The following is a 55,647-nucleotide window of genomic DNA, read 5'->3' as shown; positions in this document are numbered from 1 at the left end:
ACCTTCATCAGGAAGGAAACGGTCCAGGGCATGGGGCGGCGGTTGAAGGCGATCTTGCGCACATAGACCGGCACATGCCAGACCGCGCGTGTACCTGCGGGGAACAGCATGCTGACGCCGGGGCGGCCTTCATAGGTGTTGCCGGCCTCGTCGGTGATATGCACCTCGCCTTCAAGGAAGAGCACCGTTTCGTCCCAGAAGAAGTGCCAGTGGAACGTGCCGGCGGTGCACTCCCAATGGTCGGTCGAAGACCAGCCGTTGGTGCCGGTGGACAGGCTGGCGAGCCGGGCCTGCGGCGTGCCCTCGATGATCCACTCCGGGCGGATCGGCGCGCTGCGCATGGCGGCGGTGTTGAGGGTCGCATAACGGAAGGCCGGGGTTGCGCTGCCGGACCGGTTTTCCTGCGTTGCAGAGCCCCCGTCCTGCGGTTTGCCGATGCTGCCATTCTCGATCAGTGCCATGATGCCCAGCCTTCTCCTGTCCGGCGGCGCCTCTTTGTCTGCGGGCGCCTGCGGTTGTTGAGCTTATGCCATAGCGCCCGTTGCCGCGTGGTTTAACCGCAGCGCTGCAAGATCCCGAAGTTGCAAATGCAGTTAACCGCCGGTCACCGGATTGATTAGGTTTCGCGCGAATAGCGTGCCGCTTCGGCGGGCCAGCTCTCGATGTCATGCGGGCGGCCTTCCTGATCGGCAAAGGCCACCATGTCACGGGCGAGGATCGCGTCAAACAGAAGCACTGACGTTACGGCCATCCGCCGGCCCCGGTCAAGGATCAGCAGCTCGAAGCCTTCCTGCAGGCGGTCGCGCAGATAGGGCACGAGATCGCTTGTCTTCCAGGCGAGCGGGCGGGCCGGATCAACGAACATCACATAGATGCGCTCGATCGGATCGCGGTGGAAATAGGCGCCGGCATCCAGCGGATGGGGGATGCGGTTGCGGTCCGGGCTGTTCGTCAGCCGGGCGGAGAGATAGGCGCATTGATAGGCAAGGCAGGCAGAGGGGCGCTCCGGCTGGCCGAAGATGGCACAGCCATGGTCCTTGATGCTGGCGCAGGGCCGGTACATCGGCTTGTCCAGCGGGCCGATTTCGGGGAGCTCGCAGCAATAGGTGCAGGTGCGGCACCAGGATATGCGGGCGCCAGCGTCCTTCTTGCGTTTTGCCTGCCCCACGCGGCGTCTCCCTCTCGCTTCAGACTGTAAATCGAGCGGCAGATTAAAGACTTATCCCTGAAGCTCAAGACCGGCGATGCAAATGAAGGGGAGGGGCGCAGGGCAACGCGCTGAAGGGGGGCGCTGAAGCGGGGGCGCTGAACTGATGCAGCGTGCCTGGAAATGGCGCTGGAAAGTATGGTGCCCCTGGCCCGAATCGAACGGGCACTCCCTCACGGGAAACGGATTTTGAATCCGTCGCGTCTACCAGTTCCGCCACAGGGGCAGCGTCCTTGGAGCCGCGACTATAGCCAGACTGGCTTTGCCGTCAATCCACTGCCCGGGGCTTTCCCCGCTCCAATTGGCAATTGTCTGCTGCACTGCGAAAATATCCGGCTGCTGCCACCGTTCTCCCGATGACAAAAGCTCCGGCGGCGGCTATGCAGAATGCCATTATGCTGAGAAAACTTTACGACTGGACCTTGTCCCTCGCCTCTGGCCCGCGCGCACCGCACGCGCTGGGGGCGGTTTCATTCATTGAAAGCTCGTTCTTTCCGATTCCACCGGATCTGCTGTTGATCCCAATGGTGGTCGCGAACCGGCGCAAGGCCTGGTTCTACGCGGCCATCGCCACGGTCATGTCGGTGCTGGGCGGCATTTTCGGCTATCTGATCGGCGCTTTCCTGTTCCATCAGATCGCAGAGCCGATCCTGACCTTCTATGGCTACATGGACAAGTTCGACCGCTTCAGCGAGATCTTCAATGCCTGGGGCTGGTGGTTTGTGTTCATCGCCGGGCTGACGCCGTTTCCCTACAAGGTGATCACCATCGCCGCGGGCGTCACGGGCCTTTCCATGCCGGTCTTTGTCATCGCCAGCATCGTGTCACGCGGGCTGCGCTTCTTTGCGGTCGCCGGGCTGCTGTATCTGTTCGGTGAGCCGATCCGCAACTTCATCGAAAAGCGCCTTGGCCTCGTCTTCACGGTATTTGTGATTCTGCTTGTTGGCGGCTTCGCTGCTATCAAGCTGCTGTGATATCGCGTGAGGATCTGAAATGACGTCGCTTCAGCGGGCCAGAGCGGCCAATCTGCTTCTGCTTCTGGGGGGCACGGCTTCCATTGCGGCGGCCTGGGGCTTCCAGCTCATTGGCGGGTATCTGCCCTGCAAGCTGTGTCTTGAGCAGCGCGTCCCCTATTATGTGGGGCTGCCGCTGGGTGTGCTGGCGCTGCTTGCTCTCCTGACCCGCCGCACCGGCATTGCCACGGTGCTGCTGCTTCTCGTGGCGGCGGTCTTTGCCTATGGGGCCGGACTTGGCGCCTATCAGGCCGGGGCTGAGTGGGGTTTCTGGATGGGGCCATCCGACTGCGGCGGCGGCGGTGCCACGCCCAGGTCTGCGGCCAACATGCTGCAGGCGCTGCAGAACACCCGTGTCGTCTCCTGCACGGAAGCCAGCTGGCGCATGTTCGGCCTGTCCTTTGCGGGCTGGAACATGGTGGCTTCCGCCGCAGTGGCCGTTCTGGCGCTGTTTGCAGGCTATCAGGCCCGCAAGGGCTGAGAGGGGACACGGCCATGGGTGAGCGGGAACGGCGGGCTAAAGCCAAGGAAGACGAAGCCAGACGGGCCCTGTCGCGGGTCCAGGCCGAGAGCGAAACCATCCTGGGCTCCGCCACCAGCCGCATGGCCAGCCATGCCCAGCGTCATTTCGGTGCCGCCGACAAGAACCAGAACGACCGGATCGAGGTCTGGGGCACGCGCATCGGCCGCATGGCGGGGCTGCTGTTCGCGGTCGGGCTGGTCATCTATCTGGTCAGCGCCTATCTGATGTGAACCGCAGGTTCACAAGGGGCGATTTGATGAGTGACCGGACAGAGGCGCCAGACCCGCAGATTGCAGCCACCGCGGCCATGGTGGCCCCGGGGCTGGATGCTTTCGAGATCATTGCCCGTCAGGCCTATGCGCAGCTTCCCGAAGAGTTTCAGGCGCTTTGCGAAGGCGTGGTGATCACGGTCGCCGATTTCGCCGATGAGGAGATGCTGGAAAGCGTCGGCCTTGAGGACCCGTTTGAACTGTTGGGCCTGTTTCAGGGCATTGGCCTCGCCCAGGGCGGCGACTTCTTTCACACCGGGCAGCATCCGAACCGGGTCTGGCTGTTCCGCCGTCCCATTCTCGACTACTGGGCCGAGCATGAGGAACAGCTGGGTGATGTGGTGACCCATGTTCTGGTGCATGAGATCGGCCATCACTTCGGCCTGTCGGATGAGGACATGGAAGCAATCGAGGCCGCAGCGGGCTGACCCGCGCGGCCTCGTTGTTGACTGTCTGCGCGGGGCGTTGCTCCCGGCAGCAGTGTCTTACTTCTCTTCGGCCTTGGCGCGCTCGATCGACTCGATGATCAGCTGACGCGCCCTTTCCGGGCCTTCGATGCCGGTGATCTTCACCCACTTGCCGGGCTCCAGATCCTTGTAGTGCTCGAAGAAGTGCTTCACCTGCTCCATGGTGATCGCCGGCAGATCGTCGACCGACTTCACGTTCTCGTAGCGGCGGGTCAGCTTGGTGCTGGGAACGGCGATGATCTTCTCATCCTGGCCGCTCTCGTCTTCCATCAGCAGCACGCCGATGGGACGGCAGCTCATGATGGCGCCGGGCACGATCGGGCGCTGGTTGATCACCATCACGTCGATGGGGTCGCCATCGCCGCACAGGGTGTGGGGCACGAAGCCATAGTTCCCCGGATAGCGCATCGGGGTGTAGAGGAAGCGGTCCACGTACATGGCACCTGCTGCCTTGTCCATCTCGTACTTGATCGGCTCGCCGCCGACCGGAACTTCGATGATGACGTTGATGTCTTCCGGCGGGTTCTTGCCGATCGGCACCGCATCAATACGCATGAGCTTGCTCCTTGAGTTGCTGCGCAGGTCTATTGCAGGGACCGCGCCGCGAAGCAAGGGGCAAGTGTGGTAAAGCGTTGAAATCCGGGCTTTCCGGTGCCGCTGGGTGACAGATCCGGCAGGCGCGGTTCAGCGCTCCGCCTCGTGCCAGCAATAGATGGACAGCTCCAGCCGCTTGCCGCCCGTCTGGTGCCAGGAGCGGCCGGTCAGTACGCCGCCAAGGGCGGCATAGAAGCCGCAGGCCGGTTCATTGTCCGTCAGCACGCGCACCGCAAGGCCCTTGAGGCCGCGCCGCTCAAGGCAGGTTCTGACGCTGGCAAACAATCTGCGGCCAAAGCCGAGGCCCTGATATTCCGGCTTGAGATAAAGCTCGTACAGCTCCCCGGCGCAGCCGGTGCCCCGCATGCGGCAGGGCCCATAGCTGGCATAGCCTGCCACCTCGCCTGCCACTTCCAGCACTTCGATCTCGACACCCTTGTCGATGGCATCATGCCACCAGCCGCCGCTGCGGCGGGCGACAAAGCGCTCCAGGTCCAGCCCGTCGAGCATGCCCCGGTAGGCAAGGCGCCACGCCTGCGCATGCACGGCCGCAAGGCTGGCCGCGTCATCATGTCGTGCGGGGCGCAGTTCCACGAGGCTCGTCGTCATGGGCAGATGATAGCCGGGCGGGAGGCAAACAGGAAGCAGGCAATGAAGAGGGAAGTGCGCCGTCTTCCGCAACGGCAAATGAAAAGGGCCAGCACGAGTGCTGGCCCTTCAGGTGCCCGTTCGAATGTACTTCAGCACTCAACCTGATCAGCTCCGTTCCGGGGGGCTGGGGGGCTAATGCGTACCGGAACCAGAACCGTTCAGGCCGAACGGGTATGATCATAAGATGGTGGGCCAACGTGGCGTGTGAAGGGCTCAATTGAGGCAAAAGCAAGGTATCTTTTCAGCATTCCTGCGGCCTAAAAACCCTGCCACACGCAGGCTTGCCAGTGAGGTCCGCAAGGGGCATCATGACAAGTCAATGACATATCCTCGCCGGCAGGCATCAGCAGGTCTGATTCCGCAGCAAGGTTGACGGGAGGTGGCATGAGCGAGAGCGAAGGAGATGCAGCCGGACAGCCGCAAGGCTTTCCCTCTGAGATGCCCGTCCGGCCGGACAGTCCGCCCGGTTCCAGTTCCCAGATCAATGCTCCCCAGCACGGTGCTGCCCAGCCCACCGTCCCGCAGATCCCGGCGAAACCCGTCGTTGCCTTTGACCGGCGTGAGCTGGACCAGATCCTGCGCATCTATGGCCGCATGGTCGCGGATGGAGAGTGGCGGGACTATGCCATCGATCTGATGAAGGACCGGGCCGTGTTCTCCGTTTTCCGCCGCAGCAGCGAAATGCCGCTTTACCGGATCGAGAAGGATCCGAAGCTTGCCCGCCGACAGGGCGCCTACAGCGTGGTGGCCACGGGCGGCATGGTGCTCAAGCGCGGGCACGAGCTGGCATCTGTTCTCAAGGTCTTCGAAAAGAAACGCCATCTGCGGCTGGTGGATGCCTGAGCGCAGGCAGATTGCCCGTGACGGATACGAAGCCCCCGGACCGTCTGATCCGGGGGCTTTTCTTCCAGCTTTTTCTTTAAGTCTCAGAAGCGCAGGCTCAACTCGGCATTGACCGAATGGGACTGGGCGTTGCGGCGCAGTTCGCCGCCGTAGGAGAGCTTGCCGGTCAGCTTCTGGCTGGCATTGGTGGCGGCAACGCCAAGGTTGAGCCGTCCGATATCGCGGCCAAGATCCGGGCCTGCGCTGTTGACGGAACTGCCGAGCAGCTGAACCTTGCGGCCCGCGGCAACCGGACCCAGGGCGCGGGCATAGGCGAGATCCATCATCGGCGTCACGCTGTAGCTGCCGAAGGCGATCGGCATGGCCGACAGGCGCAGGCCAACACCGGTTTCCGAACCGGTGGAGGTGGAGCTGCGCAGGCTGACGTTGAACACGTCGGCGCCCGTTTCGCTGCCGGACCCGAGCCACTGGTGGCGCACACGGCCATGGACATAGGGCCGGGCCAGCAGGCCTTCGGTCTCGAAGGTCATGCCGATACGGGCGGAGGCGGAGAGGCCGAGGTCCGTGGTCTTGGTCTGGCCGTTGACGGTCACGCTGGTGCCCGAGCCGGTGATGTTCTTGCGGTCGAGGGTGTTCTCGAAGCGCGAGAAGCTGGAAGCGGCTTCCAGGAAATACCGGTCGTAGGTGTAGCCGCCATAGATCAGAGCATGCAGGCCGTTGATCCGGGCGCGGTCACCGGCGCTGCGCATCGAGGAGGTGCTGAAGCCGCCGGCGGCGCCAAGGCGCAGATTCTCTGTTGCGATGAATTCACCGCCCACCAGCAGGCCTGCGCTGCGGCTGGTGGAGGAGGCGGAGGTGGAGGTACCGTCCATCAGGCTGATGCCGGCCAGCGACTGGGCCCAGAAGCGGCGGTTCGCCTCACTGGGTGCTGCGCCATTGGTGGAGACGGCGACGGCCGGACCGGCGGGATCCAGCAGCGAGCTGGCGCGCTGTTCGGTGATGCCCATCACCGTGTTGACCGCCTGCGTCTGCACCTGTGCGGTCTGGGAGAAGGCGGCAACCTTTTTCACGTCATTGGTGCTGGTCAGCCTGTCGAGGCTCAGCAGGCCCCAGCCATACTGGCTGTCGATGCCGGCTGCACCAATGTCCGTGGCAGTCATCAGGACGAGGCGTGCCAATTCCTGCGGCGTGGCGTTGGGATACATCTGCTGGGCGATCGCCAGCGCACCCGTGACATGCGGCGTGGCCATCGAGGTGCCCGACATGCGCACGTAACCACCGGTGTTGGCGGTGGAGTAGATGCCGCCCGTTGTCTCGTCGTCATCGCCGCCCGGTGCGGCCATGCACCACATCATGGTCACGCCACAGTGGTTGGAATAGGCGGGGGTGATGCCGTTCTGGCCGACGGCGGTTACCGAGATCCAGCTGGCCTTCAGTTCCGGATAGAGATAGGGCAGGGCAGATTCAATGCCTGCATCCGTCGCGCCGTCGTTGCCTGTCGCCCAGACCATCACCGCGCCGCGGCTGGCTGCATCCCGCACAGCGGCCAGCAGCACCGCGTTGTCGGCTTCGAAGGTTGTCCGGTCCATCGCCAGATCGCCGGTCGGGGTGTAGACATAGCTGCCCCAGGAATTGTTGAAAATGCGGATGCCATTGTCCAGAGCATAGTCAAGCACACGGGCGACATATTCGTTTTCGATGTCACCGGCGCTGTCCATGATGGCAAGATTGGCGAGCCTCACACCCGGCGCAACGCCCATCATGCCGGTGCCATTGGCCGATGCGCCGATGATGCCGGCCACATGGGTGCCGTGGCCATTGGCGTCGGTGAAGGTCGCCATCTCCTCGGCGCCGTTATAGTTCAGGGCGCTGAGGTTGGCGATGAGATCCGGATGGCTGGCCAGGATGCCGCTGTCGAGGACGCCGATTGTGACACCGGCTCCGGTGTAGCCACGGGAATGGGCAATCGGGGCGCCGGTCATCAGCAGACCCCACTGGGCATCATATTCGTTGACAGGCAGCAGCGGGGCTGCATGCGATGCCGCGATGGACAGCGAGAAAGTGGTAACCGCCGTGGCGCCGAGAAGCGCGGAGCGCAGAAAATGGGTGTGTTTACGCATGTCAGCCCTGGAAAAAAACAGAAACAGACTTTCCGTATCGTCCAAAACTGATTTGTGTTCAATCAATGGCCGGTGATGGCGATTTCCGGGTGCTTTAGAAAATGGAAAGGGCGCGGAGGTAATCCGCGCCCTTGAATTTTTCTGCTGTGTGCCGCGGTTATTCGCGGTTGCCGAAGAGCTGCAGCAGCATGAGGAAGAGGTTGATGAAGTCGAGGTAGAGGCGCAGGGCACCCATGATCGACTTCTTCGTGGCCACTTCGCCGGTGTCACCCTCGTAGTACATTTCCTTGATCTGCTGGGTGTCATAGGCGGTGAGGCCTGCGAACACCAGCACGCCGATCACCGAGACAGCGAACTGCAGGGCGGAAGACGCCAGGAAGATGTTGACCACCGAGGCGATGATGATGCCGATCAGGCCCATCAGCAGGAACGAGCCCCAGCCCGACAGGTCCTTCTTGGTGGTGTAGCCATAGAGGCTCAGCGCACCGAAGGAAGCTGCGGTGATGAAGAACACGCGTGCGATCGATCCGCCCGTATAGACGAGGAAGATCGAGGACAGGGACGCACCCATGAGGGCGGCATAGACCCAGAAGCTGACCTGCGCGGTCGAGGCACTCATGGACTGGATGCGCATGGAGAGGAAGAACACCATCCCCAGCGGAGCCAGCATGATCAGCCACTTCAGCGGTGAGGCATAGAGCGCATAGCCAAGCTGCGAGAGCATCGTGCCATTGCCGAGAACGGCAGCGGCGGCTGCCGGATCAGTGGTCGTCGCAAACTGGGCAAGGCCCAGGGCAATGAAACCCGTGATGGCAAGACCGATGGTCATGTAGTTGTAGACGCCCAGCATGTAAGAGCGCAGGCCCTGGTCAATGCCGGCATCGGCGTAGCGGCCGGCGACCGCGTACGGTGCTTCATTTTTCCGGTCGAACGTCGACATATAGTGTTTCCCCTTCATTAGGTTACGCGGGAGGGACACTCCCAAACCGCCTCGACGGAGCAAGTCCGTTTGCAGAAGAATATGGGCGGGGTTCTGCCATCGCACAAGGGCAAATGGCCAAAAAACGCTTCCGGGAAGATTACAAAATCTCCATCTGAGGCGCCCGGCGCCGGTGAAAAGGCGCCGGAAGACCGTCTGTTATGGTCACAGATTGCGCAGCACCGGCGCAGGTTTCTTGCCCAGCACGCGCCATGTGCCGATGAGACCGAAGCCGACGGTCAGCACCAGAGCGGCAAGGGCCGCCGTGACTGCGGTGCCCGGGAGCAGCGTGAAGGACCCGTTCATCACCTGCGTGATCACGAACCACGCGGCAATGGACCCGGCCAGCACTGCAAAAACCGCCGTGCCGAGGCCGAGCATCGCATATTCCATCGCATAGGCGCCGGTCAGCCGGGCGCGGGTGGCACCCAGCGTCTTCAGGATCACCGCGTCATAGATGCGGCTGCGGTTTCCGGCCGCCAGCGCTCCGGCCAGCACCAGAATGCTGGAGATGAGCGTGATGGCGGAGGCCGCCCGGATGGCGACGGCAAGCTGGGCGACAAGATCATTCACCTGCGCCAGCGCATCCTTGACGCGGATGGCCGTCACGGTGGGGAAGGCGGAGGAGACGGTCTTCAAAAGGCCCAGCTCACGCTCGGCCGGCGCATCCGGGTCCCAGGTCACGGTCATCAGGAAGGCGTGCGGGGCACCGGCGAAGGTGTTGGAGGAGAAGACCATCACGAAATTGATGGCGAGCGATTCCCATTCCACCTTGCGGGTGTTGGCGATCTTCGCGGTGATTTCCCGGCCCAGCACGTTGACGGTGATCCGGTCGCCGACCGCAAGGCCAAGTTCGGTGGCCAGTTCATCATCGAAGGAGACCAGCGGCTCGCCGCTGTAGCCCTCCGGCCACCATTCGCCCTTCATCAGGGTGGAATTGGCCGGCAGGCTGTCCTGATAGGTGATGCCCCTGTCGCCGCGCAGCACCCAGGCGGCACTGGCCGGCGGGGTGATCTGGTTGACCGGCACATCCTTGAGGCTGACGAGGCGGCCGCGCAGCATGGGCACGCTCTGGATCTTCGCGTCCCCGGCGTCCTGCTGCAGCAAGGTGGCGAAGGCATCGCGCTCGGTGCTCTGGATGTCGATGAAGAAGAAGCTCGGGGCTTTTTCGGCAATCGTCGCCGTCAGCTCCCGGCGCAGGTTGCCGTCGATGAGGGCCAGCGACACCAGCAGGGTGAGGCCAAGGCCGAGCGACAGCACCACGGAAGAGGTGAGCGCGCCCGGCCGGTGGATGTTGGCGATGGCGAGCCTGAGGCCGGTGGAGCGCACCTGCGGCGCCTTGCGCGCGGCAAGCATCATCAGCCGTGCCACCCCGCCCAGCAGCAGGAAGGAGGCGGTGGAGGCCACCACATAGATCGAGGCAATGCGCCGGTCTTCGGCGAGGAAGATGGCGATGCCTGCCAGCGACACGGCGGCAATCAGCGTTGCGGCCAGATAGCGCTTGCGCGGCCAGACCTTGGCGCCCGTCACCTGATCGCGGAAGAGGGCTGTCGGCGGCACGTCATGGGCGCGGCCCAGCGGCCAGATGGCGAAGGCAAGCGCCGTCAGCAGGCCGTAGAGAAGCCCGAGGCCAAGTTCCGAGGGATAGATGGACACCGCCAGCTTGACCGGCAGCAGGCCGGAGATGGCGCCCGCCGCGGCGAAGGGTATGGCCGCTCCGGCGACAAGACCGATGGCGATGCCGATGGCTGCGATGATCATCATCTGGATCAGATAGATGCGGAAGACGAGATCATTGCTGGCGCCGAGGCACTTGAAGCTGGCGATCACCTCGCGCTTGCTTTCAAGGAATGCCCGCACCGCATTGGCAACACCGACGCCGCCGACGACCAGTGCGGTAAGGCCCACCAGCGTCAGGAACTGGGTGAAGCGCTGGATGTTGTTCTCCAGCCCCGGCGAGGCGCTGGCGCGGGACTGGATGCGCCAGCCGGCTTGAGGAAACTGTTCACGTGATTGCTCGATGAGGCGGATGATGCTTTCGTCCGTGGTGCCGGGGGGCAGCGTCACCATGTAGGACCAGGTGACGAGGCTGCCGGGCTGGACGAGCGCCGTTTCCGGCAGTGCCGCTTCGCTCAGCATCAGGCGCGGGCCGAATTCCAGCCCGCCGGAGAGCTTGTCCGGTTCGGTGGCGATCACGCCGGTGAGGGTGACGGTGGCGCGGCCGATGGAGAGCTTGTCTCCGGGTTCAAGCCCGAGGCGGGCGAGCAGCGAAGCATCGGCGACGGCACCAAAATTGCCATCCGGCTGGCGGCCCATGGCCTCGGCAGGATTGGTGCCGCCTGCAAGTGAAAGAGTACCGTAGAGCGGATAGGCGCCATCAACGGACTTCAGCTCGACAAGCGCCTGATCGCTGCCGTCGGTCTTGCGGGCCATGGCGCGCAGGGTCGCGGTGCGGGTGATTTCGCCAAGGCTCTGCACATAGGCATATTCGGCGGCATCGGCCTCGCGGTGGACGAGGCGGAAGGACATGTCGCCGCCGAGGATCGCCTGTCCCTCGTTGGAAATGCCTTCCGTCAGCGCCCGCGATACGGAGGCAACGCCCGCGATGGCGGCAACGCCAAGGGCAATGCAGGCGATGAAGATGTAAAAGCCCTTCAAGCCGCCGCGCAGCTCGCGCAGGGCAAAGCGGAAGGCGAGGGCGAGCGAACTGTTGCCGCCTGACGGGGCCGGGGCAAAGGCCGTCATGCGCGGGCCTCCGCCGGGGAGGCGTGATGCTCCTCCTCCACCTGGCCGGAGCGCATGCGCACCACCCGGTCGCAGCGTTCGGCCAGCGCCGGGTCATGGGTCACCAGCACCAGCGTGGTGCGGCGGCGGGCAATGGCCGAGAACATCAGCTCGACGATCTGCTCGCCGGTTGCAGCGTCGAGGTTGCCGGTCGGCTCGTCGGCGATGAGGATTTCCGGCTCCACCACCAGCGCCCGTGCAACGGCCACGCGCTGCTGCTCGCCGCCGGACATCTGCGCCGGATAGTGGGAGAGGCGGTGGCCGAGGCCCACGGCTTCAAGCTCCGCGCGGGCCTTGTCGAAGGCCTTGGGGTCGCCGGCAAGCTCCAGCGGCACGGCGACATTTTCGAGCGCCGTCATGTTGGGCACCAGATGGAAGGACTGGAAGATGATGCCGACATTGCGGCCGCGGAAGCGGGCCAGCTGATCTTCGTTCAGCGGCGTCAGCTCGGAGCCTGCAACGATGACCGAGCCCTTGTCGGCCCGCTCCAGCCCGGCCATCACCATCAGCAGGGTGGACTTGCCGGAACCCGATGGGCCAACCAGACCGGTCGAGCTGCCGGCCTCGATTTCCAGATCGACACCTTTGAGAATGTGAACCCGGCCTGCGCCGTCTCCGAGGCTGAGGTGAACTCCCTTGAGCGCAATGGCTGGTCCAGTCGTCATGTGTGACCCTATATAGGTTGGGTGCCTGGATGGGATCTGAGCGGTGCCGCTGCCGTTTCACTGCGGTGCCAGCCCATCGGGCAACAAAAAGTATGGTCCCGCAGCCTGCGGGTTTCGGGTGCATATGGGGCCCTGTCACGGAGTGATCCAGACCGCCATGTTCAAGTTTGTGTATCTGTTTGTCGCAATTGCGGTGTCTGCAAGCCTTTCTTCCGGCCATGCGCTTGCCAATGACGCAGCTGTGAAGATTGTTGTCCTCGGGGACAGCCTGTCGGCCGGCTATCAGCTCGCCCCCGATGAGGCCTTTCCGGTGCAGCTGGAAAAGGCGCTGAAGGAGAAGGGTGAGAACGTCACCGTGATCAACGCGGGTGTCTCCGGTGATACTTCTTCCGGTGGCCTGTCGCGGCTTGACTGGTCGGTGCCGCCGGATGCGGATGCGGTGATCGTGGAACTGGGCGCCAACGACGCCCTGCGCGGCATTGATCCGGCCGCCACCCGCAAGAACATCGAGGCCATCGTCTCCCGCCTGCGGGAGCGGGGTGTCGAGGTGCTGGTGGCCGGCATGATGGCGCCGCGCAATCTGGGTGAGGACTATGCCGCCGCCTTCGACCCGATCTTCGCGGATGTGGCCGGGGCGCATGATGCGCTGCTCTATCCGTTTTTCCTCGAAGGTGTGGCGATGAGGCCGGAACTCAATCTGGCTGACGGCATGCACCCCACGGGGGAAGGGGTTTCGGTCATCGTTGCCAATGTGCTACCTCTCGTGCAGGATCTCGTTGCCCGCGCCCGGCAGAAATAATCTTCTGCCCCGCCGGGTCCTGCCTTTCGCGGCTTGCCGCGCCTGCCACATTGTCTTGAACAACGTCTTGAACAAAGACCTTTCGAAACACGAGGGATGTTCCGATGGATCAACGCCGTCTTGGCCGCACGGATATCATGGTCAGCTCGATCTGCCTTGGCACCATGACCTTTGGCGAGCAGAACACGGAAGCTGAAGGTCATGCCCAGCTCAACTATGCGCTGGACCATGGCGTCAACTTCTTCGACACCGCCGAGATGTATCCGATCCCGCCCAGCGGCGAGACGCAGGGGCGGACCGAGCGCATCATCGGCACCTGGCTGAAGGCGCGCGGCAACCGGGACAAGATTGTTCTGGCCACCAAGGTGGCGGGCCGTTCGGACAGCACCTATTACCGCAAGTCCGGTGAAGAGGTGCGCCTCACCCGCCCGCAGATCCGTGAGGCGATCGAGCGCAGCCTGAACAACCTGCAGACCGATTACGTCGATCTCTATCAGGTGCACTGGCCGGACCGCACGGTCCCCGGCTTCGGCTCCAACCCCACCCGCTGGAACGATCCGGCGCCCGCTGCGGACGAGACGCCGATTGCCGAAACGCTGGCGGCCCTGAGTGAACTCGTCAAGGAAGGCAAGGTGCGCCACATCGGCCTGTCGAACGAAAGCGCCTGGGGCACGATGACCTATCTGAAGCTGGCCGAGACCGAAGGTCTTGCCCGGCCGGTGTCGATCCAGAACGCCTATAACATGCTGAACCGCACCTTCGAGACGGGGCTGGCGGAAGTCTCCTTGCGCGAGGACGTCGGCCTGCTCGGCTATTCGCCGCTGGCGCAAGGCGCGCTGACGGGCAAGTATCTGGATGGCGCGCTGCCGGCCGGATCGCGCAAGCAGCTCTACAACCGCCTGCAGCGCTATGAGAAGCCGGGCGCCGAAGAAGCCATCCGCGCCTATGTGGAACTGGCCCGGTCGGCCGACATGGATCCGGCGCAGCTGGCCATCGCCTTCCCGCTGACCCGCAGCTTCATGACCTCGGTGATCATCGGTGCCACCTCCATGGCGCAGTTGCAGGTGGCCATCGGCGCGGCGGATGTGAAGCTTTCGCCGGAGCTGATCGACAAGATTGACCTGCTGCACCAGATGCATGGCAACACGTCGCCCTGATCGGTGCGGTGGGTGCCGTTAGGGCAGGATAGCCTGCGAATCAACAATTTGTGCGGCGCGTTTTGCGCCGCGCTTCATTTCGGGGGCGCAAAGCCACGTCTTTTCAAGGCCTTTGCGAATTTCCTTGCGCAGTGCGGCAAGATGCCCCCTGATGGAGAGACCAGCGACAGCGGAGGGTTGCCCGATGCCGCGATTGTTTACAGGTCTCGAAATTCCGGCCCAAACCGGCCTGCACCTGTCCATGCTCCGCGGAGGCCTCCGGGGCGCCCGCTGGATTGATCCCGAAAACTACCACATCACCCTGCGCTTCATCGGTGACATCGATGACCGCACGGCCGACGAGGTGACTGATGCCCTGTCGCGCATCCGGCGGGACCCGATCGAAATCCGGCTCAACGGCCTTGGCTCCTTCGGCAATGGCAAGCCGCATTCCATCTGGGCGCGGGTGGAGCCATCCGCCCAGCTGGCCGAACTTCAGGCCGAGCAGGAGCGCATCCTGCAGCGGCTGGGGCTGCCGCCGGAGCGGCGCAAATACATGCCGCATGTCACGATCGCCCGCTGCAAGACGGCCAGCAACGCCGACGTTGCCCGCTGGCTGACGGAGCGCGGCAGTTTTCAGGCGCCAACTTTCCTTGCCGGGCGCTTTGTCCTGTTCTCCTCACGTGCCAGCATCGGCGGCGGACCCTATCTGGTGGAAGAAGCTTTTCCGCTGGCCGCGTAAGGGGCATGGACTGCCAGCACCTTGAAACAGGCAAGCCGCCGCGACAGGTTACATCTGTCTCAGGCAAGGAAAATGAGCATGATAGACGGTGGTTTGCTGGTTCTGCAGCTGGTCCGGGCGGCCATAGGTTTCATGCTTGGACTGCTGGGGGCCGCGGGCTTTCTGGCCTTCGGCTTTTTCCGGGACGTGTTTGCGCAACAGGACCCTGTGATGGCTGGTGCGGTTACCGGCACGGCGCTCGTTTCGGCAGCTTTTCTGGGGGCCCTTGCCTTTGCGCCCTCCTTCATCGCCATCGCTCTTGCCGAAGTGCTGCGGCTGCGCAGCATCGTCTATCACGTCGGGCTGGCGGGGCTGATTGCGGCAGGAATCTGGATCATGGGAGACGGTGCCGCCGCCGCCAATGGCAGCGGCGGATGGCTGCCGGGCACCACGGTGGCACTGGCCTCCGGCTTTACCGGCGGGATCATCTACTGGGTGATTGCCGGGCGTACATCCGGCTGCTGGAGACTTTCGGCAAACAGGCCGGACTGAGGCTTTCTTCCCCTCGGGATCTTTCTACACGCACATATCGTGCCTGAAGCCGAAGGCAGCTTGGGTGGAGCCTGAAGTCTCGTTATTTTGGCGTGGTCTTTCAGCCCCCCTCCCCACGAGGGGGAGGGGAGCGGAGAGCCCCTGCCACAGATCAGATGCATCACTGCGGGCGGAGCCCGAACCTGTTGTGTAAATCCGGTAGCTCCGGATCAGAGCGGCCTGTTGCCGGCGAGAACGTCTTTCGCAGCCTCGGTATGTTCCGGCCGCATATGGGCACGCACCATGGCGATGGCGCCCATCAGCACGGTGGCATCATCGCCAAAGCCGATGCCGAGAATGAAATCCGGCACCACGTCCAGCGGCAGCACGAAATAGGCCAGCGCCGCCAGCAGCGTGGCGCGTACCTTGCGCGGGGTTGCCGGATCAAGCGCACAGAAATAGGCGGCCACCACATCTTCCATGAAGGGCACCTGCCGTGCCGCCTTGCGCAGCGTTTCCAGCAGCTTCTCCCGGATACGGCGGGACTTCTGCTCGTCCGTGCCCAGCTCAGGCCCAAGGATTTCCGGATCAAAGCCGGGTGCTTCGGTGTGATGCGTCATGGCCATCCTCTCCGCAACCGGTGCTTCTTGTGCTTGCCGGCTACGGACAGAATATGGTGGCGCCGCGCTGCAGCCTCAAGGGATGGCGGCCGGACGCCCGTCAGAGCGCCCGGGTTTCCAGCACGCGCCGGGCGATGACCTGAGCCTGAATTTCCGCCGCACCTTCGAAGATGTTGAGAATACGGGCGTCGCAGAGCACGCGGGAAATCTGATACTCCAGCGCAAAGCCATTGCCGCCGTGGATCTGCAGGGCATTGTCCGCCGCGGACCAGGCAACACGCGCGCCGAGCAGCTTGGCCATGCCCGCCTCCAGATCGCAGCGGCGGCCGGAGTCCTTCTCGGCGGCGGAGAAATAGGTCAACTGGCGGGCCAGCATCAGCTCGGCCGCCATCAGCGCCAGCTTGTCGGAAACGCGCGGGAAGCTGATCAGCGGCTTGCCGAACTGGATGCGCTCCTGCGCATAGCGAAGTCCGAGGTCGAGTGCGGCTTGCGCAACGCCAAGGGCGCGGGCGGCGGTCTGGATGCGGGCGCCCTCGAAGGTCTGCATCAGCTGCTTGAAGCCCTGACCGGTCTCGCCGCCAAGCAGATTTTCCGCCTTCACCTCGAAGCCGTCAAAGGCGATCTCGTATTCCTTCATGCCCCGGTAGCCGAGCACCTCGATTTCGCCGCCGGACATGCCGGGCGCAGGGAAGGGCTCCTCATCCGTGCCGCGCGGCTTTTCGGCGATGAACATGGACAGGCCCTTGTAGCCCGGCTCGTCCGGGTTGGTGCGGGCCAGCAGCGTCATGATGTCGGCACGCACCGGATGGGTGATCCAGGTCTTGTTGCCGGAAACCTTCCACACGTCCCCCTCTTTCACGGCGCGGGTGCGCAGCGAGGCAAGGTCGGAGCCGGTGTTGGGTTCGGTGAAGACGGCGGTGGGCAGGATCTCGCCCGAGGCGATCTTCGGCAGCCAGTGCGCCTTCTGCTCTTCGGTGCCGCCGCACAGGATCAGCTCTGCCGCAATTTCCGAGCGGGTGCCGAGCGAGCCGACGCCGATATAGGCGCGGGAGAGCTCCTCCGAGACGACAACCATGCTCTGCTTGCCAAGGCCCATCCCGCCGTATTCCTCCGGAATGGTCAGGCCGAAGACGCCGAGTTCCGCCATCTGGGTGATGACGCCGAGCGGGATATAGTCGTTGTCGAGGTGCCACTGATGCGCATGGGGGCTCACCTTGTCATCGGCAAAGCGGCGCATTTCGGTGCGGATCTGCTCCAGCGTTTCATCAAGTCCGCTGTCGCCGAAGATCGAATGACCTTCCTGATGACGGATGAGCTCTGCAAGTTCTGCCCGCAGCTCCGGACTGGAGCCCTGTGCAATCAGGTCAGCAGAACAGGACCGCAGGGCGGCGGTGTCCGCCTCTCCGAGGCCGAGGCTGGCAAGGCGGATGAACTCGCCCTGGTTCATCGGAATGCCGCCCAGAATCTGTGCCAGATATTCGCTGAAGCCGAGGCGGAGGGTCAGTTCCTCAAGGCGTCCGAGGCGCCCTTCCGTCCGCAGGCGCTGGCCATAGGCATCCATCTGCCGCAGGGCTTCCACATAGGTCGCAAGCCAGGCGAGCCCGTGGGTGGCGTGCTGGTGCCGGTCCATGGCCTCGGCAGACAGGCCCTTGCCGTCCGTCACCTTCGCCCACACGGCACGGGTGGCGGCATCCAGCAAGGTGTCCAGCGCGGCTACGGCCTCTCCCGTTTGCGCAAACAGATGTTCCACTGCACTGTCCTCACCGGCTGCCCCACTGGCTGTCTTTTGTCCCAGAGCCATGCCCATCCGTCCGTCCCTTTGCATTTGTTGTTTGTTGCGCCGCATTCTGGAAAGCATGTTGCGCTGCACCTGCGGCTTTGTCGAGGCCACAGCTCTACGCCTTTCGGCCAAGCAGACAGTGCCGCAAAGGCAACATGGGCTTGACGCCTGCACGCCAAACGGGCCACATCGGGGATATGAAACTGATAAAGTCTCTGCCCGCCAGCTTCCGCGTCCTGTGGGATGCGGTCAGCCACTTCAATACGGATGATGGCTGGGCCATGGCCAGCCATGTGGCGCTGTCGACGCTGCTGGCGCTGTTCCCGTTCCTGATCTTCATCGCCGCCCTCACGGGTTTTCTGGGGCTCTCGGGCGTGGCCGATCAGGTCTCGGCGCTGATTTTCGATGCCTGGCCTCCGGTGGTTGCTGCCCCTGTCGCCGATGAGATCAACAAGGTGCTGACGGTCCGCCGTGGTGACCTGTTGACCTTTGGCGCCGTGGCGGCCCTGTGGTTTGCCTCCAACGGCGTCAGTGCAGTGCGGCTGGCGCTCAACCGGGCCTACCGGGTGCGGGAGACGCGGTCCTTCATCTGGCTGCGGCTGCAGGCGATCCTGATCGTGATCCTTGGTTCGGTGGCGCTGATTGCCTTCACCTTTCTCGTGGTGCTGGCGCCGCTGGTCCTGTCGGCGGCCCTCAAGTGGTTTCCGGGGCTGGCGGAAGTCTTCCAGGAACTGCACCTGACCCGCTATGTCATCGCAGGTTTCCTCGGCTTTGCCGGCCTTTATGCCATTCACTGGCTGCTTCCGGCCGGGCACCGCAGCATGATGGATGCGCTGCCGGGGGTGGTGCTGACGCTGGTGCTCTGGGTGGCGTCCGGCACGGTCTTCGGCTGGTATCTGGCGGGCTACGCGGATTACGTCTCCACCTATGCCGGTCTGGCCGGCGTCATGTCGGCGCTGGTCTTTCTCTACATTCTTGCCGTGCTGCTGCTGATCGGGGGTGAGCTGAATGCCGCCATCCTGCGCCAGAGGACGCTGGCGCAGCGCAGGGCGGCGCGCCGGGTCACGCCGGACGGGGCTTCCGGCGGATGAACAGGATCGCCGCCATGATCAGCACCATGCCTGCGATCTGGACAAGGGTAAGCGTTTCGCCAAACAGGAAATAGCTTTCCAGCGTCGTGGCGGCGGGCACCAGATAGAACAGGGATCCGACTTCTGCAGCCGATCCGGTGCGGATCATGTACATCAGCAACAGGATGGCGCCGATGGACAGCACCAGCACAAGCCAGGCCATTGCAAAAATGAGCTGGGGCGACCAAGTGATCTCCCAGGTTTCGGTGAAGGTCAGCGGCACCGTGAAGAGCAATGCGCCGGCATATTGCCAGGTGGTGCCGGTCACGTGGTCTGCGCCTTGCACGAAGCGCTTCTGGTAGACCGTGCCCAGGCTGATGGCGATGACGGACACCAGCATGACGGAGACGGTCACGGAGGTGATGCCGGAGGCCGCTTCGCCAAGCTTGGGCAGCAGCACCAGGAGAAGGCCGGCAGAGCCACCGGCAAAGCCCAGCCAGTGGCGCCAGGTGATCTGCTCTTTCAAAAGCCAGCCGGCCGCGAGTGCGGTCACAACCGGCTGCACGCCGACCATCAGCGCGGCTGCACCTGCGGGCAGCCCCTGCCGGATGGCCCAGAACACACCGCCCAGATAGATGCCATGCACAAGAATGCCGGTGACCATGCAGTGAATCGCGGTTTTCACCGGCAGGCGCCGGCCGGAGCCCAGCAAAACGCCAAGGCCAATCAGCAACGGAACGGCGAAAGCGTATCTCAGAGCCAGAAAAATAAAAGGTTCAATGAACGGTGCTCCAAGTTTGGAGCCGATAAACCCGGTCGACCAAAGTGAAATGAACGCAATTGGGGCGAGTTTCTGTGTTTGTATAGACATATGTCTGCCGGGTTGCGGTTTGTGGTGTCAAGAAGTGCATGCGTGGTGAAAATTTAATCAGCAAAGGCGCCTATTCCTAGAGGTGTATTCAGCCCGCATTAACGGCTCTTGCTGTTAAGAATACCGAGCCAGCGTGTAGTGGCTGTCACCTGATGGGAAACGTCTGAATGATCCGGAACACACACACCATTCCAGAACAGGCCCTTTCTGCACAAACCGGTGGCGGAGGCCGGTCCGCGAACGGGCTTACAGTACGTGCGCGGATCTTGTCCATCAGTCTTATCACGGCCGTGGGCCTGCTGGTGGTGGGGGCTGCCTTCTGGTGGAGCCAGTCCAAGGTGGAGGATGCTTTCCGGGCCTCCGAGGCGAACACCAACCTGGCGCGCGCGGCCTATGATTTTGCCGGTATCGCCAAACAGATGCAGATCGAGGAAAAACTCTATCTCTCTGCTCCGTCCACTGCCGTCTTTGACAGGTTCAAGGCCGAGGCAGCGAAGGCCGAAGCCGGTATTGCCGGGATTGCCGCCATGCCCGCCGCCAAGCCTTTGGCGAACGAAACGGCGGATGTGCAGGATACGGTCTCGGCCATTGGCGGTGCTTTCGCGGAGCTGCATGCCATTCAGGAAAAGATCGGCTTTGACGGCAGCTCGGGCCTCAGGGCGGATCTGACCGTCCTTGCTGACAAGGCGAAGAACCGGATCAATGACGAGCTCAAGTTCGGTGGTGCTTCCGATTTTGAAAAGCTCGTGCGTACGGTCATGGAAGTGCAGCTCGCCGAGCGCAAGTTCACCCTTTCGGGAGGTGGGCCGCGCGAGGAGTTCGATGAGGCCTTTGCCATGTACACCAAGATGCTGGGCCGGGCCTATATTCCCAATGAGGTGAAAGCCGAGATCGAGACCAGCATGACGGGTTACAAGTCCGCCTTCGATGCCTATGCGGATGCGCTGGTGGTGCGCTCGGACAAGATCACCCTGGTTGAAGACCTGTTCATGCTGCTGCCGCCGCATATCGAGGCGCTGATCAGTGCGGCACGGGCAGGCGATGCTGAAGCGGCTGCGCAGCTGGCTGATGTGCGTCAGCTGTCCTCGCTTGTGGTCTACGGCATCATTCTGGCCATGCTGGTTGGCCTGCCGGCGCTTGCCTTTGCCATCGGGCGCTCCGTATCCGGCCCCCTGACGCGGCTGCAGACATCCATGGAGCGTCTTGCCAGCGGCCAGACGGATGTGGAGCTGCCGCAGAGCAATTCCCGCGATGAGATTGCAGCCATGGTGCGCACTGTCCGTGTGTTCCGTGACAATGCGGCCGAGCGTATCCGCCTCGAAGCTGCGCAGGCCGAGGAGAATGCGGCACGTGATGAGCGTGTGCGCCGCCTGGAAGCCATCATCGGCACTTTCGAGCAGACCGTTCAGCGCGCGCTCGACAGTCTCGATGCCGCATCAAAGGATCTCGGCCAGGCTTCGTCCGCCGTGGAACATGCCTCCGATGAGGTGGCGGCACAGGCCGGCAATGCCGGCCAGAGCGTGCGCGTCGCGGCCCAGAATGTGACGTCCGCAGCCGGGGCTACGGAAGAACTGGCAGCCTCCATCAAGGAAATTGCCAATCAGGCTGACCGGTCGACGAAGGTCGCCAAGCAGGCTGTGGCCGGGGCAGAATCCACCTTCTCCACCATGCAGGCGCTTTCGAGCGCGGCGGACCGGATCGGCGCCGTGATGAGCCTCATTCGGGATATCGCCAACCAGACCAACCTCCTCGCCCTCAATGCCACCATCGAAGCGGCCCGCGCCGGAGAGGCGGGCAAGGGGTTTGCGGTGGTCGCCGCAGAAGTGAAACAGCTTGCCAACCAGACATCCAAGGCAACCGAGGATATCGCCGCGCAGGTGGAGGCGATCCAGAATGCGTCTGCCGGCGCCGTGACGGCCATCTCGGAAGTGCGGGACATCATTTCCGACATGGACAATCTGGCTGTTGCCGTCGCTGCTGCCGTCGAGCAGCAGGAAGCGGCCGTCAGCGGTATTGCGGCGAATGTTGCCGATGCGTCCAGCCGGTCGGAAGAAGGGGCCGAGCGTATGTCTGCCGTTGTCAATGCCACGCAGCACGCACGTTCCAGCGGAGACGAGGTTGACCGCCTGTCGCAGCTTCTGTCCGAGCAGGCCGGTGTTTTGCGCAAGGAAATCCGCAGCTTCCTTGAAGGCGTGCGCGCGGCCTGAACGAGACGGCCCTAACGATGCGTCCGGATTGATTGAACCAGGGCGATGGGGCCTGAGCCGGTCTTTTCAACATGGGTGGGGTTTCCCGCCCATGTTTTTCTTTTTGCGGACAAATCCTTCCACGTGAACCTTGTGTGAAGCTTGTCCGGCAAGGGCCTTTGCCTTGCCCGGCTTTTCCCGCTATCGATAGGCCCCAAAGAATATATCGGGCCGCGGGCCGGGAGTTGTCATGCAGGAGAGTATCGTCATCATCGGTGCGGGCCAGGCTGGCGCGCAGGTGGCGCAGTCCCTTCGCCAGGGCGGATTTGCAGGCGCCATCCATCTTCTGGGTGACGAGCCGCATCCCCCGTATCAGCGGCCGCCGCTGTCCAAGAAATTTCTCTCCGGCGAGACCGATGCAGAAGGCCTGTGGCTGCGCCCGGCGGCCTTCTACGAAACGCAGGACATCGGCCTGAGGACCGGCGTCCAGGCGACCGCCATCGACCGCACAGGCAAGACCGTGGTTCTGTCGAGCGGTGACGAGCTGGCCTACAGCAAGCTGATCATTGCCACCGGCACCCGCGCCCGCGCTGTGCCGCTGCCGGGCAGCAATCTGCCGGGTGTTCTGAGCCTGCGCTCGATTGCCGATGTGGACCATATCCGCAAGGCGCTCTCCGCCCATTCCCGTCTGGCTGTCATCGGTGCCGGTTACATCGGCCTTGAAGTGGCTGCCGTTGCCCGCGCCATGGGCAAGACGGTGACGGTGATCGAGGCGCAGGACCGGGTGCTGAAGCGCGTCGTGTCGCCGGTTATCTCAGCTTTTTACGAGGGGCTTCACCGGGAGCAGGGCGTCGATCTGCACCTCAATGCAGGTGTTGCCGGGATCGAGGGCGACGCGGCGGTGACAGGGGTGCGGCTGGCCGATGGCAGCCTTGTCGAGGCGGATCTGGTGCTGATTGCCGTTGGCGCCCTGCCGAATACGGAGCTTGCGGCAGATGCCGGGCTGGATGTGGAGGGCGGCATTCTCGTGGATGCTTCCGGCCGCACCAGCGATCCGGACGTCTATGCCTGCGGCGACTGCACCCGCTTCCGCTCCGCCCGCTATGGCCGCGATGTGCGGCTGGAAAGCGTGCAGAACGCCATCGATCAGGCCAAGGCGGTGGCACAGGCCATTCTGGGCCAGCCGGTGGACTATGATCCGCTGCCCTGGTTCTGGTCGGATCAGTATCACGTCAAGCTGCAGATCGCGGGCCTGTCCGAAGGCTATGACCAGACCATTACGGTGGGCGAGCCTGCGGAAGCAAAGTTCTACGTTGCCTATCTGAAGGACGGCCGCCTGATTGCCGTGGACAGCGTCAACGCGCCCCGCTCGCACATGATGGCCCGCCGGACCATCGGTGAAGCCTGGCGCGAAGATCTTCTGCCCCCTGCTTGAGGCGCCTTCTGTGTGTCCCGCCAGCGGGCGTCAACGCCCGCTGGTGATCTCCGCGAGAAGACGGATAACCTCGCGCGGTTGCTCCAGATGCGGCATGTGGCCGGTGCCGGCGAGGCGGTGCACGGCGATGCTGTCCGGCAGGCCCGCGCTCTGGCTCACGGGCAGCACGCCGTCCTCAAGGCCCCAGATCACCTGAACCGGCAGGGGCAGCGCGGCGACATCTCCAAGCGGCAGGGTCTTCTGCCCGTCACCGTCAAGGATCTCTTCCACGATCTCCTGCAGCGCTTCGACAGCACCCGGCCGTGACCTTGCTTCCGAGGCGTGGCGGGCGAGCTGGCGCGGCACGCGGAAGGAGGGGGCGAAGAATTCCGGCAACAGGGCGGCAAGCTCCTCTTCCTCCGCCGCCGAGGCGTAGCGGCGCAGCAGGTCCGCATTGATCTGCGGCCCGAAACCGCCGGGGCCGACCAGCGTCAGGCTGGCGATGCGCTCCGGCATGCGCAGCGCGATGAGCGCGGCAACGGCTCCGCCCATGGAGTGGCCCGCCAGATGCACCTTTTCCAGTTCCAGCGCGTCGAGAGACTGGCTGACCGCCTTGGCCGAGATGCCGGCATTGCCGATGCGCGGCCAGCCCACGGCCGTGCCGTGACCCGGCAGATCAAAGGCGATGCTGCGCAGGCGGGTGGAAAGACCCGTCTGGATGTTCAGCCAGCCCTGCCGGTCGCCGCCAAAGCCGTGCAGCAGCACCAGGGGTGTACCGGTCTGGTCCGTGCCCTGCTCGGCATAGGGCAAATGGGAGGGGACATCGGGCTTCAGGCTGATGGACATGGCGGCTTTCCGGCGCTGGATAAGTTTGCCTCTAGATAACGTCCCGGTTCCGCTCTGCCTAGCCGCCCGAATGGCGGGCGGAGGTGGCCGCTTAAGAGGATGGACTTTGCACCTGCCGGGGCATTAAATCGATTGAAAGATGCTTCTCATCGCTCTCCGGCTGGTCTAGAAGCGGCAAACCTCTTTGTTTCAGGGTGATTTTCAGATGACGAGCGCGGTGGATATCGTTTGCCTTGGCGAGCCCATGGTTGAGCTGAACCAGCATGAGGCCGGTGGTGCCTATCACCCCGGTTTTGGCGGTGATGTGTCCAACGCCGCCGTGGCTGCGGCCCGTCAGGGTGCCCGTGTGGCGCTGGCGACGGCTCTGGGCACCGATGTGTTCGGCGACAGCCTGCGCGCCATGTGGAAAGCCGAAGGCGTGGACGATAGCGAGGTCAAGGCCAACCCGGATGCGCCGACCGGCATCTATTTCGTCACCCACGGCGCCGATGGCCACCGCTTCTCCTACCGCCGGGCAGGCTCCGCCGCCAGCCTCTACCAGCCGCGCGACCTGCCGAAGGACATGCTGGCCAGCACCCGCGTGCTGCATTTTTCCGCCATCAGCCAGGCGATTTCGGCGTCTGCCTGCGACGCCTGCTTTGCAGCCGTCGAGCAGGTGCGGGCTGCGGGCGGCCTGATCTCTTACGACACCAACCTGCGCCTTGCTTTGTGGCCACTGGCCCGCGCCCGTGCGGTGATCCGCTCCACCATCGGCATGACGGATATCATCCTGCCGGGCCTCGATGACGCCCGCCAGATCTGCCATGCGCAGGATGCTGATGGCATCGCCGATGAACTGCTTGGCCTCGGTGCCAAGGTGGTGGCGCTGACCATGGGCGGCGATGGCGTGCTGGTTGCTACGGCAGAGCGCCGCGAGACGCTGGCGGCCCACAAGGTGAAGGCTGTGGATGCGACGGGCGCAGGCGACGCCTTCGACGGTGCGTTCCTGGCCGAATACCTGCGCAGCGGCGATGCATTTGCGGCAGCTGCCCATGCCAATGCGGCGGCAGCGCTCTCCGTTACCGGCTATGGCGCGGTTGCGCCGCTGCCGCGCCGGGCGGATGTGGAAGCATTTCTGGCCGGAAAAGCAGGCTGAGGCTTTCCGCCTGGACATGTAACGGTTTCTTCACCACGAAAACGCTAGAAATACTGGAGTTTCAGCCCGTCACCGTGCGGGCACTCCCGTTGCGTTCCTGTGTTTGATCCAACCGAAACCTTCCAGCGAGCCTTCCCATGCACCGTCTGTCCCGCCTGACCTTCATGGCTGCTGCTGCCGGCATCGCCTTGAGCGCATTTTCTGCCGTGCCCGCATCGGCCTATGACAACACCTATTATGATCCGGTCACGCGCCAGTGGCAGGAAATGAAGCTGACCCCGGAAGTGGCGGCCAAGATCGCCCGCCGGGAATACAAGCGCAAGACAGTGGATTACCGCGGCCCGGAGGCGCCCGGCACGATCATCGTCGACACCACGGAGCGCCGCCTTTACCACGTGCTGGGGAACGGCAAGGCCATGCGCTACGGCATCGGCGTCGGCCGGGACGGCTTCACCTGGAAGGGCGAGGAAAAGGTCACCCGCAAGGCCGAGTGGCCGGGCTGGACGCCGCCGCCGGAAATGATCGCCCGCGAGCGCAAGAAGGGCCGCAAGCTGCCTGCCTTCATGGCTGGCGGCCCGCAGAACCCGATGGGCGCCCGTGCGCTGTATCTGGGCAACACGGTCTACCGCATCCACGGCACCAACGAGGACTGGAGCATCGGCCAGGCCGTCTCCTCCGGCTGCTTCCGCATGTGGAACGATGACGTGGAACACCTCTACAGCGAGGTTTCCGTGGGCGCCAAGGTGGTGATCCGCTGAGGCGCTCGAGGGGAAAATACGAGAAAACTCAATAGGCTTCGTCATGCCATGGCTTGACCATGGCATCCACTCCGTGTCCTTTCCGCGCGTTCGGGGCATCTCTCTGCACCCATGTCTGGCTTCTCCGCTTGCCGGGGCGAAACGGCATGGATGCCATGATCAAGTCATGGCATGAGGGAGAGAAGGGAGATGGCCGGAGCGAACAACAGCCGGCGTCTTGCGAGAAAAATACGAGAAAACTCAATAGGTTTCGTCATGCCATGGCTTTGATCATGGCATCCACCCCGTGTCGTCTCCGGGTGTGGGGCATCTCCCTGCACCCATGTCTGGCTTCTCTCCTTGCCAGGGCGAAACGGTATGGATGCCATGATCAAGTCATGGCATGACGGAGAGAAGGGCGATGGCCGGAGCGAACAACAGCCGGCGTCTTGCGAGAAAAATACGAGAAAACTCAATAGGCTTCGTCCTGCCATGGCTTTGACCATGGCATCCACCCCGTGTCCTTTCCGCGCGTTCGGGGCATCTCTCTGCATCCATGTCTGGCTTCTCCGCTTGCCGGGGCGAAACGGCATGGATGCCATGATCAAGTCATGGCATGACGGAGAGAAGGAGATGGCCGGGGCGAACAACAGGCGGTCTTACCCGCCGGCGGCCTCCCCGGGCCGGACGATCAGCCAGTTGAGGCGCAGCGGCGGCCATTTGGCGGGGGCGGCATAAGGGATGTCGGCAAAGCCATCGCGCAGGCGGCCCGGATAGAGCGCGGCCAGCGAGCCTGTGGGCGTTTCGCTGTCACCCGTCCAGATCACCAGAACGCCGGTCCTCTTCACGTGCTCCATGCTGATCCACGGGGCAATGGCGGGGATGTGATCGGTGAAGAGATGCGGCCTGTCCGCAGAGAACAGGGTGACATGGGCCGCCGGCCACATGTCGCCCGCCACATAGGTGAGCGGCGTGCCGGTTGCCTCGCGCCAAGCCCTGTCCGCCTGCTCTGCGACGGCTGCACCGGGGAAGTGAATGCGCGTCGGCTTTTTCTTGATCAGCGGCTCCACCAGCGCCTGCCCGGCGGCAACGCTGAGAAAGATCACCTGCACTGCAGCGGCTGCTGTCAGCGCGCGGCGGATGGACCAGTTGCCGTTGCGGGCTGAGGCGAAGCGCACCAGCAAGAGCCCCGCCAGCGTGAACATGGACGCGCCCCACATCTGCTTAAAGGCATTGCCGGTCATGCCGGAGACCAGCATCACGACAAGAGCAGGCAGCAGGGTGAACCACAGCAGGAAACGCAGATCCGCCGAACTGCCACGGGGCGGCTCACCTTGTGGCGCCGTGCCGCGCAGGCCCGCCAGACCGAGCCCGGCGAAAATGGGGATCAGCACCGGCGCCATGCTGCCAAACTGGCCGAGCAGGAAGTTGACCGGGTTGAGAATGTGGTCTGCGATGCCTTCTGCCGGAACACTGCGGCTTGCGGCATAGGTGAAGGTCAGAAAATCCGTCTCCAGCAGCCACCAGACATGCGGCGCAAAAAGCACCAGCGCCAGCGCCATGGCCAGATAGGGGCCGGGCGTTGCAAGGCAGCGGCGCGCATCGCGGAAGGTCAGCGCATAGAGCCCGATGCAGCCGATGAGCAGGCCGGTAAAATACTTGGCATAGAGCCCGAGTGCGGCGGTGAGACCGAGCAGCAGCCAGTCCGCCAGCCGCCCCCTGGAAAGGCCTCTGTGGAAGAACAGCAGCATGCCGGCCCAGACGGGGATCTGCAGGATGTTCGGGTTGAACTCCGGCGCGGGCAGGGTGAAGTAGAAGGCGCAGCTGGTGGCCGCAATGGCCCAGAACCGCTGCCCGGGCGCAAGGCCCATGTCCCGGCCCAGCAGCCAGATCGCCAGATAGGTGAGGGCGTAGCAGATCTGGCTCAGCCAGTAGGCGCCGAAGGCATGGCCGCCGGTCAGATGATAGCTCCCCTCCAGCAGCCAGGCCTGCAGCGGCGGGTGCTTGGTGTAGCCGAGCGCCAGATCCCGGCCCCAGGCAAAGCCCTCCACCACATCCAGCGGCGGATTGGGAAACAGCACACTCGGCACCAGGGCCCAGAGCAGGCAGATGGCAAGGCAGTAGAGAAGGGTTGCGCGGGCGGCTGACATCATCGGTCGTCCGGTCATCGGGAGGCGGAGTTTGACGGTTCGGCAAAGGCCCAGAGCCGGGCGCCGAGGAAGGTGAGCGGCGGAACCACGAAGATCGCAATGATGATGCCCACCGCGCCGGGCAGCTGGGTGAATTTCAGCAGGGCCGCCAGGGCGCCGTTGTTCAGCACGAAGCCGGCGGCAGCCAGCACGAAGAAGCGGCGCATGCGCTGGCCGGTCTGTACCTCATCCGCAGAGCGGAAGCTCCAGGCGTGATGGCCGGTGAACGAGACGATGAAGGCCACCAGAAACCCGCCGATGTTGGAGAGTATCGGCGGCACATGGGCGAGTTCCAGCAGGCCAACGGCCACACAGGCGTGCACCACGGCGGCCGATACGCCGACGATGCCGAAACGGGCGATGGTGGCGAACTCCCGCAGAAGCCGCTGCTGCCGTTCCCGGGTCATCATGCGCTCTCCCCGCCGGAGGGATTTGCACCCGCTGGTGTTGCGGACGATTCAATGATGTCCTGCACCAGATAGACCGGCCGCTGCTTCGTTTCGATGAAGAGCCGTCCGATGTATTCGCCAATGATGCCGATGGACAGCAGTTGCAACCCGGAGAAGAACAGGACACTCACCATCAGCGAGGCATAACCCGGCACATCGATGCCATAGAGGATCACCCGTGCCACCAGAACCATTGCATAGGCAAATGCCGCTGTTGCGATGAGGCCGCCGCAGTACAGCCAGACCCGCAGGGGCACGCTGGTGAAGCTGGCAAGGCCGTCAAGGGCGAAGTTCCAGAGCTTCCAGTAGTTCCACTTGCCTTCCCCGGCCCGCCGCGGCGGGCGTTCGTAGGGCAGGAAGGTGGTGGGATGGCCAACCCAGGCAAAAAGGCCTTTCATGAAGCGGCTGCGCTCCGGCAGGCGCCCGAGGGACTCTGCTACACTGCGGTCGATCAGGCGGAAGTCTCCCGCATTGGCCGGCATGTGGATATTCGTCAGCCGGTCGAAGAGCCGGTAGAACATGCTGGCCGTGCTGCGCTTCATCAGGGTGTCCTGCGACCTGTCCACCCTGAGGCCATAGATCACGTCATAGCCTTGCTTCCAGAGTTCCAGCATTTCGGGGATGAGGCCGGGCGGATCCTGCAAGTCAGCGTCGAGAATGACGAGAATGTCACCCTTGGCGTGGTCAAGACCTGCGGTGAGGGCAGCTTCCTTGCCGAAATTGCGCGACAGGCCGATCAGCTTCCCGGGAAGGCCCTCCGACAGATGGCGGCAGATGATGCGGGCCGTATCGTCGCTGCTGCCATCATCAATGAAGATGAATTCGCTCTCCGCGGGAAGGCCGGCAAGGGCTGCCTGAGTTTCGGTGAGGAAAATATCCAGCACTTCGGCTTCGTTGTAGACGGGTACAACGATGGACAAGAGCGGGCGGGAGGGGCGCCGGGCGGCGCGCCGCTCCAGATAGACGGACTGGCTGGCCGCTGAGGGCGGGAAGTCCATGGTGAAGGCATCCCACATTCGGATTCTGGACGGGTCACGCCGCTGGCCGGCCCGTCAGGAAAAATGCCCCCGGCCGGGCCGGAGGCATCTGCTTCTTGTCAGCTCAGCACGCCGTGGCAGTGCTTGTACTTCTTGCCCGAGCCGCAGGGGCAGACCTCGTTGCGGCCGACCTTGCCCCAGGTCGCGGGATCATTCGGGTCGCGGGCAATGCCGGTGGCAGCAAAACCGCCCGACGACCGCTCATCGGCCATCTCGTCCTCGCCCGTCACCGGGTTGAGGTGATGGGGATGCATCTCGCGCGGCTCTTCCGGCATCTGCGGCGCCTGCTGGGTCACCAGTTCCACCCGCATCAGCTGGGAGGTGGTGATCTGGCGCAGCTGGGTCAGCATGGTCTCGAACAGGTTGAAGGCTTCGGTCTTGTATTCCTGCAGCGGGTCACGCTGGGCATAGCCGCGGAAGCCGATGACCGAACGCAGATGATCGAGGTTCGCCAGATGCTCGCGCCAGAGATTGTCCAGCGTCTGCAGCAGGATGGCCTTTTCCACCTGGCTCATGATCTGCTGGCCGAAACGGCCAAGCTTATCTTCCATGACGGCGTCGGCGGCCTTCATGAGGCGCTCGCGCACTTCCTCATCGGCAATGCCCTCTTCCTTGGCCCAGTCGACGATCGGCAGGTCAAGGTTGAGGAGGGTCTGCACTTCCTTAGTCAGGCCTTCCGTATCCCACTGTTCGGGATAGGCGCGTTCGGGGATATGCCGTGAGACGAGATTGTCGATCATCTCGTGACGCATGTCGGTCACGGTCTGGCCGAGGTCCTCGCCATCCATCAGGTCGATGCGCTGCTCGAACACCACCTTGCGCTGGTCGTTCATCACGTCATCGAACTTCAGCAGGTTCTTGCGGATGTCGAAGTTGCGCGCTTCCACCTTCTGCTGGGCCTTGGCCAGCGCCCGGTTGATCCAGGGGTGGATGATGGCCTCGCCGTCCTTCAGGCCCAGCTTCTGCAGCATGGAATCCATCCGGTCGGAACCGAAGATGCGCATCAGGTCGTCCTGCAGCGACAGGAAGAACTTGGAATGGCCGGGGTCGCCCTGACGGCCCGAACGGCCGCGCAGCTGGTTGTCGATGCGCCGGCTCTCGTGGCGCTCGGTGCCGATGACGTAAAGACCGCCGGCCGTCAGTGCCTTCTGCTTCAGGACTTCGATTTCGGCGCGGATCGCGGCCACGCGCGCATCACGCTCGGGGCCGGCTTCCATGTCCGCCAGTTCGCGCTCGATGCGCATGTCCGGGTTGCCGCCAAGCTGGATGTCCGTGCCGCGGCCGGCCATGTTGGTGGCGATGGTCACGGCACCGGGCAGACCGGCCTGGGAGATGATGAAGGCTTCCTGCTCGTGGTAGCGGGCGTTCAGCACCGCGAAGACCTTGTCTTCCTTGCCGCCCTGATCGCCGTTCTGCAGCGGCGCAAAGGCGTTGGGATCGGTCACATCCACCTGACGGTAGCCGTGCTGGCGCAGGCGCTCGGCCAGCATTTCCGATTTTTCGATCGAGGTGGTGCCGACCAGAACCGGCTGCTGGCGGGACTTGCAGTCGTCGATCAGCGCCACGATGGCGTTGAACTTCTCGTCCGCGGTCCGGTAGACCTCGTCGTCGTCATCGACGCGCTTGACCGGCATGTTGGTCGGGATCTCGACCACTTCCAGCCCGTAGATGTCCTGGAACTCGTCCGCCTCGGTCGCAGCCGTACCGGTCATGCCGGCCAGCTTGTCATACATGCGGAAATAGTTCTGGAAGGTGATCGAGGCGAGGGTCTGGTTCTCCGGCTGGATGCGGACCTTTTCCTTCGCTTCCAGTGCCTGATGCAGGCCTTCCGAATAGCGGCGGCCCGGCATCATGCGGCCGGTGAATTCGTCGATGATCACGACTTCGCCGTTGCGGACGATGTAGTCCTTGTCGCGCTGGAACAGCTTGTGGGCCTTCAGCGCCTGCTGCAGGTGATGCACGGCGCTGACGTTTTCCACGTCATAAAGCGACTCGCTGCGCAGCAGGTTGGCTGCACCCAGCAGGCTCTCCAGCTTTTCGTTGCCGCTTTCGGTGAAGGTGGCCGAACGCTGCTTCTCGTCGATCTCGTAATCTTCCGGCGTCAGGGCCGGAATGAAGGCATCGACCGTGTTGTAGAAGTCCGAGCGGTCCTCTAGCGGGCCGGAGATGATCAGCGGCGTGCGCGCCTCGTCGATGAGGATCGAGTCCACTTCATCGACGATAGCGAAGTTGTGGCCGCGCTGAACCATCGAAGCACGCTCATACTTCATGTTGTCGCGCAGATAGTCGAAGCCGAATTCGTTGTTGGTGCCGTAGGTCACGTCGGCGGCATAGGCGGCGCGGCGCTCCTCGTCGGACAGGCCATGCACGATGACGCCGGTGCTGAGGCCAAGGAAGCCGTAGACCTTGCCCATCATCTGGGCGTCGCGCTGGGCCAGATAATCGTTCACGGTCACCACGTGGACGCCCTTGCCTGCGAGGGCGTTGAGATAGACCGGCGCGGTGGCGACCAGCGTCTTGCCTTCACCGGTGCGCATCTCGGAGATCTGTCCGGAGTTGAGGACAAGGCCGCCGATCAGCTGGACGTCATAGTGCCGCTGCCCGAGGGCGCGGCGGGCCGCCTCGCGCACGGTGGCGAAGGCAGGGGCCAGAATGTCGTCCAGCGTGGCGCCTTTGGCCAGCTGCTCGCGGAAGGTCTGGGTGCGCGCGCGCAGCGCGTCATCCGACAATGCCTGTACTTCGGCTTCGAGAGCATTGATGGCCGCAACCTTCGCCTTCATGGCCTTGATCTTGCGGTCGCTCGGGGAGCCAAAAATCTTACGTGCTAATGCGCCAAGGCCGGCCATGTGGCGGTCCTTCCAAGTGACGGGCGGCATCAGGTGCAAGGCCCCTGTCGCCGGCCCTCAAAAAAATCTCATTTCCGGTACACGGTCCGCCTGCCTGCCCGCGTGCGGGCTGCGAAGCTGCCGTTCCATGGATGCCCCGCCCTTGAAGGTGGCGCGGGACGTTCGACAGATAAGAGGGGGTAGGATGCTTGTCAACGCCGCCGCTTTCAGCAAGGTTGCGGCAGCTCGCGCTCATGCGGTGCAGAGCTGTTCAAATTCTGACCCTAAGGACTCCACATGTTCCGTTCTTTCATGAGCCGCCCCCTGCGCCCGGTCCTGATCGCCGCAACGGCGCTCAGCCTCGGTGCCACGGCCCTGTCTGCGGCCGAACCGGGTGACGTTGTTGCCAAGGTCGGCAGCACGGAAATCACCGAAGCCGATATCGCCTTTGCCGCCCGTGACCTTGGCCCGCAGCTGCAGCGCTTCCCGCCGGCCCAGTGGCGCCAGATTCTCACGGACGTGATGATCGACATGACGCTTCTGTCCGATGCGGCGAAGAAGGAAGGCCTTGAGAAGGATGAGGACTTCCAGCGCCAGGTCCGCTTCATGACCACGCAGGCCCTGCGCAATGCCTATGTGGCGCAGAAGCTGGATGCCGCCATCACCGAGGATGACCTCAAGGCGGCCTATGACAAGGAATTCAAGGATTTCCAGGGCGAAGAAGAAGTCCGCGCCCGTCATATCCTCGTTTCCTCCAAGGAAGACGCCGAAACGCTGATCAAGGAGCTGGACGGCGGCGCCGACTTTGCCGAGCTGGCCAAGGCCAATTCCAGCGACGGTTCGGCTGCCAATGGCGGTGACCTCGACTATTTCACCAAGGGCCGCATGGTGCCGGAGTTCGAGGCGGCTGCCTTTGCCCTGCAGCCGGGCGAATACACCAAGGAGCCGGTTGAGAGCCAGTTCGGCTGGCACATCATCAAATCCGAAGACAAGCGCATCCAGAGCGCCCCGTCGCTGGAAGAGGTTTCCGACGGCCTGCGCCAGATGCTGATGCGTGAGCGTTATGCAACGCTGATCGAAGAGCTGAAGGCCGCAAATCCGGTGGAAATCATCAAGCAGGATGCTGCTGCCGATGCCCCGGCTGGCGAGGCTGCAAAGCCTGCTGCGCAGTAAGACGGACGGTTCGGAAGGCAAAGCGCTTCCAATCTGACAGGGATCCCCCGGCACCCCGCCGGGGGATTTCCTGTTTCAGGGGGTGTCATGGGTCTTGCGCACCCCCCTTCCATCGGGCAAGGCTGCGGCTCATTGCATTTGAGTGCCAGAGGCCGTCATGTCGACAGAAGTTTCCCCGCTTGCCCCCAAGTCCTACCCTGAGATGCCCGTCATCGAAGGCGTGCGTTTTGCCACGGCGGCTGCCGGCATCAAGTACAAGGGCCGCACGGATGTGCTTCTTGTGCTGATGGATGAGGGCACGGAAGTGGCCGGTGTCTTCACCCGCTCGCTCTGCCCCTCCGCCCCGGTGGACTGGTGCCGCGCCAATCTGCCCTCCGGCAAGGCCCGGGCGCTGCTGGTCAACTCCGGCAATGCCAATGCCTTCACCGGCAAGAAGGGCAAGGCAGCGGTCGAGCTTTCGGCGGACATCGTCAGCAAGGCGGTCGGCTGTGCCCAGGGCGAGATCTATCTCGCCTCCACCGGCGTGATCGGCGAACCGCTGCCTGCGGACAAGTTCTCCGGTGTCGTTGACGGGCTGGTGTCTGATGCCGTTGCCGGTTCCTGGCTCGATACGGCCAAGGCGATCATGACCACCGACACCTATCCGAAGGTGTCCACCCGCACGGTGGATCTGGGCGGTGTGCCGGTGACGCTGAACGGCATTGCCAAGGGTGCGGGCATGATTGCCCCGGACATGGCGACCATGCTGTCCTTCCTCTTCACCGATGCCCCTATTGCAGCTCCCGTGCTGCAGGAGCTGATCTCCGGCGCCGTCGGCGGCAGCTTCAATGCCATCACCGTGGACAGCGACACCTCCACCTCCGACACGGCCCTGCTGTTTGCCACCGGCAAGGCGGCCGAACGCGGTGCTGTGCGCGTCATCGAAGCCTCCGATCCGCGTCTGGAGCCTTTCCGTCAGGCGCTGGGCGAGGTGATGCAGGATCTGGCCCACCAGATCGTCCGGGATGGCGAAGGCGCCCGCAAGTTCGTGGAAGTGCGCGTCGAGGGTGCCTCGTCCGATGCGTCGGCCAAGCGCATTGCCCTGTCCATCGCCAACTCGCCGCTGGTGAAGACCGCCATTGCCGGTGAGGATGCCAACTGGGGCCGTGTTGTCATGGCTGTCGGCAAGGCAGGTGAGCCGGCGGACCGTGACCGTCTGGCCATCTGGTTCGGCGATGTGCGTGTGGCCGCCAATGGCGAGCGGGATCCGGATTACTCGGAGGCGGCAGCTTCTGCCGTGATGGAGCGCGAGCATATCGTCATCCGCACGGAGATTGGTCTGGGCGAGGGCTCCGCCACCGTGTGGACTTGCGATCTGACCAAGGCCTATGTCGAGATCAACGGCGATTACCGCAGCTGAACCGTCAAACTTTCTTCGGGGCGGGCTCTGAGATTTTTAAGAGCCCGCTCAAAACTGTCTAAAATTGGAACATGCCATGCGGATGGTTCTTGTCGTTGCCTGTGCTCTCATTGACGCGGACGGGCGTATCCTGATCGCGCAGCGGCCCGAGGGGAAGTCCATGGCAGGGCTCTGGGAATTCCCCGGAGGCAAGGTGGAAGCTGGAGAAAGGCCGGAAGCCTGCCTGATCCGCGAGCTTTCCGAGGAACTTGGAATCAGCGTTAAGGAAGAGTGCCTAGCCCCTCTGACCTTCGCCAGCCACGCTTATGAAGATTTTCACCTCCTCATGCCATTGTATGTCTGTCGGCGATGGCAAGGAACTCCCGCAGCCCAGGAAGGGCAGACCCTGAAATGGGTGCGGGCAGGCAAGCTCAGGGAATTCCCCATGCCACCGGCCGATGAGCCGCTGATCCCCCATCTGATCGGGTTGGTCGGCGCCTGATGTAGACCGACAGGCAAACAGCCGCGTATCTGGCTGGTTAGGAGTTGCAATGCGACTGGACGAAAATCCGGCAGGCATGTTTGGTGCCCCCGCCAGGAAGCGCGTTCAGATCGGCCTTGATCTGGCGGCCCGCTTCCGGGACGACGTGAAAGGCGCAACGGCCGTGGAATACGGCCTGATGGTGGCTTTCATCTCCGCAGCGATCATGGCGACACTCCTGTCCATTGGTCAGGATATCGGTACCGCCTTCTCCATCATCAGCACGGCCCTGCGCGGCGGCTGATCAGGCCCCGCTTTTATCTTCCGGCACTTTCAGTGCATCGGCCAGCCGTGCCTTCGCGGACCCCGGCTTCCGCGGCTTCTGCTGGCTTTCATGCGGCGCCCAGCCGGACAGATACATCACCTGAAATGTTGCGCGGATGCGCCCGTCCGGGTCGCTGTAATCTGCTGCATAGAGTTCTGCCGCCTTCAGAAACACGGCCCGTGACAGGGGCTTGCGGCTGCGCTCGTTCAGCGCCGATGTGGCGCCCATCATCTTCAGATCCCGCATCAGCGCGAAGATATTGTCGTAGCGCACCGTCAGCTTGTCCGTGTCTGTCACAGGCAGGGCAAAGCCTGCGCGCTGCAGCAGGGCGCCAAGATCCCGCGTGTCGGCAAAGGGCACGACGCGGGGGGCGGCGCCGCCGGTCACGTCCAGCTCCGCCCGCATCAGGCAGTCGCGCAACTCGCTCAAGGTATCCCCGCCCAGCAGCGCCCCCAGAAACAGCCCGTCCGGGCGCAAGGCCCGGCGGATCTGGATCAGCGCACCCGGCAGGTCGTTGACGAGTTGCAGGCTGAGCGCCGAGACGATCAGCCCAACGGACGCATCCCTCAAGGGCAACAACGCGTCATCGCAGACAAAGTCCGGGGCGGGCAGGGCAGGGTCGGGCAGGAACAGGTCACCACGCAGCACCGTCTCCGCCTTGCCGCTTTGGCGCAGGATTTCAGCAATCCGCCCGGTGTGGCCGCCCAGATCCACCGCCGTGCCGAATTCGCGCGTCACCGCCGCAATCCTGTCCGCCAGATCTTCGGCGACAGCGGCCAGCAGGAAATCGGCACCTTCCGTGCGGCACTCAAGGGCACGGCTGCGCCGCTGGGCGAAGAGGGAACGGTCGATGAGGTCGATGCGGGTCATGTGGGTGCCTTCCGGGTGCCGGGCATGCTGCCTTATAGGCCCAGCCTTCCGCTTCCGTCAAAAGCTGCTAGGGTGACGTGAACCACGGGTTGCAAGAGGCGGCAGATGCTTCAGGAACCGGATGCAGGTCTTCACAGCCTTGACTGGCGCCGCCGCCCCCTGGGCGGATTGCGCCGGATCTGGCGTGCCGGGCTCGATTTTCTGCTGCCGCCGCGCTGCCTCACTTGCGATGCCCCTGCTGCCGAGCCCGATGCAGTCTGCCCCTCCTGCTGGGGGCTGATGCCCTTCATCGAGGCGCCCTGGTGCGCCCGTTATGGTACGCCGCTCTCGTTTGATCTGGGGCCTGAAGGGCTGAGTGCCCGCGCCATCGCCTCGCCGCCCCTCTTCAACCGGGCCCGTGCAGCCACCCTCTATGGCGGCCCGGCGCGGGACTTGGTGCTGGCGCTCAAATTCGGCGGGCGGCGCGAGGTGGCAGCCCCCATGGGGCGGCTGATGGCAGCTGCCGGGCGTGAGTTGTTCCAGCCTGACACGCTGGTTCTGCCCGTGCCCCTGCACCGCACGCGCCTGTGGCAGCGGCGGTTCAATCAGGCAGCCTTGCTGGGGCAGGAGGTGGCGCGCATCAAGGGTGTGGGCTTTGAACCGCTGATGCTGGAGCGGCGGCGCCGTACCCGCCAGCAGGTGGGCCTGCATGCGGATGAGCGCAGCCGCAATGTGCGCGGTGCCTTTGCGCTCCGGCCGGAGGCGGCCATGAAGATCAGCGGGCGGCCGGTGGTGCTGGTGGATGATGTTCTGACAACGGGATCAACGGTTGAGGCCTGCACGCGGGTGCTGCTGCGGGCCGGTGCGCGGCAGGTGGACGTGCTCACCTTCGCCATCGCCGATCCCTCGCTCACTGCAGACTGACTGGTTTCCCTCCGGCCACGGCCATTTTCGGGGCTTGTCCGGCGCAAGTTCCGGCAGATATAAGCCGGTAAGCGCAGTTTGACTGTCTGTGAGCATTCTTGACAGGCTGATGCCCCTCCATCGTCATCCCGGCCTTGAGCCGGGACTGGTGAGCCGGGGCATATGCTGTTTCAGGGAGCTGCAGCCGGAAGGCCTTGGCTCTCCGGTCCCGGATCTCCGCTTCGCTGCGTCCGGGATGACGATTGTGAGGGCTGTCAGTGGCCTGAGGGGCGGTGAGCTGCCCATAAGGAGTTGAAACGTGGTTGAAGTCATCATCTACACCCGGCAGATGTGCGGCTACTGTTCTGCGGCCAAGCGCCTTCTGGACAGCAAGGGCGTTGCCTATACCGAGCATGACGCCAGTTTTGATCCGGGTCTCAGGGCCGAGATGATTGCCAAGGCCAATGGCCGCAGCACCTTCCCGCAGATTTTCATCGGCGGGGTGCATGTGGGCGGCTGTGACGACCTGCATGATCTGGACCGGGCGGGCAAGCTCGATCCCATGCTCGCCGCCTGATCCGGAGCTTGTGACAGATGGCCATCTTTACCGCCGCCTGCGTTCAGCTTCGCTCCAGCCGGGACGTTGCTGCCAATAGTGCCGCTGCCGAAGCGCTGATCCGCGAGGCGGCCGCAGCGGGGGCGGACTATGTGCAAACGCCGGAGATGACCAATCTGCTGGAGCGCAGCCGCGAGGAACTGATGGCCAAGATCCGGGTGGAGGCGGACGATCCGTCGCTGGCCCTGTTCCGGGCGCTGGCCGCAGAGCTTGGCATCTGGCTGCATATTGGCTCGCTCGCCATTCTGCTGGAGCCGGGCAAGGCGGCAAACCGTGGCTTTCTCATTGGCCCCGATGGCAGCCTGAAGGCGAGATACGACAAGATCCACATGTTCGACGTGGATCTGCCCAACGGCGAAAGCTGGCGGGAATCTGCCACCTACCGGCCCGGCTGCGAGAGCCTTGTGGCCGACCTGCCCTTTGCACGGCTCGGCATGGCCGTGTGCTATGATGTGCGCTTTCCGGCCCTGTTCCGGGCACAGGCGCGCGCCGGGGCCGAGGTGCTGACCATGCCGGCCGCCTTCACCCGCCAGACCGGCGAAGCGCACTGGCATGTGCTGCAGCGGGCGCGGGCGATCGAGAATGGCGCCTTCGTCATCTCCAGCGCGCAGGGCGGCAAGCATGAGGACGGGCGCGAGACCTATGGCCACAGTCTGATCGTCAACCCCTGGGGTGCGGTGATCGCGGAACTTGACCATGATGAACCGGGCTTCGTGACCGCCCGTATCGACACAGAAGAAACGCTGAAGGCGCGTCAGCGCATTCCCGCCATCGCCAACGAGCGGGATTTCACCCTGACGCAGACCGGCAAGGAGATTGAGGCGTGATCCGTTACACGCTCCGCTGCGACAATGCCCATGAGTTCGAGGGCTGGTTCCGCAATTCCGGAGATTTCGAGCGCCAGACGGCGCAGGGACTGATGAGCTGTCCGGCCTGCGGGTCTGATGACGTTACCAAGGCTTTGATGGCGCCTGCCGTCAGCACTTCGGAGCGCAGGGAGAGCCTTGCGCCCGCCGGTGCTGATGCGGCAGCTGCCGGACCCGTTGAAGCGGCTGCTCCGGCCACCGGTGCAGGGGCGACTTCGGCCATGATTGCGTCGGATTCGCGCCACGCCGAGCTTCTTGAGAAGATCAGGGAGCTGCGCCAGCAGATCGTCTCGAATGCCGATTATGTGGGCCAGTCCTTTGCCGATGAGGCCCGCAAGATGCACTATGGCGAGGCGGATCATCGCAGCATTTACGGCGAGACCAGCCCGGATGATGCCCAGGCCCTGCTGGAAGAGGGCATCAGCATCCTCCCGCTTCCGGTGCTGCCGGAAGACCGCAACTGAGTTCTGCCTCCTGTCAGTCCAGACTGGAAACCGGGCCAGCAGCCGGGCCAGCTTGAACGGGTGGCCCGGCTGTTGTTGGATGGAGCCTGATCAGGCGCTGGCAGCCGGCTTTGCGCGCGGGGCGGCCTTGCGGGCTGCCGTTTCGCCACTGCCGTTGCTGTTGGCCGGTTCCATGGCCTTGGAGGCCGCTTCCATGGTCTGCTGGGCCATGTCTTCGACCACCTCTGCCGCCGTATCGACGACCAGATCCCCGGCCTTCGAGGTTTCGGCGAGGCTGGTCTGCAACAGCTCCAGCGTCTTCTGCGCCTGGGCCTCGTAGTCGTGCCACATGTCACGGAAGAAGCCCTGCAGGGTCTTGGCGGTTTCTGCCGGTTCCTTGCAGGCCACGAGCGAGCGGAAGCAGGCGAGATCTGCCTTGAGCCGCTGGTTCACGAAGTCCATGTGGCCGGTGAAGGCCTTCTCGCTGCCTTCCAGCATCTGACGGCTGGCGGTTTCCAGGGCGCTGAGCGTGTGTTCGCCCAGCTTGTCAGAGCGTTCGGCCCATGACCAGTTATTGGCCCAATTGCTGGATGCCACATTCATCCACGGTGCGGTGAGCCCCATGGTGCCGTTTCCGGCGGTGTCATGTTCAATCCGGTTTTTTGTCATGTCGACCTCCCACAGATGTCGATTGCGCGTCTTCAGAGGATAGACGCCTGCCTTGCCGCTGCTTGCGGTCTGTCAGGCCGTAGCCTGCATGCTGCTGGCAATTACCGCGGGTGAGACCTCAGCATGCACACGTGCCGCTAGGTTAGCAAGGGAATGTGACAACCGTTTTGATCTGCCTCATAAGAAAATGCCCGGTCTGCGGCGGGATTGCGGCATTGGCCCTCAAATCCTGCGGCAGTGTGACGCGGCCGGCCTGACCTCTCAGGCACGCATCCAGGCCTGCAGCTCTGCGGTGACGGCGCCGGGGGCCTCCAGCGTGGAGAGGTGCCCGGCCCCGGCAATCAGGCTGAGGCGGCTGCCGGGGATGGCCTCGTGGATCTCACGGGCGATTGCGGGCGGCGTCAGCGTGTCGCCTTCCCCTGCCAGAACCAGCGTGGGGCAGGCGATCTGGCCGAGGAAGGGGCGGGAGTCGATCCGGGCCATGATGGCAGTCTGCTGGCGCACGAAAGCCTCGGGCCCCGTGTCTTCCGCCATTTCCACCACCACGGCCTTCAGCGTTTCATCTTCGGCGCGCGAGGCATCCACCAGCCCCGGATAGAGCAGATGCGGCACCTTGGCGAATTTGCCGGACTGCGCCATCTGCATCAGAACGCGGCGGCGCTCGCCCTGCTCCGGCATGTCGGGCCGGGCGCTGGTGTCCAGCAGGGCCAGGCGCGTCACCTTCTCCGGCGCCTTGCGCATGATCTCCATGGCGATGTAGCCGCCCATGGAAAGCCCGGCGAGGGCAAAGCGCTCAGGTGCTGCTGCCAGAATGCCCTCCGCGATGGCGCTGACACTGTCCGCTTCCCGGTGATCGCCGATGAGGATCGGCCGGTCCGAGAAGGCGGCGATCTGTGCGGCAAACAGCAGCTCGGTGCAGAGCAGGCCCGGAATGAAGACGACAGCCTCGGTCATGCGTGCGTATCCCTGTGTTCCTGAAACGTAAGGCTTTCTCGTGCCGGAAAAATTCCTGCTTGGGAAGACTGTTTCGGAGACAGGCAGGATGTCAGTGCAGCATCAGGCCAATGCCCTGCGCGGCATCGATCATGACCGGATAAAGCGATGCCAGAAGCAGCAGCGCCATGGCGATGTTGAAGACCTGCAGCCGCTTCGGGTTCGCCAGGAAACCGCGCAGCAGCGTGCCCGCCGCCGCCCAGGCGAGAGAACTGGGGCCGCCAGTGAGGCTGTAGAGCAGGGTGATGATCAGCACGTTGGTGAAGAAGCCATCTGCGGGTGTGTAGGCAGCGATGGCGCCGATGGCCATGATCCAGGCCTTCGGGTTGACCCACTGGAAGGCCGCCGCCTGCAGGAATGTGAAAGGCTTCGGCTTGGCGCCCGCAGTCTGCGGCGCGCCGGAGCGGGCGATCTTCCAGGCGAGCCAGGCCATGTAAAGCGCACCGGCATATTTCAGCACGTCATGGAGGGCGGGCCACAGTTCGAAGAGTGCGCCTATGCCCAACCCGCAGGACAGCACCAGAATCGAGAAGCCGATATTGATGCCCAGAATATGCGGCAGGGAGGCCCTGAGGCCGAAGTTTACACCCGAGGCCAGCAGCATGGTGTTGTTCGGCCCCGGCGTGATGGAGGAGACGAAGGCGTAAAGAATAAAGGCGGCGATCAGGTCCGGCGTCATGACAGGCTGTGCTCGGGTAAATGTCTGAATGGCCTGCAGAATAGAGGCGTGACGCTTTTGGTGAAAACGGAATAGCGTCACGTGACACTATTCCGTTTTCCTGATCTGGCCGTTTCTCTGTCCCGGGTGGCTGCTTCAGCGGCTGGCGAGCAGCATGTAGTTCACGTCCATGTCGCGCGAGCGGTTCCAGCTGTCGGTGAGCGGGTTGAAGGTGACGCCGCAGCGGTCGGTCACCGTGAGGCCAGCGGCGGTCACCGGGCGCTCGATTTCCTCCGGGCGGACCAGCTTTTCGTAGGAGTGGGTGCCTTTCGGCAGCCAGCGCAGCACATATTCGGCGCCGACGATGGCCAGCGCATAGGCCTTGAGGGTGCGGTTGATGGTGGCCACGAACATCAGCCCGCCGGGGCGGACCATGCGCGACACTTCGGTGAGGAACAGCGGCACATCGGCGACGTGCTCCACCACTTCCATGTTCAGCACCACGTCAAAGGTCTCGCCCGCTGCCGCCAGTTCCTCGGCGGTCGAGGCGCGGTAGTCGATGGCAAGGCCGGACTGGGCTGCGTGGAGCTTCGCAATCTCGATATTGACCGTCGAGGGGTCGGCGCCGACCACTTCGGCGCCAAGACGGGCCATGGGCTCGCTCAAGAGCCCGCCGCCGCAGCCGATGTCGAGGAAGCGCAGGCCCTTGAAGGCGTCACTGGCCTTCGGGTCGCGGCCGAAGCGGGCGCAGACCTGTTCCTTGATATAGGCGAGGCGCACCGGATTGAACTTGTGCAGCGGCTTGAACTTGCCGGCCGGGTCCCACCATTCGGCGGCCATGGCGGAAAAACGGGCCACTTCCCGCTCATCGACGGTGCTGCCGGTTGCGGCCTGGTCCCTCGTGGTCTCGGTGCTCATGACTGTCCTTCCCGGATGAGGTCTTGCGCGGGGCTTGCGCTCTGAGGTGTGACCTTTCGCGTCAGGGCCGCTTTGTCAAGGCTCCCTGTTGCAGATGCGGCGTTGTGGCTGTATGGATTGCGGCCGATCCGCCGGGCGCGCTCGCGCCCATATGGCTCTCGACGGGAAGACAAAAACCACGATGGCCCGACTGGTTATGAAGTTCGGCGGCACGTCCGTCGCGAATATCGAACGCATTCGCAATGTTGCCCGCCATGTGAAACGGGAAGTTGACGCCGGCCATGAAGTTGCCGTCGTCGTATCGGCGATGGCCGGGCAGACCAATCAGCTGGTCGCCTGGTGCCGTGAAGCCGCTCCCATGCATGACGCGCGCGAATATGATGCCGTTGTCGCCTCCGGCGAGCAGGTTACCTCGGGGCTTCTGGCCATCGTGCTGCAGGAAATGGGCGTCAATGCCCGGTCCTGGCAGGGCTGGCAGATCCCGATCCGGACCGATGGCTCGCATGGCGCGGCCCGCATTGCGGGCATTGACGGCGCCTTCATGGTGGAGCGGCTGAAACAGGGCCAGGTGGCCGTGGTTGCCGGTTTCCAGGGCATTGCCCCGGACAACCGCATCTCCACGCTCGGCCGCGGCGGCTCCGACACTTCGGCCGTGGCCATTGCCGCTGCCATTCAGGCCGACCGCTGCGACATCTACACGGACGTGGACGGGGTCTACACCACCGATCCGCGCATCGTGCCGAAAGCCCGCCGCCTTGACCGCGTCGCCTTCGAGGAAATGCTCGAAATGGCTTCGCTCGGCGCCAAGGTGCTGCAGGTGCGCTCAGTCGAAATGGCCATGGTGCATGGCGTGCGCACCTTCGTGCGTTCAAGCTTTGACGATCCCGATGCCCCGCAGGAGGGCAAGGACGGTCTTCCCCCCGGAACTCTCATCTGCGACGAGGACGAACTCGTGGAACAGCAAGTCGTGACCGGCATCGCCTTTGCCAAGGACGAAGCCCAGATCTCCATCCGCAACGTGCCCGACAAGCCGGGTGTTGCCGGTGCCGTGTTCGGCCCGCTGGCCGACGCCAACATCAACGTGGACATGATCGTCCAGAACATCTCGCCGGACGGCAAGACGACGGACATCACCTTCACCGTGCCCGAATCAGAATACGACCGGGCCATGAGCACGCTGGAAGCCAGGCGCGCCGAACTCGGTTTCGGTGCTCTGGAAGGCGCCCGCGATGTGGTGAAGGTGTCGGTGATCGGCATCGGCATGCGCTCGCACGCGGGCGTTGCAGCCGAGTGTTTCCGCGGCCTTGCGGAGAAGGGCATCAACATCCGTGCGATCACCACCTCCGAAATCAAGATCTCGGTGCTGATCGATTCCGCCTACACGGAACTTGCGGTCCGGACTCTCCATTCGCTATACGGTTTGGACGGGTAATAACCAGCCTGGGCCGGGCAGATGCGATGAACGTGTCTGCCTGCCCGCGCCGACAGGAACGGAGCTGACCCATGCGCAGCAACCTGGCCGGTCCGCGCCTGTTGCTCCGCAGGCTTCGCGAAGTCATGGCGGAGCCGATCAACGCGCAGGAGCGGCTCGACAAGATCGTGGTCCTGATCGCGGCGAATGTGGTCGCCGAGGTCTGCTCCGTCTATATTCTGCGCGCTGACGGCGTTCTGGAGCTTTATGCCACCGAAGGCCTCAACCGCGAGGCCGTGCACCAGGCGTCGCTGCGCGTCGGGCAGGGCCTTGTCGGCCTGATCGCTGCCGAAGCGCGGCCGCTCAATCTTCCCAATGCGCGGGCGCATCCCGCCTTCGCCTATCTGCCGGAGACCGGTGAAGAGGCCTATAACTCCTTCCTGGGTGTGCCGGTCCTGCGCGCCGGGCGCACGCTCGGCGTTCTGGTGGTGCAGAACAAGTCGCACCGCACCTATTACGAGGACGAGGTCGAGGCGCTGCAGACCACCGCGATGGTCATCGCGGAAATGGTCGCCGCCGGCGAACTGGAAGCCATCGCCAAGCCGGGCACGGGGCTGGATCTCTCCCGTCCCTTCCGCTTTTCGGCCGTCGGGCTGGCGGAGGGTGTGGGGCTCGGCCACGTGGTACTGCACGAGCCGCGCGTCGTCGTCACCAACCTCATTGCCGAGGATACCGACCACGAGACGGGCCGCCTTGAAGGCGCGATCGACCGGTTGCGCCTGTCCATCGACAGCCTGCTGGCCTCCGGTGACTTTGCGCAGACGGGTGAGCACAGGGATGTGCTCGAAGCCTATCGTATGTTCGCCTATGACCGGGGCTGGATCCGCAAGATCGAAGAGGCGATCCGCAACGGCCTGACGGCGGAAGCCGCCGTGGAAAAGGTGCAGAGCGACATGCGCGCCCGCATGCTGCGCCAGACCGATCCTTATCTGCGCGAGCGCCTGCATGATCTCGACGATCTGGCACACCGGCTGATCCGAGAACTCATGGGCCGCCAGCATGGCGGCGGCACCGGCAGCCTGCCGCAGGATGCCATCATCGTTGCCCGCAACATGGGCGCCGCCGAACTTCTCGACTATGACCGCGACCGGATTCGCGGTGTGGTGCTGGAGGAGGGCGGTCCGACCAGCCACGTCACCATCGTGGCGAGGGCCCTCGGCATTCCCGCTGTCGGCCAGGTGCAGGATATCGTCAGCCTTGCGGATGCGGGCGATGCCATCATCGTTGATGGCGGCACCGGCGAGGTGCATCTGCGCCCCGCGTCGGACGTGCAGGATGCCTATGCGGAAAAGGTGCGCTTCCGCGCCCGCCGTCAGGCTCAGTTCCGCCGGTTGCGCAACAAGCCCTCCGTCACCAAGGACGGGGTGGAAATCGCGCTGCAGATGAATGCTGGCCTCTTGGTCGATCTGCCGCATCTGACCGAATCGGGGGCGGTGGGGGTTGGCCTGTTCCGCACCGAACTGCAGTTCATGGTGGCTTCGTCCTTCCCGCGCCTGTCCGATCAGCAGGCCCAGTACACGCAGGTGCTGGATGCGGCGGATGGCAAGCCTGTCACTTTCCGCTCGCTCGATATCGGCGGCGACAAGGTGCTGCCCTATCTGCGCTCGATCCAGGAAGAGAACCCGGCCATGGGCTGGCGGGCCTTGCGCCTTGGCCTTGACCGGCCGGGCCTGTTGCGCACCCAGGTGCGTGCGCTGCTGCGCGCAGCTGCAGGCCGCGAGCTGAAGCTCATGTTCCCGATGGTCTCGGAAGTCTCCGAGTTCCACCGGGCGAAGGAACTGGTGGAGCGCGAGCTGAAACACGCCCGCCGCCATGGCCATGACGTGCCCGATTCCATCCGCCTCGGCGTGATGATCGAGGTGCCGTCGCTGCTGTTCCAGCTGGAAGAACTGTTCCAGGCGGTGGACTTTGCCTCCATTGGCTCCAACGACCTGTTCCAGTTCTTCTGCGCCGTCGACCGGGGGAACACGCGCGTTGCCGACCGCTATGACACGCTCGGCCCCGGCTTCCTGCGGGCGCTGAAGCAGATCGTGGATGTGGCCGGGCGGCACCATGTGCCGGTGACGCTCTGCGGGGAGATCGCCGGCAAGCCACTGGAGGCCATGGCCCTGATCGGGATCGGCTACCGGTCCCTGTCCATGTCGCCGGCCTCGCTGGGCCCGGTGAAGGCGATGCTGCGCAGCCTTGATGCGGGCCGCCTGTCGGCACGCTTGCTGCCGCGCCTTGATCATGGCCATCCGGATCACGAAATCCGTGCCTTCCTGCGGCGCTTTGCCGAAGAGCAGGACGTGGCGCTGTAGCGCCGCGCCTGCCGTTCATCCTGTTTACTGCCGGGAGGGCCCTTTCTCCCGTGGCTCTGGAGACATGCGCTCATGCTGGCGCAAGCAAAACTCGACACACTGCTGAACCGCTTTGCCGAACTCGAACACCGCATGTCCTGCGGTCCGGATGCGGGGGAATATGTGCGTTTGTCGCGCGAATATGCCGAGCTGGAGCCGCTGGTGCGCGCCGTGCAGGCCCTGCGCAAGGCGGAAGAAGATCTGGCCGGGGCCGAGGTGCTGATCGCCGAGGCGGGCAGCGACCGCGAGATGCGGGACCTCGCCGAGCTGGAGCGCGATGAGCTGACGCAGAAGGTGGAGGAGCTGACGCAGGCCGTGCGCATCGGCCTTCTGCCCAAGGACAGCGCCGACAAGAATGACGCCATTCTGGAAGTGCGGGCCGGAACGGGCGGGGATGAAGCGGCGCTTTTTGCCGGTGACCTGTTCCGCATGTACCAGCGCTATGCCGCGCTGCAGGGCTGGAAGGTGGAGGTGCTGTCGGCCAGCGAAGGCGAGGCGGGCGGCTTCAAGGAAGTGATCGCCTCCGTCACGGGCGAGAATGTGTTTGCCCGGCTCAAGTTCGAATCAGGCGTGCACCGGGTGCAGCGCGTTCCGGAAACCGAATCGGGCGGGCGCATTCATACTTCTGCCGCCACGGTTGCCGTGCTGCCGCAGGCCGAAGAGGTGGATGTGGATGTGCAGGAATCGGACCTGAAGATCGACACCTACCGGGCCTCGGGTGCGGGCGGCCAGCATGTCAACACCACCGATTCGGCCGTGCGCATCACCCATCTTCCCACCGGGATTGTGGTGGCGGTGCAGGACGAACGCTCCCAGCACAAGAACCGGGCGAGAGCCCTGCAGCTGCTGCGCGCCCGCATTTATGATGCGCAGCGCGACAAGGCAGCGAACGAGCGTTCCGAGGCGCGGCGCCTGCAGGTGGGCTCCGGCGACCGGTCGGAGCGCATCCGCACCTATAATTTCCCGCAAGGCCGTGTCACCGATCACCGCATCGGCCTGACGCTCTACAAGCTGGAGCAGGTGCTGGCGGGCGAAGCGCTGAACGAGCTGGTGGAAGCGCTGACCGTTGATCATCAGGCAACGCTGATGGCGGCCGAGGAGGGCTGACCCCATGTCTGAGGCAGGGGATGTGCCAACTCCCGGGGCGCTTTACCGCGCGCTGCGCGACAGGTTCCGCAAGGCGGGCCTTGCCTCGCCGGAGCTGGATGCCCGTTTGCTGGTAGCCGCTGCTGCCGGCATGTCTCCCGGTGATGTGGTGCTGCGCAGTGATGATCCGGTGAATGATACCGTGGCTGCGCTGGCCCGCCACTATGCGCAGCGGCGCGAGGCGCGGGAGCCTGTGGGCCGCATTCTGGGCGAGCGGCAGTTCTTCGGCCTGGATCTCGCCCTCTCCCCGGACACTCTGGAGCCGCGTCCCGACACTGAAACTCTGGTGGAGGCGATGCTGGCGCGGGCGGGCGGCCTCATCAATCCGCTGATTGCTGACATCGGCACGGGTACGGGCGCCATCATTCTGGCCCTGCTCAACGAGCTGCCGCAGGCACGTGGCCTGGCCATTGATCTGTCACGCGGTGCATTGGAGACGGCACGGGCCAATGCGAGGCGCCATGGGCTGGAAGACAGGCTTTGCTTTGCGCAGGCAAGTTATGCGGAAAGTCTTGCGCCTGTCTTCGACTGGATCGTCAGCAATCCGCCCTATATCGCCTCGGATGTGATCGCCGGGCTCGATGAAGATGTGCGCAAGCATGACCCGGTTCTGGCGCTTGATGGCGGGCCTGACGGGCTTGTTGCTTACCGTGCAATCGTGCCGCAAGCCTTCGCTGCGCTGCGCCCCGGCGGGCGGCTCGGCTTCGAGATTGGCTTCGACCAGGGCGGGGCCGTTTGCGGCCTGATGGCCGAGGCCGGATTTCAGGATCTTGAAATCATTCAGGATCTCGGCGGAAATGACCGTGTGGTGACGGGCATTAAGCCGGCATCGGGTTGACTGCGGACATCCTCGAAAAAAGGCTTGGAAATCTGACGCGAACCGGCTAGTTTCACTTTGCCGAAGCCGGGATAACGCGGTCGGGGCGAGTTTCTCGCCATATCGGCGATCCAGCCCACGCAGGGATTATGGGCCGAACGATCGCAACGCGTTTTGGAAACCGAACATTTTCTGATTAATCGGACTGTCGGTCTGTCGCAGAATATGACGATTGCGTTGCCCTTCGCCGGGTGAGGCTGTCGTGGCGGTTCATTGTTCACAGCCGGTCATGCTCCCTTCACTGGAGCCGGGTAAAGCCGGAACCCCAGCGCAGGGAATACAGACGCGCTTTTGATTGGCCGGCCTTGCCGGCCGCCGTTCCTTAAGAGTTAACGGCAGGATGAGACCAGGAAATCAAAACAAGCAGCGTATGCGGAACAACCGGGGCCGTAAGGGACCGAATCCGCTGACCCGGACGTTTGAATCGAACGGCCCGGACGTGAAGATCAGGGGTACGGCTCTGCACATCGCCGAGAAGTACCAGCAGCTGGCCCGCGACGCACAGGCAGCCGGTGACCGGATCATGTCGGAAAACTATTTCCAGCATGCCGAGCACTATTACCGCATCGTTGCGGCGGCTCAGCCCAACATGGCGGCAAGCGGCGGCCTGCGGTTCGACAACGGCTATGACGAGGAGGATGGCGAGGATCAGGGTGCCGACGGCGCCGAGATCAACGAGCGTTCCGACCGTCAAGACCAGCCGGAGCGGCCCGAGCGTCCTGAGCGCATGGAGCGGCAGGACCGTCCCGGGCGTCAGGACCGTGGCGAACGCCAGGACAGGGACCGTCAGGACCGGGGTGACCGTCAGGAGCGTGGTGAGCGCCCCGAACGGGGTGACCGCCCGATGCGTCAGGAGCGTTCCGAACGCAACAACCGGCAGGACCGGTATGAGCGCCGCGACCGCGACGACCGCCAGGAACGCGCACCGCGCCCGGTTGAATATGTTGCGGCCGACGAGCCGCAGCCCTTCATCGAGCACATGCCGGTTCCGGGCCTGAACGGGGGCCATATCAGCCGTCCGGTCCATGACGAGCCGGTTCAGACGGAAGCTGCGGTTTATCCCGGAGCCGAAGGTGAAGACGGTGAGGATGGCCGCCCGCGCCGCCGCCTGCGCGGTACCCGTGGCCGTGGCCAGCGCCGTGAGGGCGAGGAAGCTCCGGCTGAAGAAGCCGCCGCCGCTCCTGCCCCGGCTCCGGCCGAGGCTGCTGCTCCGGCCGAGGTTGCCGCTCCGGTGGAAGCCGGTGAGGAGCCCAAGCCTCGCGCCCGGCGCACGCCGCGTCCGCGCCGCACCAAGGATGTGGAAGAAACCACTTCCAGCGACGCCTGATCAGGCCGCAGGGTACAGAAAGATACGAAAGGGCGCTCCGGTCTCCGGGGCGCCCTTTCTCTTTGCGCTTGCCGCTGCCCATCTTCTTCTTGCGCCTACCGGCCCATCTTCTCTTTGCGCCTACCGGCGCCGGGTGAGCCCCGCGAAAGCTCCGGGGATCAGGATCCTTCCGGAGTTGCCGGACACCCCCTTTTGTTGTCAATTTGCAACACTATATGAGCCTTGCCATCCGAGTGATGGCGCGGGTGCCCGCTGGGGCAGCTTGCGGCCGCAAGGCCGGGGCTGCCTGCCGAATGGGGCCCGCAGTCCAGCACGCCGGCCATGCTACGGGTGGTCAGGCGGAAAGGAGTTTTGCGAATGAATATGGAAAAATACACCGAACGAGCGCGCGGCTTCATCCAGTCTGCGCAGACCTTTGCGCTGGGGCAGGGGCATCAGCAGTTCCTCCCCGAACATCTGCTCAAGGTGCTGATCGACGATCCGGAAGGCATGGCCGCCGGTCTGATCGACCGCGCGGGCGGCTCGTCCCAGGATGTCCGCATCGCCGTCGAGCAGGCGATTTCCCGTCTGCCGAAAGTCTCCGGCGGTTCGGGGCAGCTTTATCTGTCTCCCGCCATGGCGCGTTTCTTCGAGCAGGCCGAGAAGGTGGCCGACAAGGCGGGCGACAGCTTCGTCACCGTCGAGCGCATGCTGCTGGCTCTGGCCATGGACAATGACAGCGAGGCCGGCAAGCTTCTGGCCAAGGCGGGCGTGTCCCCGGCCAATCTCAACCAGGCGATCAATGCCCTGCGCAAGGGCCGCACGGCCACCTCTGCCAGTGCCGAAAGCCAGTATGATGCGCTGAAGAAATATGCCCGTGACCTGACGCAGGCCGCCCGTGACGGCAAGCTTGATCCGGTGATCGGCCGCGACGAGGAAATCCGCCGTACCATTCAGGTTCTCTCCCGCCGCACCAAGAACAATCCGGTTCTGATCGGTGAGCCGGGCGTCGGCAAGACGGCCATTGCCGAGGGCCTTGCCCTGCGCATCGTCAACGGCGATGTGCCGGAAAGCCTGAAGGACAAGCAGCTTCTCGCCCTCGACATGGGATCGCTGATTGCCGGTGCCAAATACCGCGGCGAGTTCGAGGAGCGCCTGAAGGCAGTTCTCTCCGAAGTCGAGACGGCGGCGGGGGGCATCATTCTGTTCATCGACGAAATGCACACGCTGGTCGGTGCAGGCAAGGCGGACGGGGCGATGGACGCCTCCAACCTGCTGAAGCCGGCCCTTGCCCGTGGCGAGCTGCATTGCGTTGGTGCGACCACGCTCGACGAGTACCGCAAGCACGTGGAAAAGGACGCGGCACTGGCCCGCCGGTTCCAGCCGGTTTTCGTCAGCGAGCCGACGGTGGAGGACACCATCTCCATCCTGCGCGGCATCAAGGAGAAATACGAGCTGCATCACGGTGTGCGAATCACCGATTCGGCCATCGTCTCCGCCGCGACCCTGTCGAACCGCTACATCACCGACCGGTTCCTGCCGGACAAGGCCATCGACCTGATGGATGAAGCGGCCAGCCGCCTCAGGATGCAGGTGGATTCCAAGCCCGAAGAGCTTGACGAGCTCGACCGGCGCATCATCCAGCTCAAGATCGAGCGTGAGGCGCTGAAGAAGGAGAGCGATCCGGCCGCGCAGGACCGTCTGGTCCGGCTCGAGAAGGAACTGACGTCGCTTGAGGAAGAATCCGATGCGCTGACCCAGCGCTGGCAGGGTGAGAAGGACAAGCTGAACCTTGAGCAGAAGCTGAAGGAACAGCTGGACGGCGCCCGCAGCGAGCTGGAAAAGGCACAGCGGCAGGGCAATCTTGCCCGGGCCGGCGAGCTGGCCTATGGCGTCATTCCGGAGCTGGAGCGCAAGCTCGCCGATATGGCCGGTGCCAGTGCCAAGGGAGCGATGCTGGATGAGGCGGTGACCTCCAGCCACATCGCGCAGGTCGTCTCCAAGTGGACGGGCATTCCGGTCGACAAGATGCTGGAAGGCGAGCGTGACAAGCTCTTGCGCATGGAAGACGTGCTGGCGGGCCGGGTGATCGGCCAGGCCGAGGCGATCCATGCGGTTTCCACCGCCGTCCGCCGCGCCCGCGCCGGGTTGCAGGATCCGAACCGGCCGATCGGCTCGTTCATGTTCCTCGGACCCACGGGCGTGGGCAAGACGGAGCTGACCAAGGCGCTGGCTTCGTTCCTCTTCGATGACGACACGGCGATGGTCCGCCTCGACATGTCGGAATACATGGAGAAGCACTCGGTCTCCCGCCTCATCGGCGCGCCTCCGGGCTATGTCGGCTATGAGGAGGGCGGGGCCCTGACGGAGGCGGTGCGCCGCCGGCCCTATCAGGTCGTGCTCTTCGACGAGATCGAGAAGGCCCATACGGATGTGTTCAACGTGCTTCTGCAGGTGCTCGATGACGGCCGCCTGACCGATGGTCAGGGCCGCACCGTGGACTTCCGCAACACGCTGATCATCATGACCTCGAATCTGGGCGCCGAATATCTGGTCAACCAGCCGGAGGGCGAGGATACGGACAAGGTACGCGATGAGGTGATGGGTGTGGTGCGCAGCCATTTCCGGCCCGAATTCCTCAACCGCCTGGACGAGATCGTGCTCTTCCACCGGCTGCAGCGCAACCAGATGGCTTCCATCGTTTCGATCCAGCTGGAGCGGCTGCGGGCCTTGCTTGCCGACCGCAAGATCACGCTGGATCTGGACGACAGCGCCATCGGCTGGCTGTCGCAGAAGGGCTATGACGCCGCCTATGGCGCCCGGCCGCTGAAGCGGGTGATCCAGAAGGATGTGCAGGACCCGCTGGCAGAGAAAATCCTCTCCGGCACGGTCAAGGACGGCGACCACGTGGCGGTCAGCGCCGGAACGGACCGGCTGATCTTCACCACGGGTCCGGCGTCCGGCGAATCTGCGGCGGCCTGATGCGCCGCCAGTCTTGAAAACGCCAGGTCATGAAAAAAGGACCCGCCGGATCGCTCCGGCGGGTCTTTGTATCTTGCTGTCCGGCTGTGCGAGACTGTTGCGTCAGCGTGCCGCCGGTGATGCGGCAGCCGAAGCAAAGCGCGAGGGCTTCTGCCCGCGATCCAGCAGGGCGTCGATACGGGTGCGCTCCTGCTCGAAATTCGCCAGCATGTCGCCATCCAGCACCCGGCCGCGCGGCAGGCGGATACGCATCGGATCGACGAAGTTGTTGTTCACCAGCACCTCATAGTGAAGGTGCGGTCCAGTGGAGAGGCCGGTGGAGCCCACATAGCCGATGATCTGGCCCTGTGTGACGCGCCCGCCTTCCTTGATGCCGGGGCCGAAGTCGTTCATGTGATTGTAGGTGGTGACATAGCCATTGGCGTGGCGCAGCTCCACCCGCTTGCCGTAGCCGGATTCCCAGCCGGCCTTGATGATGGTGCCGTTGCCGGAGGCCATGATCGGCGTGCCGCGCGGGGCGGACCAGTCAACGCCCGTGTGCATCTTGCCAAAGCCGTAAACCGGATGCTGGCGCATGCCGAAGCCCGAGCGGAAGGTGCCGCCGGAGAGCGGCTTGCGCATCAGGAATTTCTTCGCGCTGCGGCCTTCCTCGTCATAGTAGTCAACCGAACCGTCGTCCGGGGCGCGGAAGCGGTACAGCCGCCGCTCGGCGGAGCCGGTGTGCAGCGAGGCATAAAGGATCTCGCCGTTCCCGCCAGTCTCGTCATCGCCGCCGCCATAGAACACTTCCAGCGAGTCGCCCGGCTGGACGCGGCCGTTGAAATCCACATCGTAGGAGAAGGCGCCGATCAGTTCCTTGATCAGGTCTTCCGGGATCTGCTGCTCAAGCGCGGTCTGATAGACACTTTCATAGAGCGACACCGAAGGGCCGCCGGTGCTGCCGCTGAAGGCGCTGCGGTCAGCCTCGGCAAAGGCGTCCAGCAGGTCTCCGGCCGGCTCATTGGCGGTCACATAGATGCCGTTGTCGGAGCGGGCGACGGTCGCCTTGTGCCGGTTCTCGCTATAGATGCTGACCCGCTCCACGCGCGGGATTGTTGGATCCGCCGGATCGGCGCCAAGCGCCAGACGCAGCCTGTCGCCCGGCGCCAGGTCCACAATGCCTGCGCCAAAGCGGAAGGCGGCCAGAATGGCCTCGGCCTCCGGATCAGATGCCTGATTGTCGAGGAGAATGTCCTTGAAGGCCATGTCCTGCTCGACCGGAATGATCCGCTCGTCAAAGCCGGCCACCGGGGCTGTGCCCGCCTGCTTGGAAACGAAGGAGACGTTTTCCTGGGTGATCCGGACGGACAGCCGGGCAAAGTCGGGCTGGCGGGCGAGGTTGAAGTCGAAACGGTCCGGGTCAACGATGGTCCGCGAGGCGATCTGGATGCCGCTTTCGCTCAGAAACTGGGCTGAAACCCGGACCTGCCGCTCCACTTCCGTCTCCGAAGGCGTGAGGGCCGTGTCGATCAGCGGGCTGTTGACCGGAAAGTCACTCTGGGCCAGCGTGAATTCACCTTCCGATTTGGCGGAATAGACCGCATCGCTGACCGTCCGCTCATCCAGCGGCTTCTGATCGGCGAACATCTGCAGCGGATTGAAGGCCGGGATGCGGCCCTCCACATCGGTGAGGCGCCGGGTGGTCAGGGTGGTGTTCACAAAGGTATATGGTCTGGCCTTGATGTGTTCCTGATCACCGCTGCGCGTCACGACATTCAACGGAATGATGCGCTTGCTGGTGAACTGGGCTGCGGCCTTGCTGATCCGGTCCCCTTTCGTCCCGGCGCCAGCGGTGTTCAGAATTTCAGGGCTGGGCGTGTGGGCGGTCGCGGCGGCAACGCGGTATTGCCCATCAAGGGCTGCTACCAATGCGCCGCCCATCAACACGATCGACGTCACGCCCGTCAGAACAGTCCCGGTCAGCCAGCGCAGGCTCACCTTGCGGCGGTCCGGCAAGGCGTTCCGCTCGTCATAGACAACGAGCGGCGGCATGGTGCCAAGTTCAACCGCTGGAAGAGCGTGAGACTGAAAGGGGCCCAGATGCATCAGTTGCCTTGTCTGTTCATGTCGTCCTGCCCCGCATTGTCCTTGCAAGGCCACGCACTGCACGGAAACCTCCGCCGGCCGGAACCATCCGGAACCTGACGGAAAATGCAGCCTGCCGCCGCAAAGGTCAACGGCGCAGGCGCTTTGCCATATCACTGTTGTTCCCGTACCTGAGGGTGAAGCGGTCGATAAGCGCGGTTTCAGGCATGAATATGGCTGGCCCATATATAGATGGGGGACAGAGCCAGTGTGAAGGCGCCTTTCCCGGGTCTCCTGTGGCCGGATGGCGGGGCTGGCAGGCGGACGGGAATATCTTTTTCAGGCGGCCCGCATTTTTTTAAGCCGGCTTGTGGGGAAAAGGGGCGCAAATCACAGGGGCAGCCCGCGTGAACCTGAGCGTTTCTGCGGGGTTCCTGCCTTGTGAATCTTTTTTGACAATCTGTGTTGACTCCTCTGAGGGGTCTGGCTATAAACCGCTCCATCGACGGCGGCGCCACGGAAACACGGCGCCAAGCGCTGTCGGGTCAGCCGAAAACGACTGAGCCGCGAGGAGCTCGCAAGAGCGAACGGTTTAGTTGTCTGCGGTTCCCGGAAACGGGGTGAACGCGCAAGTGTTCAGTTCTTTGACAATTTGGATTTGAAGGAAGGGAAACGCGGCCGGCGTTGACTTTGCGCTTCGGCGAGACCAGCGATGGTTTTGCTAAGAAG

At 64.0% G+C, this 55,647-nt stretch carries 50 protein-coding genes and 1 tRNA gene (1 of these 51 only partly in view); 28 read left to right on the top strand and 23 right to left on the bottom strand.

Features of this window, described 5'->3' with window-relative positions; all coding sequences use genetic code 11:
• From ACVNHC_RS20170 to ACVNHC_RS20160, 3 genes are all read right to left on the bottom strand, one after another.
• On the bottom strand, window positions 1–461 hold the 5' portion of the coding sequence (locus ACVNHC_RS20170; RefSeq protein WP_058898623.1) for a cupin domain-containing protein. It extends 37 nt beyond the left edge of the window; only the first 461 of its 498 coding nucleotides appear in the window; its start codon is at window positions 459–461; its stop codon lies beyond the left edge, outside the window.
• Window positions 462–616: 155 nt separating this feature from the next.
• Entirely contained in the window at window positions 617–1,168 is a 552-nt protein-coding gene (locus ACVNHC_RS20165) for a hypothetical protein (protein ID WP_457169055.1), read from the bottom strand.
• Between the two features lie 178 nt (window positions 1,169–1,346).
• Window positions 1,347–1,433 (bottom strand) — tRNA-Leu (locus ACVNHC_RS20160).
• A gap of 169 nt (window positions 1,434–1,602) precedes the next feature.
• Between ACVNHC_RS20160 and ACVNHC_RS20155 the strand changes: the two genes are divergently transcribed.
• The 4 genes from ACVNHC_RS20155 to ACVNHC_RS20140 are packed head-to-tail and all read left to right on the top strand — an operon-like array spanning window position 1,603 to window position 3,440.
• On the top strand, window positions 1,603–2,181 hold the full coding sequence (locus tag ACVNHC_RS20155) for a YqaA family protein (protein ID WP_050475156.1): 579 nt from the start codon (window positions 1,603–1,605) through the stop codon (window positions 2,179–2,181).
• Between the two features lie 19 nt (window positions 2,182–2,200).
• Window positions 2,201–2,701 (top strand): disulfide bond formation protein B, encoded by a 501-nt coding sequence (locus ACVNHC_RS20150; protein ID WP_050475112.1) that lies wholly within the window; start codon window positions 2,201–2,203, stop codon window positions 2,699–2,701.
• Window positions 2,702–2,715: 14 nt separating this feature from the next.
• Window positions 2,716–2,973, top strand: coding sequence for a hypothetical protein (locus ACVNHC_RS20145; RefSeq protein ID WP_186392449.1), 258 nt, complete (start codon window positions 2,716–2,718; stop codon window positions 2,971–2,973).
• A 26-nt stretch (window positions 2,974–2,999) separates the two neighbouring features.
• Window positions 3,000–3,440 carry a metallopeptidase family protein gene (locus ACVNHC_RS20140; RefSeq protein WP_457169052.1) on the top strand — a complete coding sequence of 147 codons (441 nt, stop codon included), beginning with the start codon at window positions 3,000–3,002 and terminating at the stop codon, window positions 3,438–3,440.
• Between the two features lie 57 nt (window positions 3,441–3,497).
• Here ACVNHC_RS20140 and ppa read toward each other — a convergent pair whose 3' ends face one another.
• Together ppa and ACVNHC_RS20130 are read right to left on the bottom strand one after the other, a co-directional pair.
• Window positions 3,498–4,034, bottom strand: a complete 537-nt coding sequence (gene ppa, locus ACVNHC_RS20135) for an inorganic diphosphatase (protein WP_050475115.1) — start codon at window positions 4,032–4,034, stop codon at window positions 3,498–3,500.
• Window positions 4,035–4,163: 129 nt separating this feature from the next.
• Complete coding sequence (locus tag ACVNHC_RS20130; protein ID WP_058898625.1) at window positions 4,164–4,682, bottom strand: GNAT family N-acetyltransferase; 519 nt, start codon at window positions 4,680–4,682, stop codon at window positions 4,164–4,166.
• Between the two features lie 426 nt (window positions 4,683–5,108).
• Between ACVNHC_RS20130 and ACVNHC_RS20125 the strand changes: the two genes are divergently transcribed.
• Complete coding sequence (locus tag ACVNHC_RS20125) at window positions 5,109–5,567, top strand: DUF2794 domain-containing protein (protein WP_058898626.1); 459 nt, start codon at window positions 5,109–5,111, stop codon at window positions 5,565–5,567.
• Between the two features lie 83 nt (window positions 5,568–5,650).
• Here ACVNHC_RS20125 and ACVNHC_RS20120 read toward each other — a convergent pair whose 3' ends face one another.
• From ACVNHC_RS20120 to ACVNHC_RS20105, 4 genes are all read right to left on the bottom strand, one after another.
• Complete coding sequence (locus tag ACVNHC_RS20120) at window positions 5,651–7,687, bottom strand: S8 family serine peptidase (protein WP_457169049.1); 2,037 nt, start codon at window positions 7,685–7,687, stop codon at window positions 5,651–5,653.
• Between the two features lie 157 nt (window positions 7,688–7,844).
• Window positions 7,845–8,627: a Bax inhibitor-1/YccA family protein gene (locus ACVNHC_RS20115; protein ID WP_050475119.1), complete on the bottom strand. Its 783-nt coding sequence runs from the start codon at window positions 8,625–8,627 to the stop codon at window positions 7,845–7,847.
• 204 nt (window positions 8,628–8,831) lie between these two features.
• On the bottom strand, window positions 8,832–11,411 hold the full coding sequence (locus ACVNHC_RS20110; RefSeq protein ID WP_457169047.1) for an ABC transporter permease: 2,580 nt from the start codon (window positions 11,409–11,411) through the stop codon (window positions 8,832–8,834).
• Window positions 11,408–12,115, bottom strand: coding sequence for an ABC transporter ATP-binding protein (locus ACVNHC_RS20105; RefSeq protein WP_094463824.1), 708 nt, complete (start codon window positions 12,113–12,115; stop codon window positions 11,408–11,410). The genes ACVNHC_RS20110 and ACVNHC_RS20105 overlap by 4 nt, the downstream gene beginning before the upstream one ends.
• Before the next feature lie 157 nt (window positions 12,116–12,272).
• Between ACVNHC_RS20105 and ACVNHC_RS20100 the strand changes: the two genes are divergently transcribed.
• The 4 genes from ACVNHC_RS20100 (at window position 12,273) to ACVNHC_RS20085 (ending at window position 15,323) form a co-directional block, all read left to right on the top strand.
• Complete coding sequence (locus ACVNHC_RS20100; RefSeq protein WP_162936446.1) at window positions 12,273–12,914, top strand: arylesterase; 642 nt, start codon at window positions 12,273–12,275, stop codon at window positions 12,912–12,914.
• 104 nt (window positions 12,915–13,018) lie between these two features.
• The gene (locus ACVNHC_RS20095; RefSeq protein ID WP_457169044.1) at window positions 13,019–14,071 is read left to right on the top strand and encodes an aldo/keto reductase; all 1,053 of its coding nucleotides are present in this window, start codon (window positions 13,019–13,021) and stop codon (window positions 14,069–14,071) included.
• 184 nt (window positions 14,072–14,255) lie between these two features.
• Window positions 14,256–14,792, top strand: coding sequence for an RNA 2',3'-cyclic phosphodiesterase (thpR, locus tag ACVNHC_RS20090; RefSeq protein ID WP_457169042.1), 537 nt, complete (start codon window positions 14,256–14,258; stop codon window positions 14,790–14,792).
• Window positions 14,793–14,864: 72 nt separating this feature from the next.
• A complete protein-coding gene (locus tag ACVNHC_RS20085; RefSeq protein WP_457169040.1) occupies window positions 14,865–15,323 on the top strand; it encodes a translation initiation factor IF-3 in 459 nt (152 codons plus the stop codon).
• Between the two features lie 209 nt (window positions 15,324–15,532).
• Here ACVNHC_RS20085 and ACVNHC_RS20080 read toward each other — a convergent pair whose 3' ends face one another.
• Together ACVNHC_RS20080 and ACVNHC_RS20075 are read right to left on the bottom strand one after the other, a co-directional pair.
• The gene (locus ACVNHC_RS20080) at window positions 15,533–15,928 is read right to left on the bottom strand and encodes a YkvA family protein (RefSeq protein ID WP_457169038.1); all 396 of its coding nucleotides are present in this window, start codon (window positions 15,926–15,928) and stop codon (window positions 15,533–15,535) included.
• Between the two features lie 94 nt (window positions 15,929–16,022).
• Window positions 16,023–17,729: an acyl-CoA dehydrogenase family protein gene (locus tag ACVNHC_RS20075; RefSeq protein WP_457169036.1), complete on the bottom strand. Its 1,707-nt coding sequence runs from the start codon at window positions 17,727–17,729 to the stop codon at window positions 16,023–16,025.
• Between the two features lie 170 nt (window positions 17,730–17,899).
• Between ACVNHC_RS20075 and ACVNHC_RS20070 the strand changes: the two genes are divergently transcribed.
• The gene (locus tag ACVNHC_RS20070) at window positions 17,900–18,793 is read left to right on the top strand and encodes a YihY/virulence factor BrkB family protein (protein WP_457169034.1); all 894 of its coding nucleotides are present in this window, start codon (window positions 17,900–17,902) and stop codon (window positions 18,791–18,793) included.
• Here ACVNHC_RS20070 and ACVNHC_RS20065 read toward each other — a convergent pair.
• Window positions 18,765–19,643 (bottom strand): DMT family transporter, encoded by an 879-nt coding sequence (locus ACVNHC_RS20065; RefSeq protein ID WP_457169032.1) that lies wholly within the window; start codon window positions 19,641–19,643, stop codon window positions 18,765–18,767. The two genes, ACVNHC_RS20070 and ACVNHC_RS20065, sit on opposite strands and share 29 nt — an antisense overlap.
• A gap of 266 nt (window positions 19,644–19,909) precedes the next feature.
• On the opposite strand from ACVNHC_RS20065, the gene ACVNHC_RS20060 reads away from it, so the two are divergent.
• Both ACVNHC_RS20060 and ACVNHC_RS20055 read left to right on the top strand, forming a co-directional pair.
• A complete protein-coding gene (locus tag ACVNHC_RS20060) occupies window positions 19,910–21,850 on the top strand; it encodes a methyl-accepting chemotaxis protein (RefSeq protein WP_457169030.1) in 1,941 nt (646 codons plus the stop codon).
• A 229-nt stretch (window positions 21,851–22,079) separates the two neighbouring features.
• Window positions 22,080–23,264, top strand: a complete 1,185-nt coding sequence (locus tag ACVNHC_RS20055; protein WP_457169028.1) for an NAD(P)/FAD-dependent oxidoreductase — start codon at window positions 22,080–22,082, stop codon at window positions 23,262–23,264.
• 30 nt (window positions 23,265–23,294) lie between these two features.
• Here the strand turns inward: ACVNHC_RS20055 and ACVNHC_RS20050 are convergent, their stop codons facing one another.
• Window positions 23,295–24,089 carry an alpha/beta fold hydrolase gene (locus tag ACVNHC_RS20050; protein ID WP_457169026.1) on the bottom strand — a complete coding sequence of 265 codons (795 nt, stop codon included), beginning with the start codon at window positions 24,087–24,089 and terminating at the stop codon, window positions 23,295–23,297.
• A gap of 205 nt (window positions 24,090–24,294) precedes the next feature.
• On the opposite strand from ACVNHC_RS20050, the gene ACVNHC_RS20045 reads away from it, so the two are divergent.
• Together ACVNHC_RS20045 and ACVNHC_RS20040 are read left to right on the top strand one after the other, a co-directional pair.
• Window positions 24,295–25,224 (top strand): sugar kinase, encoded by a 930-nt coding sequence (locus ACVNHC_RS20045; RefSeq protein WP_374630332.1) that lies wholly within the window; start codon window positions 24,295–24,297, stop codon window positions 25,222–25,224.
• A 137-nt stretch (window positions 25,225–25,361) separates the two neighbouring features.
• Window positions 25,362–25,982, top strand: coding sequence for a L,D-transpeptidase (locus ACVNHC_RS20040; protein WP_058898638.1), 621 nt, complete (start codon window positions 25,362–25,364; stop codon window positions 25,980–25,982).
• 638 nt (window positions 25,983–26,620) lie between these two features.
• Here ACVNHC_RS20040 and ACVNHC_RS20035 read toward each other — a convergent pair.
• The 4 genes from ACVNHC_RS20035 to secA all read right to left on the bottom strand — a co-directional run bounded on the left by ACVNHC_RS20035 (window position 26,621) and on the right by secA (window position 32,482).
• Window positions 26,621–28,114, bottom strand: a complete 1,494-nt coding sequence (locus tag ACVNHC_RS20035; RefSeq protein WP_457169024.1) for a glycosyltransferase family 39 protein — start codon at window positions 28,112–28,114, stop codon at window positions 26,621–26,623.
• Between the two features lie 11 nt (window positions 28,115–28,125).
• Complete coding sequence (locus ACVNHC_RS20030; protein WP_457169022.1) at window positions 28,126–28,560, bottom strand: GtrA family protein; 435 nt, start codon at window positions 28,558–28,560, stop codon at window positions 28,126–28,128.
• On the bottom strand, window positions 28,557–29,597 hold the full coding sequence (locus tag ACVNHC_RS20025) for a glycosyltransferase family 2 protein (RefSeq protein WP_457169020.1): 1,041 nt from the start codon (window positions 29,595–29,597) through the stop codon (window positions 28,557–28,559). The genes ACVNHC_RS20030 and ACVNHC_RS20025 overlap by 4 nt, the downstream gene beginning before the upstream one ends.
• Before the next feature lie 98 nt (window positions 29,598–29,695).
• Window positions 29,696–32,482, bottom strand: a complete 2,787-nt coding sequence (secA, locus tag ACVNHC_RS20020; RefSeq protein ID WP_457169284.1) for a preprotein translocase subunit SecA — start codon at window positions 32,480–32,482, stop codon at window positions 29,696–29,698.
• A gap of 276 nt (window positions 32,483–32,758) precedes the next feature.
• On the opposite strand from secA, the gene ACVNHC_RS20015 reads away from it, so the two are divergent.
• From ACVNHC_RS20015 to ACVNHC_RS20000, 4 genes are all read left to right on the top strand, one after another.
• Window positions 32,759–33,634 carry a peptidylprolyl isomerase gene (locus ACVNHC_RS20015; RefSeq protein WP_457169018.1) on the top strand — a complete coding sequence of 292 codons (876 nt, stop codon included), beginning with the start codon at window positions 32,759–32,761 and terminating at the stop codon, window positions 33,632–33,634.
• A gap of 157 nt (window positions 33,635–33,791) precedes the next feature.
• The gene (gene argJ, locus ACVNHC_RS20010) at window positions 33,792–35,033 is read left to right on the top strand and encodes a bifunctional glutamate N-acetyltransferase/amino-acid acetyltransferase ArgJ (RefSeq protein WP_457169016.1); all 1,242 of its coding nucleotides are present in this window, start codon (window positions 33,792–33,794) and stop codon (window positions 35,031–35,033) included.
• A 76-nt stretch (window positions 35,034–35,109) separates the two neighbouring features.
• Window positions 35,110–35,514: an 8-oxo-dGTP diphosphatase MutT gene (gene mutT / locus ACVNHC_RS20005; RefSeq protein WP_050475137.1), complete on the top strand. Its 405-nt coding sequence runs from the start codon at window positions 35,110–35,112 to the stop codon at window positions 35,512–35,514.
• 49 nt (window positions 35,515–35,563) lie between these two features.
• Window positions 35,564–35,797, top strand: coding sequence for a Flp family type IVb pilin (locus ACVNHC_RS20000; protein ID WP_197717536.1), 234 nt, complete (start codon window positions 35,564–35,566; stop codon window positions 35,795–35,797).
• Here ACVNHC_RS20000 and ACVNHC_RS19995 read toward each other — a convergent pair whose 3' ends face one another.
• A complete protein-coding gene (locus ACVNHC_RS19995) occupies window positions 35,798–36,688 on the bottom strand; it encodes a methyltransferase domain-containing protein (RefSeq protein ID WP_457169013.1) in 891 nt (296 codons plus the stop codon).
• Between the two features lie 105 nt (window positions 36,689–36,793).
• Between ACVNHC_RS19995 and ACVNHC_RS19990 the strand changes: the two genes are divergently transcribed.
• From ACVNHC_RS19990 to ACVNHC_RS19975, 4 genes are all read left to right on the top strand, one after another.
• Entirely contained in the window at window positions 36,794–37,591 is a 798-nt protein-coding gene (locus tag ACVNHC_RS19990) for a ComF family protein (protein ID WP_457169011.1), read from the top strand.
• Window positions 37,592–37,889: 298 nt separating this feature from the next.
• The gene (gene grxC, locus ACVNHC_RS19985; protein ID WP_082206150.1) at window positions 37,890–38,147 is read left to right on the top strand and encodes a glutaredoxin 3; all 258 of its coding nucleotides are present in this window, start codon (window positions 37,890–37,892) and stop codon (window positions 38,145–38,147) included.
• Between the two features lie 17 nt (window positions 38,148–38,164).
• Window positions 38,165–39,013 carry a carbon-nitrogen hydrolase family protein gene (locus tag ACVNHC_RS19980; protein WP_457169009.1) on the top strand — a complete coding sequence of 283 codons (849 nt, stop codon included), beginning with the start codon at window positions 38,165–38,167 and terminating at the stop codon, window positions 39,011–39,013.
• Window positions 39,010–39,516 (top strand): DUF1178 family protein, encoded by a 507-nt coding sequence (locus ACVNHC_RS19975; protein WP_457169007.1) that lies wholly within the window; start codon window positions 39,010–39,012, stop codon window positions 39,514–39,516. Before ACVNHC_RS19980 ends, ACVNHC_RS19975 begins: the two co-directional genes overlap by 4 nt.
• A gap of 90 nt (window positions 39,517–39,606) precedes the next feature.
• Here the strand turns inward: ACVNHC_RS19975 and ACVNHC_RS19970 are convergent, their stop codons facing one another.
• The 4 genes from ACVNHC_RS19970 to ubiG form a co-directional block, all read right to left on the bottom strand.
• The gene (locus tag ACVNHC_RS19970; RefSeq protein ID WP_050475142.1) at window positions 39,607–40,164 is read right to left on the bottom strand and encodes a phasin family protein; all 558 of its coding nucleotides are present in this window, start codon (window positions 40,162–40,164) and stop codon (window positions 39,607–39,609) included.
• A 261-nt stretch (window positions 40,165–40,425) separates the two neighbouring features.
• A complete protein-coding gene (locus ACVNHC_RS19965) occupies window positions 40,426–41,118 on the bottom strand; it encodes an alpha/beta fold hydrolase (RefSeq protein WP_123195261.1) in 693 nt (230 codons plus the stop codon).
• Between the two features lie 91 nt (window positions 41,119–41,209).
• A complete protein-coding gene (locus tag ACVNHC_RS19960; protein WP_050475144.1) occupies window positions 41,210–41,836 on the bottom strand; it encodes a LysE family translocator in 627 nt (208 codons plus the stop codon).
• 135 nt (window positions 41,837–41,971) lie between these two features.
• Window positions 41,972–42,733, bottom strand: a complete 762-nt coding sequence (ubiG, locus tag ACVNHC_RS19955) for a bifunctional 2-polyprenyl-6-hydroxyphenol methylase/3-demethylubiquinol 3-O-methyltransferase UbiG (RefSeq protein ID WP_058898648.1) — start codon at window positions 42,731–42,733, stop codon at window positions 41,972–41,974.
• 181 nt (window positions 42,734–42,914) lie between these two features.
• Here ubiG and ACVNHC_RS19950 point away from each other — a divergent pair, with 181 nt between their 5' ends.
• From ACVNHC_RS19950 to clpB, 6 genes are all read left to right on the top strand, one after another.
• Window positions 42,915–44,165: an aspartate kinase gene (locus ACVNHC_RS19950; RefSeq protein WP_058898649.1), complete on the top strand. Its 1,251-nt coding sequence runs from the start codon at window positions 42,915–42,917 to the stop codon at window positions 44,163–44,165.
• A gap of 71 nt (window positions 44,166–44,236) precedes the next feature.
• The gene (gene ptsP / locus ACVNHC_RS19945) at window positions 44,237–46,504 is read left to right on the top strand and encodes a phosphoenolpyruvate--protein phosphotransferase (RefSeq protein WP_058898650.1); all 2,268 of its coding nucleotides are present in this window, start codon (window positions 44,237–44,239) and stop codon (window positions 46,502–46,504) included.
• A gap of 72 nt (window positions 46,505–46,576) precedes the next feature.
• A complete protein-coding gene (prfA, locus tag ACVNHC_RS19940; protein WP_094463839.1) occupies window positions 46,577–47,650 on the top strand; it encodes a peptide chain release factor 1 in 1,074 nt (357 codons plus the stop codon).
• Between the two features lie 4 nt (window positions 47,651–47,654).
• The gene (gene prmC / locus ACVNHC_RS19935; protein ID WP_457169003.1) at window positions 47,655–48,527 is read left to right on the top strand and encodes a peptide chain release factor N(5)-glutamine methyltransferase; all 873 of its coding nucleotides are present in this window, start codon (window positions 47,655–47,657) and stop codon (window positions 48,525–48,527) included.
• A 379-nt stretch (window positions 48,528–48,906) separates the two neighbouring features.
• Window positions 48,907–49,893: a DUF4167 domain-containing protein gene (locus ACVNHC_RS19930; protein ID WP_457169001.1), complete on the top strand. Its 987-nt coding sequence runs from the start codon at window positions 48,907–48,909 to the stop codon at window positions 49,891–49,893.
• A gap of 357 nt (window positions 49,894–50,250) precedes the next feature.
• Window positions 50,251–52,854, top strand: a complete 2,604-nt coding sequence (gene clpB / locus ACVNHC_RS19925; protein ID WP_457168999.1) for an ATP-dependent chaperone ClpB — start codon at window positions 50,251–50,253, stop codon at window positions 52,852–52,854.
• Window positions 52,855–52,956: 102 nt separating this feature from the next.
• Here clpB and ACVNHC_RS19920 read toward each other — a convergent pair whose 3' ends face one another.
• Window positions 52,957–54,885, bottom strand: coding sequence for a M23 family metallopeptidase (locus tag ACVNHC_RS19920; protein ID WP_208982819.1), 1,929 nt, complete (start codon window positions 54,883–54,885; stop codon window positions 52,957–52,959).
• Window positions 54,886–55,647 lie beyond the last annotated feature (762 nt).

Source organism: Pannonibacter sp. Q-1, from assembly GCF_054073275.1.
The sequence above is the reverse complement of the archived record's forward strand: the minus strand, read 5'-3'. Positions and strand labels throughout refer to the sequence as shown.

Excerpts from the sequence above, each read along its gene's own strand:
- ACVNHC_RS20125 (WP_058898626.1), top strand. The coding sequence starts at position 5,109 with ATGAGCGAGAGCGAAGGAGATGCAGCCGGACAGCCGCAAGGCTTTCCC.
- ACVNHC_RS20070 (WP_457169034.1), top strand. The coding sequence starts at position 17,900 with ATGAAACTGATAAAGTCTCTGCCCGCCAGCTTCCGCGTCCTGTGGGAT.
- ACVNHC_RS19970 (WP_050475142.1), bottom strand. The coding sequence starts at position 40,164 with ATGACAAAAAACCGGATTGAACATGACACCGCCGGAAACGGCACCATG.
- ACVNHC_RS20085 (WP_457169040.1), top strand. The coding sequence starts at position 14,865 with ATGAGCATGATAGACGGTGGTTTGCTGGTTCTGCAGCTGGTCCGGGCG.
- ACVNHC_RS19990 (WP_457169011.1), top strand. The coding sequence starts at position 36,794 with ATGCTTCAGGAACCGGATGCAGGTCTTCACAGCCTTGACTGGCGCCGC.
- ACVNHC_RS20065 (WP_457169032.1), bottom strand. The coding sequence starts at position 19,643 with ATGTCTATACAAACACAGAAACTCGCCCCAATTGCGTTCATTTCACTT.
- ppa (WP_050475115.1), bottom strand. The coding sequence starts at position 4,034 with ATGCGTATTGATGCGGTGCCGATCGGCAAGAACCCGCCGGAAGACATC.
- ACVNHC_RS20140 (WP_457169052.1), top strand. The coding sequence starts at position 3,000 with ATGAGTGACCGGACAGAGGCGCCAGACCCGCAGATTGCAGCCACCGCG.
- ACVNHC_RS19920 (WP_208982819.1), bottom strand. The coding sequence starts at position 54,885 with ATGCCGCCGCTCGTTGTCTATGACGAGCGGAACGCCTTGCCGGACCGC.
- ACVNHC_RS20145 (WP_186392449.1), top strand. The coding sequence starts at position 2,716 with ATGGGTGAGCGGGAACGGCGGGCTAAAGCCAAGGAAGACGAAGCCAGA.
- ACVNHC_RS20000 (WP_197717536.1), top strand. The coding sequence starts at position 35,564 with ATGCGACTGGACGAAAATCCGGCAGGCATGTTTGGTGCCCCCGCCAGG.
- ACVNHC_RS19930 (WP_457169001.1), top strand. The coding sequence starts at position 48,907 with ATGAGACCAGGAAATCAAAACAAGCAGCGTATGCGGAACAACCGGGGC.
- ubiG (WP_058898648.1), bottom strand. The coding sequence starts at position 42,733 with ATGAGCACCGAGACCACGAGGGACCAGGCCGCAACCGGCAGCACCGTC.
- ACVNHC_RS20075 (WP_457169036.1), bottom strand. The coding sequence starts at position 17,729 with ATGGGCATGGCTCTGGGACAAAAGACAGCCAGTGGGGCAGCCGGTGAG.
- ACVNHC_RS19960 (WP_050475144.1), bottom strand. The coding sequence starts at position 41,836 with ATGACGCCGGACCTGATCGCCGCCTTTATTCTTTACGCCTTCGTCTCC.
- secA (WP_457169284.1), bottom strand. The coding sequence starts at position 32,482 with ATGGCCGGCCTTGGCGCATTAGCACGTAAGATTTTTGGCTCCCCGAGC.
- ptsP (WP_058898650.1), top strand. The coding sequence starts at position 44,237 with ATGCGCAGCAACCTGGCCGGTCCGCGCCTGTTGCTCCGCAGGCTTCGC.
- ACVNHC_RS19980 (WP_457169009.1), top strand. The coding sequence starts at position 38,165 with ATGGCCATCTTTACCGCCGCCTGCGTTCAGCTTCGCTCCAGCCGGGAC.
- clpB (WP_457168999.1), top strand. The coding sequence starts at position 50,251 with ATGAATATGGAAAAATACACCGAACGAGCGCGCGGCTTCATCCAGTCT.
- ACVNHC_RS20080 (WP_457169038.1), bottom strand. The coding sequence starts at position 15,928 with ATGGCCATGACGCATCACACCGAAGCACCCGGCTTTGATCCGGAAATC.
- ACVNHC_RS20115 (WP_050475119.1), bottom strand. The coding sequence starts at position 8,627 with ATGTCGACGTTCGACCGGAAAAATGAAGCACCGTACGCGGTCGCCGGC.
- ACVNHC_RS20035 (WP_457169024.1), bottom strand. The coding sequence starts at position 28,114 with ATGATGTCAGCCGCCCGCGCAACCCTTCTCTACTGCCTTGCCATCTGC.
- prfA (WP_094463839.1), top strand. The coding sequence starts at position 46,577 with ATGCTGGCGCAAGCAAAACTCGACACACTGCTGAACCGCTTTGCCGAA.
- ACVNHC_RS20050 (WP_457169026.1), bottom strand. The coding sequence starts at position 24,089 with ATGTCCATCAGCCTGAAGCCCGATGTCCCCTCCCATTTGCCCTATGCC.
- mutT (WP_050475137.1), top strand. The coding sequence starts at position 35,110 with ATGCGGATGGTTCTTGTCGTTGCCTGTGCTCTCATTGACGCGGACGGG.
- ACVNHC_RS19995 (WP_457169013.1), bottom strand. The coding sequence starts at position 36,688 with ATGACCCGCATCGACCTCATCGACCGTTCCCTCTTCGCCCAGCGGCGC.
- ACVNHC_RS20045 (WP_374630332.1), top strand. The coding sequence starts at position 24,295 with ATGACGAGCGCGGTGGATATCGTTTGCCTTGGCGAGCCCATGGTTGAG.
- ACVNHC_RS20120 (WP_457169049.1), bottom strand. The coding sequence starts at position 7,687 with ATGCGTAAACACACCCATTTTCTGCGCTCCGCGCTTCTCGGCGCCACG.
- ACVNHC_RS20130 (WP_058898625.1), bottom strand. The coding sequence starts at position 4,682 with ATGACGACGAGCCTCGTGGAACTGCGCCCCGCACGACATGATGACGCG.
- ACVNHC_RS20055 (WP_457169028.1), top strand. The coding sequence starts at position 22,080 with ATGCAGGAGAGTATCGTCATCATCGGTGCGGGCCAGGCTGGCGCGCAG.
- ACVNHC_RS20105 (WP_094463824.1), bottom strand. The coding sequence starts at position 12,115 with ATGACGACTGGACCAGCCATTGCGCTCAAGGGAGTTCACCTCAGCCTC.
- argJ (WP_457169016.1), top strand. The coding sequence starts at position 33,792 with ATGTCGACAGAAGTTTCCCCGCTTGCCCCCAAGTCCTACCCTGAGATG.
- ACVNHC_RS19950 (WP_058898649.1), top strand. The coding sequence starts at position 42,915 with ATGGCCCGACTGGTTATGAAGTTCGGCGGCACGTCCGTCGCGAATATC.
- ACVNHC_RS20100 (WP_162936446.1), top strand. The coding sequence starts at position 12,273 with ATGTTCAAGTTTGTGTATCTGTTTGTCGCAATTGCGGTGTCTGCAAGC.
- ACVNHC_RS20040 (WP_058898638.1), top strand. The coding sequence starts at position 25,362 with ATGCACCGTCTGTCCCGCCTGACCTTCATGGCTGCTGCTGCCGGCATC.
- ACVNHC_RS20150 (WP_050475112.1), top strand. The coding sequence starts at position 2,201 with ATGACGTCGCTTCAGCGGGCCAGAGCGGCCAATCTGCTTCTGCTTCTG.
- ACVNHC_RS20015 (WP_457169018.1), top strand. The coding sequence starts at position 32,759 with ATGTTCCGTTCTTTCATGAGCCGCCCCCTGCGCCCGGTCCTGATCGCC.
- prmC (WP_457169003.1), top strand. The coding sequence starts at position 47,655 with ATGTCTGAGGCAGGGGATGTGCCAACTCCCGGGGCGCTTTACCGCGCG.
- ACVNHC_RS20025 (WP_457169020.1), bottom strand. The coding sequence starts at position 29,597 with ATGGACTTCCCGCCCTCAGCGGCCAGCCAGTCCGTCTATCTGGAGCGG.
- ACVNHC_RS20030 (WP_457169022.1), bottom strand. The coding sequence starts at position 28,560 with ATGATGACCCGGGAACGGCAGCAGCGGCTTCTGCGGGAGTTCGCCACC.
- ACVNHC_RS20155 (WP_050475156.1), top strand. The coding sequence starts at position 1,603 with ATGCTGAGAAAACTTTACGACTGGACCTTGTCCCTCGCCTCTGGCCCG.
- ACVNHC_RS20110 (WP_457169047.1), bottom strand. The coding sequence starts at position 11,411 with ATGACGGCCTTTGCCCCGGCCCCGTCAGGCGGCAACAGTTCGCTCGCC.
- thpR (WP_457169042.1), top strand. The coding sequence starts at position 14,256 with ATGCCGCGATTGTTTACAGGTCTCGAAATTCCGGCCCAAACCGGCCTG.
- ACVNHC_RS19965 (WP_123195261.1), bottom strand. The coding sequence starts at position 41,118 with ATGACCGAGGCTGTCGTCTTCATTCCGGGCCTGCTCTGCACCGAGCTG.
- ACVNHC_RS20095 (WP_457169044.1), top strand. The coding sequence starts at position 13,019 with ATGGATCAACGCCGTCTTGGCCGCACGGATATCATGGTCAGCTCGATC.